Origin of the sequence: Phascolarctobacterium sp. (genome assembly GCF_030531065.1) — a bacterium.
In the GTDB taxonomy this organism is placed as follows: domain Bacteria; phylum Bacillota; class Negativicutes; order Acidaminococcales; family Acidaminococcaceae; genus Phascolarctobacterium_A.
This window is the reverse complement of record NZ_JAUNOQ010000014.1, coordinates 1-57,671: the sequence shown is the minus strand read 5'-3', so window position 1 is coordinate 57,671 and position 57,671 is coordinate 1. Positions and strand designations below refer to the sequence as shown.

47 protein-coding genes (1 of these 47 running past the window's edge) are annotated in these 57,671 nt (G+C 48.4%); 40 read left to right on the top strand and 7 right to left on the bottom strand.

Annotated elements, in window-relative coordinates; genetic code table 11:
• The 12 genes from Q4E64_RS09415 to rfbB all read left to right on the top strand — a co-directional run.
• A protein-coding gene (locus tag Q4E64_RS09415) for an acyl carrier protein (protein WP_303167628.1) crosses the window boundary here: on the top strand, positions 1-53 show its final stretch. Its footprint begins 166 nt before the window's first position; 53 of the gene's 219 nt are visible here — the last part of the coding sequence; the start codon falls outside the window, past its left edge; its stop codon occupies positions 51-53.
• Between the two features lie 20 nt (positions 54-73).
• Positions 74-301, top strand: coding sequence for an acyl carrier protein (locus Q4E64_RS09410; protein ID WP_303167627.1), 228 nt, complete (start codon positions 74-76; stop codon positions 299-301).
• A 1-nt stretch (position 302) separates the two neighbouring features.
• Positions 303-1,253: a hypothetical protein gene (locus Q4E64_RS09405; RefSeq protein ID WP_303167626.1), complete on the top strand. Its 951-nt coding sequence runs from the start codon at positions 303-305 to the stop codon at positions 1,251-1,253.
• Positions 1,254-1,288: 35 nt separating this feature from the next.
• Positions 1,289-2,812, top strand: a complete 1,524-nt coding sequence (locus tag Q4E64_RS09400) for an AMP-binding protein (protein ID WP_303167625.1) — start codon at positions 1,289-1,291, stop codon at positions 2,810-2,812.
• A complete protein-coding gene (locus Q4E64_RS09395) occupies positions 2,809-3,465 on the top strand; it encodes an MBL fold metallo-hydrolase (RefSeq protein WP_303167623.1) in 657 nt (218 codons plus the stop codon). Before Q4E64_RS09400 ends, Q4E64_RS09395 begins: the two co-directional genes overlap by 4 nt.
• Positions 3,466-3,489: 24 nt before the next feature.
• Positions 3,490-4,314: a hypothetical protein gene (locus tag Q4E64_RS09390; protein WP_303167621.1), complete on the top strand. Its 825-nt coding sequence runs from the start codon at positions 3,490-3,492 to the stop codon at positions 4,312-4,314.
• A 27-nt stretch (positions 4,315-4,341) separates the two neighbouring features.
• A complete protein-coding gene (gene rfbD, locus Q4E64_RS09385; protein ID WP_303167620.1) occupies positions 4,342-5,259 on the top strand; it encodes a dTDP-4-dehydrorhamnose reductase in 918 nt (305 codons plus the stop codon).
• A 269-nt stretch (positions 5,260-5,528) separates the two neighbouring features.
• Positions 5,529-6,647, top strand: coding sequence for a hypothetical protein (locus Q4E64_RS09380; RefSeq protein ID WP_303167619.1), 1,119 nt, complete (start codon positions 5,529-5,531; stop codon positions 6,645-6,647).
• Between the two features lie 18 nt (positions 6,648-6,665).
• The gene (locus tag Q4E64_RS09375) at positions 6,666-8,318 is read left to right on the top strand and encodes a hypothetical protein (RefSeq protein WP_303167618.1); all 1,653 of its coding nucleotides are present in this window, start codon (positions 6,666-6,668) and stop codon (positions 8,316-8,318) included.
• Positions 8,319-8,666: 348 nt separating this feature from the next.
• On the top strand, positions 8,667-9,434 hold the full coding sequence (locus Q4E64_RS09370) for a hypothetical protein (RefSeq protein WP_303167617.1): 768 nt from the start codon (positions 8,667-8,669) through the stop codon (positions 9,432-9,434).
• Positions 9,431-9,946, top strand: coding sequence for a hypothetical protein (locus tag Q4E64_RS09365; RefSeq protein ID WP_303167616.1), 516 nt, complete (start codon positions 9,431-9,433; stop codon positions 9,944-9,946). Before Q4E64_RS09370 ends, Q4E64_RS09365 begins: the two co-directional genes overlap by 4 nt.
• A 26-nt stretch (positions 9,947-9,972) precedes the next feature.
• Positions 9,973-10,992, top strand: a complete 1,020-nt coding sequence (gene rfbB / locus Q4E64_RS09360; RefSeq protein ID WP_368501562.1) for a dTDP-glucose 4,6-dehydratase — start codon at positions 9,973-9,975, stop codon at positions 10,990-10,992.
• Between the two features lie 126 nt (positions 10,993-11,118).
• Here rfbB and Q4E64_RS09355 read toward each other — a convergent pair whose 3' ends face one another.
• Positions 11,119-11,334 (bottom strand): hypothetical protein, encoded by a 216-nt coding sequence (locus Q4E64_RS09355; protein ID WP_303167615.1) that lies wholly within the window; start codon positions 11,332-11,334, stop codon positions 11,119-11,121.
• Positions 11,335-11,589: 255 nt separating this feature from the next.
• On the opposite strand from Q4E64_RS09355, the gene ppsA reads away from it, so the two are divergent.
• The 11 genes from ppsA to Q4E64_RS09300 all read left to right on the top strand — a co-directional run bounded on the left by ppsA (position 11,590) and on the right by Q4E64_RS09300 (position 24,251).
• Entirely contained in the window at positions 11,590-13,968 is a 2,379-nt protein-coding gene (gene ppsA / locus Q4E64_RS09350; RefSeq protein ID WP_368501564.1) for a phosphoenolpyruvate synthase, read from the top strand.
• A 137-nt stretch (positions 13,969-14,105) separates the two neighbouring features.
• Complete coding sequence (locus Q4E64_RS09345; protein ID WP_303167613.1) at positions 14,106-14,561, top strand: A24 family peptidase; 456 nt, start codon at positions 14,106-14,108, stop codon at positions 14,559-14,561.
• 20 nt (positions 14,562-14,581) lie between these two features.
• Positions 14,582-15,667, top strand: a complete 1,086-nt coding sequence (locus Q4E64_RS09340) for a PilN domain-containing protein (protein WP_303167612.1) — start codon at positions 14,582-14,584, stop codon at positions 15,665-15,667.
• Complete coding sequence (locus Q4E64_RS09335; protein WP_303167611.1) at positions 15,664-16,230, top strand: hypothetical protein; 567 nt, start codon at positions 15,664-15,666, stop codon at positions 16,228-16,230. The genes Q4E64_RS09340 and Q4E64_RS09335 overlap by 4 nt, the downstream gene beginning before the upstream one ends.
• A gap of 171 nt (positions 16,231-16,401) precedes the next feature.
• On the top strand, positions 16,402-18,369 hold the full coding sequence (locus tag Q4E64_RS09330; protein ID WP_303167610.1) for a proton-conducting transporter membrane subunit: 1,968 nt from the start codon (positions 16,402-16,404) through the stop codon (positions 18,367-18,369).
• Positions 18,366-19,259 (top strand): respiratory chain complex I subunit 1 family protein, encoded by an 894-nt coding sequence (locus Q4E64_RS09325; protein ID WP_303167609.1) that lies wholly within the window; start codon positions 18,366-18,368, stop codon positions 19,257-19,259. Before Q4E64_RS09330 ends, Q4E64_RS09325 begins: the two co-directional genes overlap by 4 nt.
• Before the next feature lie 11 nt (positions 19,260-19,270).
• Positions 19,271-19,900 (top strand): hydrogenase, encoded by a 630-nt coding sequence (locus Q4E64_RS09320; protein ID WP_303167608.1) that lies wholly within the window; start codon positions 19,271-19,273, stop codon positions 19,898-19,900.
• Positions 19,901-19,907: 7 nt separating this feature from the next.
• On the top strand, positions 19,908-21,383 hold the full coding sequence (locus Q4E64_RS09315; protein WP_303167607.1) for a proton-conducting transporter membrane subunit: 1,476 nt from the start codon (positions 19,908-19,910) through the stop codon (positions 21,381-21,383).
• 4 nt (positions 21,384-21,387) lie between these two features.
• Entirely contained in the window at positions 21,388-22,890 is a 1,503-nt protein-coding gene (locus Q4E64_RS09310) for an NADH-quinone oxidoreductase subunit C (RefSeq protein ID WP_303167606.1), read from the top strand.
• A gap of 11 nt (positions 22,891-22,901) precedes the next feature.
• Positions 22,902-23,624 (top strand): NADH-quinone oxidoreductase subunit NuoB, encoded by a 723-nt coding sequence (nuoB, locus tag Q4E64_RS09305; RefSeq protein WP_303167605.1) that lies wholly within the window; start codon positions 22,902-22,904, stop codon positions 23,622-23,624.
• A gap of 144 nt (positions 23,625-23,768) precedes the next feature.
• The gene (locus Q4E64_RS09300) at positions 23,769-24,251 is read left to right on the top strand and encodes an N-acetyltransferase (RefSeq protein WP_368501563.1); all 483 of its coding nucleotides are present in this window, start codon (positions 23,769-23,771) and stop codon (positions 24,249-24,251) included.
• Between the two features lie 71 nt (positions 24,252-24,322).
• Here the strand turns inward: Q4E64_RS09300 and Q4E64_RS09295 are convergent, their stop codons facing one another.
• Genes Q4E64_RS09295 through Q4E64_RS09285 form a run of 3 tightly spaced genes read right to left on the bottom strand, consistent with a single transcriptional unit; the run spans position 24,323 to position 28,020 of the window.
• Positions 24,323-26,794, bottom strand: coding sequence for a DEAD/DEAH box helicase family protein (locus Q4E64_RS09295; RefSeq protein WP_303167602.1), 2,472 nt, complete (start codon positions 26,792-26,794; stop codon positions 24,323-24,325).
• The gene (locus Q4E64_RS09290) at positions 26,752-27,357 is read right to left on the bottom strand and encodes a bifunctional 2-polyprenyl-6-hydroxyphenol methylase/3-demethylubiquinol 3-O-methyltransferase UbiG (RefSeq protein ID WP_303167601.1); all 606 of its coding nucleotides are present in this window, start codon (positions 27,355-27,357) and stop codon (positions 26,752-26,754) included. The genes Q4E64_RS09295 and Q4E64_RS09290 overlap by 43 nt, the downstream gene beginning before the upstream one ends.
• A gap of 45 nt (positions 27,358-27,402) precedes the next feature.
• A complete protein-coding gene (locus Q4E64_RS09285; RefSeq protein ID WP_303167599.1) occupies positions 27,403-28,020 on the bottom strand; it encodes a DNA-3-methyladenine glycosylase in 618 nt (205 codons plus the stop codon).
• 222 nt (positions 28,021-28,242) lie between these two features.
• Here Q4E64_RS09285 and fusA point away from each other — a divergent pair, with 222 nt between their 5' ends.
• Positions 28,243-30,303 (top strand): elongation factor G, encoded by a 2,061-nt coding sequence (gene fusA / locus Q4E64_RS09280; RefSeq protein WP_303167598.1) that lies wholly within the window; start codon positions 28,243-28,245, stop codon positions 30,301-30,303.
• A gap of 99 nt (positions 30,304-30,402) precedes the next feature.
• Here the strand turns inward: fusA and Q4E64_RS09275 are convergent, their stop codons facing one another.
• Positions 30,403-32,712 carry a cation:proton antiporter gene (locus Q4E64_RS09275; protein ID WP_303167597.1) on the bottom strand — a complete coding sequence of 770 codons (2,310 nt, stop codon included), beginning with the start codon at positions 32,710-32,712 and terminating at the stop codon, positions 30,403-30,405.
• 221 nt (positions 32,713-32,933) lie between these two features.
• Here Q4E64_RS09275 and Q4E64_RS09270 point away from each other — a divergent pair, with 221 nt between their 5' ends.
• The 8 genes from Q4E64_RS09270 (at position 32,934) to Q4E64_RS09235 (ending at position 41,268) form a co-directional block, all read left to right on the top strand.
• On the top strand, positions 32,934-33,809 hold the full coding sequence (locus tag Q4E64_RS09270) for an aminotransferase class IV (protein WP_303167595.1): 876 nt from the start codon (positions 32,934-32,936) through the stop codon (positions 33,807-33,809).
• A 14-nt stretch (positions 33,810-33,823) separates the two neighbouring features.
• Positions 33,824-34,315, top strand: coding sequence for a hypothetical protein (locus Q4E64_RS09265; RefSeq protein ID WP_303167594.1), 492 nt, complete (start codon positions 33,824-33,826; stop codon positions 34,313-34,315).
• A gap of 289 nt (positions 34,316-34,604) precedes the next feature.
• Positions 34,605-35,465: a DUF2156 domain-containing protein gene (locus Q4E64_RS09260; protein ID WP_303167592.1), complete on the top strand. Its 861-nt coding sequence runs from the start codon at positions 34,605-34,607 to the stop codon at positions 35,463-35,465.
• A gap of 8 nt (positions 35,466-35,473) precedes the next feature.
• On the top strand, positions 35,474-36,658 hold the full coding sequence (gene eis, locus Q4E64_RS09255) for an enhanced intracellular survival protein Eis (RefSeq protein WP_303167590.1): 1,185 nt from the start codon (positions 35,474-35,476) through the stop codon (positions 36,656-36,658).
• Positions 36,659-36,830: 172 nt separating this feature from the next.
• Entirely contained in the window at positions 36,831-38,123 is a 1,293-nt protein-coding gene (locus Q4E64_RS09250; protein WP_303167589.1) for an SH3 domain-containing protein, read from the top strand.
• 27 nt (positions 38,124-38,150) lie between these two features.
• Entirely contained in the window at positions 38,151-39,635 is a 1,485-nt protein-coding gene (locus tag Q4E64_RS09245; protein WP_303167588.1) for a leucyl aminopeptidase, read from the top strand.
• A complete protein-coding gene (locus tag Q4E64_RS09240; protein WP_303167632.1) occupies positions 39,635-40,450 on the top strand; it encodes a PHP domain-containing protein in 816 nt (271 codons plus the stop codon). Before Q4E64_RS09245 ends, Q4E64_RS09240 begins: the two co-directional genes overlap by 1 nt.
• Positions 40,441-41,268 carry an Asp23/Gls24 family envelope stress response protein gene (locus Q4E64_RS09235; protein ID WP_303167587.1) on the top strand — a complete coding sequence of 276 codons (828 nt, stop codon included), beginning with the start codon at positions 40,441-40,443 and terminating at the stop codon, positions 41,266-41,268. Before Q4E64_RS09240 ends, Q4E64_RS09235 begins: the two co-directional genes overlap by 10 nt.
• 84 nt (positions 41,269-41,352) lie before the next feature.
• On the opposite strand, the gene Q4E64_RS09230 is transcribed toward Q4E64_RS09235, so the two are convergent.
• Entirely contained in the window at positions 41,353-41,712 is a 360-nt protein-coding gene (locus tag Q4E64_RS09230) for a hypothetical protein (RefSeq protein ID WP_293729362.1), read from the bottom strand.
• A 369-nt stretch (positions 41,713-42,081) separates the two neighbouring features.
• On the opposite strand from Q4E64_RS09230, the gene Q4E64_RS09225 reads away from it, so the two are divergent.
• The 3 genes from Q4E64_RS09225 to Q4E64_RS09215 are packed head-to-tail and all read left to right on the top strand — an operon-like array spanning position 42,082 to position 45,581.
• Positions 42,082-43,050 carry a TAXI family TRAP transporter solute-binding subunit gene (locus tag Q4E64_RS09225; RefSeq protein ID WP_303167586.1) on the top strand — a complete coding sequence of 323 codons (969 nt, stop codon included), beginning with the start codon at positions 42,082-42,084 and terminating at the stop codon, positions 43,048-43,050.
• Positions 43,051-43,059: 9 nt separating this feature from the next.
• Positions 43,060-43,599: a DUF1850 domain-containing protein gene (locus Q4E64_RS09220; RefSeq protein WP_368501561.1), complete on the top strand. Its 540-nt coding sequence runs from the start codon at positions 43,060-43,062 to the stop codon at positions 43,597-43,599.
• A 29-nt stretch (positions 43,600-43,628) separates the two neighbouring features.
• A complete protein-coding gene (locus Q4E64_RS09215) occupies positions 43,629-45,581 on the top strand; it encodes a TRAP transporter permease (RefSeq protein ID WP_303167585.1) in 1,953 nt (650 codons plus the stop codon).
• A 65-nt stretch (positions 45,582-45,646) separates the two neighbouring features.
• Here Q4E64_RS09215 and Q4E64_RS09210 read toward each other — a convergent pair whose 3' ends face one another.
• Complete coding sequence (locus Q4E64_RS09210; RefSeq protein ID WP_303167584.1) at positions 45,647-49,360, bottom strand: autotransporter domain-containing protein; 3,714 nt, start codon at positions 49,358-49,360, stop codon at positions 45,647-45,649.
• A gap of 313 nt (positions 49,361-49,673) precedes the next feature.
• Between Q4E64_RS09210 and Q4E64_RS09205 the strand changes: the two genes are divergently transcribed.
• Genes Q4E64_RS09205 through Q4E64_RS09185 form a run of 5 tightly spaced genes read left to right on the top strand, consistent with a single transcriptional unit; the run spans position 49,674 to position 57,621 of the window.
• Positions 49,674-51,338, top strand: a complete 1,665-nt coding sequence (locus Q4E64_RS09205; protein WP_303167583.1) for a ribonuclease J — start codon at positions 49,674-49,676, stop codon at positions 51,336-51,338.
• Between the two features lie 30 nt (positions 51,339-51,368).
• Complete coding sequence (locus Q4E64_RS09200) at positions 51,369-53,966, top strand: DNA translocase FtsK (protein ID WP_303167582.1); 2,598 nt, start codon at positions 51,369-51,371, stop codon at positions 53,964-53,966.
• Positions 53,967-53,983: 17 nt separating this feature from the next.
• Positions 53,984-54,751, top strand: coding sequence for a helix-turn-helix domain-containing protein (locus tag Q4E64_RS09195; RefSeq protein ID WP_303167581.1), 768 nt, complete (start codon positions 53,984-53,986; stop codon positions 54,749-54,751).
• 9 nt (positions 54,752-54,760) lie between these two features.
• Positions 54,761-56,611, top strand: coding sequence for a YgiQ family radical SAM protein (locus Q4E64_RS09190; RefSeq protein WP_303167580.1), 1,851 nt, complete (start codon positions 54,761-54,763; stop codon positions 56,609-56,611).
• 17 nt (positions 56,612-56,628) lie between these two features.
• A complete protein-coding gene (locus Q4E64_RS09185) occupies positions 56,629-57,621 on the top strand; it encodes an ABC transporter substrate-binding protein (protein WP_303167579.1) in 993 nt (330 codons plus the stop codon).
• Positions 57,622-57,671: the final 50 nt, after the last annotated feature.

Sequence of the window (57,671 nt, the reverse complement as noted above, 5' to 3'; positions counted from 1 at the left end):
CTCAAATTAAAGCGATGAAAAGCGTAAAGGATATTTTGGCTTACATGGAATAAGTAAAAGGAGAAAGATAATTATGGAAAAATTATATGCATTATTAGAAGATATTAGACCAGATGTCGATTTTCGTAATGTTAATACGTTAGTTACCGATGGATATATTGATTCCTTTGATATTGTTACTATTATAGCTAGTATTGAGGATGAATTTTCTGTAGAGATTCCTGTTGACAGTATGCTTCCGGAAAATTTTGATAGTGTTGAGAGTATGATGAGACTTATTAATGCTTCTAAAGGAGTATGAGATGCTAGAAGTTTTTAATAAAATTAAGCGATGGTATAAGCATAGACAGCTAGTTAAAAAGGGTGTATTAATACCAATTGAATCCTATGAACAATATACAATGCTTATAAAAAATATAAAGAAAAATTATCCACATAAGATATTTTCTAACTGTTATATGCTGCCTTCTGAAATCAAGAGATTGATTGCTTTAAAGAGTTTTTATAAAATCAGAACAGCTCAGGGGCTTGTATTGGCGGATGATGAAGGAGGATATTATCATACGGTTTTCTTTGTAGATTTATCCGAAAATTGTTCTTTACCAGTTTTAGATAAAGACATATTGGTTGAAAATGTGTATTATGAAGGTAGGAAAACGTCTGAACAGATAAATTTTGAGAGTCTTTTAGAGAATATGGGATTTACTTTTTGCAATACCTACAGATCAATTATGGATAGACCTTCGCTTCCTCCAGAAAAATTTTATAAAAAATTAGCTGTTATGGAAAAAGCTTTAGCTATGGAAGGTAAAAAAATTAGTATTCCTAAATATAGTCAACTGTATGAGTTTGAAAAAGTTTATCGTAGTATTATTGATAAATTTGTACAAAAAAAATTCACATTAAAAGAACGTAAAGCTCAGGCTGATGCAGGAAATTTATACTGTATAACAGATGAAACAGAAAAAATATATGCTATTGCTATCAAATCGCGCATAAGTGGAGGAGCTTATGGTTCTAGACGAGATAGCCAAGGTAATATATATGCTCCTATTTTAGTATTGTATTTGTTTAAGGAATTTTATGATAATATTCCTAAAGATGAGACTGCTAAAATTGAATATATGCGCAGCAAAGGTATTGGAGGATGGATTGCAGTAAATAATATTTCTTCATGGAAAGTATATCGAATGGTTGGTATTGAGGCTACTGAGAAGTCTATGAATCAGTTTGTAATTAAGTCTACAATGTGATTACTACATAAGAATTTAGTTGATGGGAGATAAAAATGATTACCATTTTGGATTGTTTAGAGAATACTACTTTAAAATATGCTGATAATATAATCTGCAAGGATGCGTTTAAAGAAATTACTTTTTCTGACTTTCAAAAAAACGCTCAGGCTATTGGTAGTTTTTTATGCCAATACAATGCTATGCGTAATCCTATCGCCGTTTTCATGGATAATACAGCAGAGGCTTGGGAAGCAATGATAGGCGTTGTTTATAGTGGAAATTTTTATGTTGTTATTGACGCATTGATGCCTATAGAACGCATAAAAAATATTTTTTTTACATTAAATCCCTTAGCTGTCATAGTAGATGAAAAATGTGCGAATCAGGCAGCTAGGCTGGGTATGGATATTGATGTACATATGTATCAAGAAGTTGTCAAAACAAGTGTGAATGAAGTTAAGCTGACGTCTATACGTAAAAAAATGATTGATACTGATCCGATATATGCATTGTTTACTTCTGGTTCTACTGGTACGCCAAAAGGAACAGTTCTAAGTCATTTAAGCGTCATCAAATATGCACAATGGTACGCAAAGACTTTTAACATAACAGATAAAACAATTTTCGGTAGCCAGACTCCATTTTATTTTAGTATGTCTGTATCAACTATGTTTTCTACTATCTATACTGGTGCTAAATTAGTAGTAATTCCTAAACAACTTTTTTCTTTTCCTGTTAAACTAATAGAATTTATGAATAGCGAAAGGATAAATACCATATATTGGGTTCCTTCTGCTATGAATATGATAGCTAACTTCAAAGCATTGGATAATCATGAACTTTCATATTTAATTACAGTCCTTTTTGCTGGCGAAGCTATGCCTACAAAACAGTTAAACTATTGGCGAAAGCATTTATCTAAAAATGTATTGTATGCTAACTTATTTGGACCAACTGAAACTACGGATATAGCAACCTATTATGTTGTGGATAGAGATTTTAACGATGATGAACCTATTCCTATTGGTTCTGCGTGCAGTAATTGTGACGTATTTGTTTTAAAAGATGATGGCACTTTGGCTGGTGAAAATGAGGAAGGAGAGTTATGTGTACGAGGTTCATTCCTTGCTTATGGTTATTATGATAATCCTGAAAAAACCAAGGAAGTCTTTGTGCAAAATCCTTTAAATACTCATTATCCTGAAATTATATATAAAACTGGTGATTTAGTTAAATATAATGATAGAGGTGAGTTAGTTTACATTACTAGAAAGGATTTTCAGATTAAGCATCAAGGATATAGGATAGAATTGGGCGAGATAGAAATTGCAGTAAGTTCTGTAGAAGGCGTTTATGAATGTGCCTGTATTTATGATCAAATAAAGCAATTAATAGTACTTTATTGCACTGGAGAAAATTTAAATTCAAAAGTAATTCTATTAAGAGTTAGGGATAAGTTACCTAAGTATATGATGCCTAATAAGATTTTTGTGTTAGAGATAATGCCTCATAATGCTAATGGGAAAATAGATAAAAAATTATTGCAAAATATTTATCAAGGAAATAGTGAAATATGAAAATATGGACATATACTACCCCTCTTCTTAATCAAAATATGTATATTTTAGAGAAAGGAGGGCATTGTCTAGTAATTGACCCTTATTATGATGAAGAAGTAGAACGATTGATGCAAAATAAAATCATTGATTTAATGCTTGTTACGCACGAACATTATGATCATATAAGTGGAGTGAATCAATTTAAAAGATATTTTGGATGTAAGCTTTTAGCAAATAGTAAATGTAATTGTAATTGTCAAAAGCCAACTAAAAATTTCTCGAAATATTTTGAAGCATATTATGAATTTCAGGGAGGTTTAAAAAAGCCGAATTTCTTTTTTGAAAATGACTATGTATGTTGTGCTGATGAAATATTTGATGAAAGTATTTGCTTTCAATGGCAAGGGAATGAATTGTACTTGAAGCAAATTCCGGGGCATAGTGAGGGTGGAAATTTTATATTTTTGAATATGGAAATTTTGTTTTCCGGAGATATACTTTTAGATGAAAATGTACCAGCTGCTAAATTTCCAGGTGGTGATCCTAAAGCATTTAAAGAAATTACACTTCCTTATATAAATTCTTTGTCTTCTGATTTGTTGGTATATCCAGGTCATGGAGAATCATTTATTTTAAATAGGTATTACGGATATAATAAGAAGAAGGAATAACAAGTGTTGAGAACAATAAATATTTTGAGTGAATATGAAAAACTTTATACTGACTATGTTGTTAACAAGAAGACAAGGGGCTCTACAAACTTTTTTGTTAATAAAAATATTATTTCTAAATATATATATGAAGGAAAAGTAAAGTGTGAAGTCGTTGATGGTGCTTTGTTTATTCTTATAGACCAAGGGGATTTTTATAGACTGTATTTTTGCGGGCTTACAAATCTTGTACAGAGATTGCCAATAATGGATAAGGATGTTTGTTGTGATATTTATGAACAACAAAAAAATGATACTCATATTATTTTTTTTCATAATTTGTTATTGGCTAGTGGCTTTGTTTGTCAGCAAAAATATGAGCAAGTAAGATTGTTTTATGGGTATTTACATAAATTATCTGTTAGATATTTAGAAAAATATAGTAAAAAATTATCAAATGTTGGTATGGTAATGAGAAGTGTAGCTATTGATGATAAAAAGTATGTTGAAGAATTGATAGCTGATAATATGGGGAAGTATAACGGATTTTCTATAGAAGATGATGATTGGGATGAACAAGTAAAAAAAGGTAATGTTGTTGGTTTATACATTTATGAAAAATTGATAGGTGTTTATTATTTTACAACTAAAGCTGGGCGTATAATAGTAGATAGTGATTATCGTGGAAGGAATTTAAGCGTTATTTTACGTATGTATTTTGCCTCTCAAAAAAGATGGGAATTTTCTACAACGAATCAATATGATTGGGCAGAAGCTGATAATATTTCTTCAAAAAGAACATTTGAGAAGTTATTAGCTATATATACAGGAAAGATAAAGTACAGATATGTATATAATTATTCTAAGTAGGGTTATTGATTTGTCTTAGGAGATATAATGAAAGTTTTAGTAACAGGCGTGGGCGGCCAACTGGGATATGACGTGATGAACGAGCTGGCTCAAAGAAGGCATAAATGCATTGGTAGCGATATATTGCCACAGAAAAAAATTGGGTTGCCTTATGAATATGTGCAGTTGGATATTACGGATAAGAGTGCAGTTGAAATGGCGCTTACTAAACTCGCTCCAGATACGGTAATTCATTGTGCCGCATGGACTGCTGTAGATGCAGCAGAGGATAGGGCAAATCAAGCTAAAGTATTTGCTATCAATGTTGACGGTACTAAATATATTGCAGAAGCTTGCAAAAAGCTTGACTGTAAAATGATGTATATTAGTACGGATTATGTTTTTGATGGAGAAGGTACTGAACCCTGGCAGTCGGATTGCAAGGATTATGCGCCGTTAAATATTTATGGTAAGAGTAAGCTGCAAGGTGAATTGGCTGTAGCAGGTATTTTATCTAAATATTTTATTGTTCGTATAGCTTGGGTATTTGGCTTGAATGGCAATAACTTTATCAAGACTATGCTTAATATAGGGAAGAAATATGATACTTTGCGTGTGGTAAATGATCAGGTAGGTACGCCTACTTATACCTTTGATTTAGCAAGGCTGTTAGTAGATATGATAGAAACAGAAAAGTACGGTTACTACCATGCTACGAATGAGGGCGGATATATTTCTTGGTATGATTTTGCTTGTGAGATTTTTAAACAAGCGGGATATAATACGGAACTTATTCCAGTAACGACAGAAGAGTATGTATTAAGTAAAGCTAAGAGGCCTTTTAACAGTAGACTGGATAAGAGTAAATTGACAGAAAGTGGCTTTAAGCCGTTGCCAGATTGGCGAGATGCTGTAAGGAGATACATTTTAGAACAATATTATATTAGAACCGAACGAATAATTTAAAATGCATAAGTGATATTTATTCTAAATGATGATAGAAATGCTATTTCGTATGCGTTAAGGTGAAGTGTTCTATGGGTAGGGATTTTAAATATAAATTTAAGATAAAATGGTATGAAATCAAGAAAAATATTAAGACTTTTTTAATTAGCATAATTGATTTTATTTTGAAGCTTCTGTTATATCTTTTATTATGCTTTAGTCTTATTATACTTATAAATGAAGTAAGAAAGATGATTTTGGTAGTATGGTATCAGCTGTTTGAGGTTTAAATGATGAATTACTATGGTATTATTTTAATAGGTTATGATCTTGAAACTTGTAAGAATATTGCTGATAAACTAATTTCAAGAAGTACAGATGATTATACTTTTGTTCGTATTAAGGCTAGGACTGATTTTATACTTAATAGTATGTTAATAGATTATATTGAAAGTATACCTTCATCATCTTTGATATATTATTCTTTTTCTTCTGAAATAAAATTACAAAAAGATAGCTGTAGATTTATTTTTGACATGGCGGATGTAAGAAGACAGCATTTATCAGGTAATGTAGCTATAATAATTATGCCGGATTCATTTTTTGATAGCCTCCTTTATATCAATGAACTTTATAAATTTATGGTTATTAGAATTGATAATGAAAAAACCATTACAGCTATTGATTGTCGTTCATATAATAAGTGTACCTATAGACTTATATACAATAATCTTGAAGATACATGTGAATTAATACAAAAGCTTTGGCATTATAGAAATACTGGCGGGGTTCTATCTCGTGATATGATTGAAAAAATGATAAAATGCGGAATGCTTGTTAGAAATTGTAACTATAGGAATATTAGCTACGCATCTTATGACTTAACTTTAGGAGACGAGTATTATTATGAGGGGAAGGTACAAACGCTTGATAATAGTCAACCATTTATTCCTATAGAGCCATATGATTATATAATTGCTTCAAGCAAAGAAATAATTTCTTTTCCTAGAGACGTAATAGGCAGATTTGATTTAGTGGTAAATTTATTCTTTGAAGGAATTATTTTATCCAATAGTACACAAGTAGATCCTGGATTTAATGGTAAGTTATTTTGTTTGTTGTTTAACACTTCCAACAAAACGGTTTATCTAAAGCGCGGGATGCCTTTCTCCACGTTAGAGTTCAATAAATTGATCGAGCCTACTGACGGTTATAGAGGAAGCCACGCGTATGAATACTCAATGGTGTCGTACTTGCCACGAAATATTATGAATGGTGCAATTAATGAACTAAAAAAGGATGTCGAAGGGTTACGTAAGGAAAATAACAAAATGCAACAACTTTATCTTACATCACTAGCAATTATGGTTGCAGTTTTAGCTTTATTGTTTACCATAGGAAATAGGTAGATAGGTGGTATATTTATTATGTATGATGCAATAATAATAGGTGCTGGTCCTGCTGGTTTAATGGCAGGATACATATTAGGTAAAAATAACCTAAGCTATATAGTTATAGAGCAAGGAAGTGATTATCTAGAAAGGAAATCATCTCGTCCTTACGACGTAAGTTATGGATTTGGTGGCGCAGGGCTATTTTCTGATGGTAAGTTTTCTTATCCGCCAGCAGCTTCAAAACTTTGGACTGTTAGGGATAGCCGTCTTTTAGAGAATGCGTATAATAATTTTTACGAGTTATTAAGTTCTTTGAACATAGATGTTTTGCCTTGGAACTGTGATTGGATAGTTCAGTGTTCTAATCGTGAAAGAATGGATGGTGAAAAGCATTACAAGCATATTCGTATAGGTGACGATGAACGTTATAAAATATTGGATTATTTTCATAAAGTAATCCTGGATTCCAATAAAGTGCGTTTAGGTTCGAAAGTATTAAATATAAGAAGAGTTGAAAGTGGCTTTAAGGTAGAATGCGAGGACAGCATTGAATATCAAGGACTTAATGTAATAATTGCTTCGGGAAAACGATCTTCTAGTAACATGTTAAGAGATATAGAAAATATAAGATATCGAAAATATTGTGAGGTTGGTGTACGCGTAGAGTGTGAGAACAGGTATTTTACTTATAAAGACAAAAAGGAAGATTTGAAAAATATAACTAATATAGATGATAATACTGATGTTCGCACATTCTGCACTTGTTGGCAGGGTAGAGTAGTAGAATCTTTTTATGATGATAAACATATTACTTATAATGGAGAAACTGTCGTTGGTTATTCGAAAACTAATATAGGTATTGTGGTTAAGAGTTCTAATGTAAAATCAATTTTATATCGTAACGGTGTAGATGTATATAAAACTTTAAACCCTAATAAAATTGATTTAACTGAATATCGTAGTGGTAAAAAATTTTTAGGGCTTCCATTGGATAATGAAATTCGTAAATATTTAAATGTACTTTTAACTAGTGATGCAGTAGGTTTAGTATATGGACCAGAAATTGAAAAATATGGTAAATATCCGATTCCTGATACTAATTTACAAATAGCTCCAGGAGTATATGTTGTAGGTGACGGAACGGCACTTTTTAGAGGTCTTGTAGCTGCTTTTGTAAGTGGTGCTTATGTAGCTCTAAAAATAAAAAAGGATGAGGATTTCAAACAAATAATTGAAGATTTGGGTGTGAAAACAAGTCCAATTGAATCAATGATAATAGTTTTTACGGCTCATTCTAAGACAAGTTTTTATGCAAAGAACATTATTTGTGAGCATGTTTTCAAAAATAATGCAATACCTATAAATCCATATAGAAGTTTTGGATATTTTTTGGATGATAGGGTAGAAAGAAATCTTGTTCGTCAAGCAAATAATCAAATGGTTATCAAATGTGATGAATTATGGGTGTATGGTCGTATATCAGATGGGGTTCTATTTGAAATAGTTAATGCATTGAAGTTTAATAAGCCTATAAGATTTTTTACTATAGGAACTCATATTAATGACATAAGAGAAATAAAGATTGATGATTTAAAGTTTGAACCAGAAGTACATGCTAAACATATAAGAAAAACAGATATACAAGAATTTATAAAGAGAGGATTATCGTATATAAAAAAAGAATAAGAATAAGGATATTGATTCCAGACTTTATTCTGTAAGCGACAGTTGTAGCAATTTTAGTAATATCCTTTAATGAGAAACTTAAGCTCATTCTGCACCCAAACAAGAATAAATCTGCTAGATCTTCGTTGACCTAAATTTTTGTTTTATATTTTTGGCGCAAGTGTGTAGCATATATAGTAAGATATTATGTCTGTATAGGGGAAGCAGATTGTTTTTGGTGATAATGTAAAGCGAATTTGTGATGATTATCAAGCTTTTTTGGAAGGGAAAATGAAGATATAATATCTTGCTGTTAAATAATATAATTAAATTATACTGTACAAGATAAATTTATAAGGAGATGATTATATGGCTGAATATGACTATGAAAGAGCATTTGAACGGATTAATGAAATAATTGAACATCAAAGTGGTTATAAAGAAAAACATAATATAGGAAGTGAAGATGAATTTAGTGAAGATTGTTTATATAGTGGTTGGGTTAGTTGTATCTCAGTGAATATTAGCAATATAATAAATTTTTATAAAAACAGAGAGTTACAAGAATATTATAAAGTAATGCGAAGTTTTTCTTCGGAGATTTTAAGGATATTTGCTTCATCTAAGTTGCTTATAGAATATGGTTTGCAGGGATCGTATTTTTATGCAATATATTTTACCCCTTATCAGGAAGATACATATTATGTAGCAAATAAAACATTTATAATAAATACGTTTGTAAAACTGTTTAATAAAATATTAAATGATCATGGCTTGCTTAAAATTAAAATTGGTATTGGGATGGCGACGCTGCAAGATTGCGTATTTAGAGTAACAGATATAGATAAGCGATTGAAAGTGAATGTTTGGATTAAAGGGACAAAAAACATTGCTGTTAGATTATCTGATTACGCCATAAAAGATAAAAATAAAACTCTAGCATTTAGTAGGCTTAGTTATGATAATTTTATTAAGTCTTTAGAAAATATTAATTCTCAAGAAAGTCCTAGAGATTGGTTTCAAAAGCATGTAAATGAAGATGAAGAATATTATACAGCAGATATAGTTAAAACTAAATTCGATCAATGGATTAAAAATCTAGAAGAATCAAGATGTATGTACTGTGATGGTGAATGATTATGAAACAAGATACATCTCATGAAGCATATAAAATAGTTGATAATGCTAAGTTAGGAAATGTTGGAGAAAGAGCTATTGAAGTTGTAGTGAACGATAGTAGTAGTAATAAATGCGAAGGTATTAAAGAAAATACTGCTAACATAGATACTAAACATGTTTTAACGGATTGTGATAGTTCTAATAATGCGAAGGATAAGGTTGGAGGGTTATCAACATCAACATTCGATCATTTAAATGAGGATCAAAAAGGTGAGGTTTTATCAAGTCATAATTCGATTCAACAAAAAGAAAAAGATAGTGGCTGGATTGGCAAAGTAATAGGTGCTAATATAAAAAATGCAGCTTTTAATACAGCTTTTCTTATATGTTTATTTGCGTTAGTAATTTGTGGTATAGATTTAATATTTGGGTATGTTTGTAGACGTGGAAATATAAATGCGGAGATATGGAAAATATTAATACCTATAGTTTCGGTAGCATTAGGTTATATTTTCGGTAAAAGTAAATAATATTTCTATGAAAAGAGGTTTATATAATGACTATCATCATTACCGGCGGTGCCGGATTTATTGGTTCTAATTTTATTTTTCATATGCTGGCTAAGTATCCTGATTACCGCTTTGTTTGCTTGGACAAGCTGACCTACGCAGGTAATTTATCTACGTTGGCCAGCGTAATGGATAAGCCTAATTTTCGCTTTGTGAAAGCTGATATTTGCGACCGCGAGGCTGTATACCAGTTATTTGAGGAGGAGCATCCTGATATTGTCGTAAACTTTGCTGCAGAAAGCCATGTGGATCGTTCTATTGAAGACCCTAGCGTATTTTTGCAGACTAATATCATGGGTACGGCGACGCTGATGGACGCTTGCCGTAAATACGGCATTACCCGTTATCATCAGGTATCGACGGATGAAGTGTACGGCGATTTGCCGTTGGATAGGCCTGATTTATTCTTTACGGAAGAAACGCCTATTCACACCAGCAGCCCTTATTCTTCTTCTAAAGCCGGATCTGATCTGCTGGTTATGGCTTATCACCGTACGTATGGCCTACCTGTAACTATTTCCCGTTGTTCCAACAACTACGGGCCGTATCATTTTCCGGAAAAGCTGATTCCTTTGATGATTGCCAACGCATTGGCAGACAAACCGCTGCCTGTGTACGGCGAAGGCTTGAACGTGCGCGATTGGCTGTATGTGGAGGATCACTGCAAGGCTATAGATTTGATTATCCATAAGGGCAGAGTAGGCGAGGTGTACAATATCGGCGGGCATAACGAGATGCGCAATATCGATATCGTGAAGCTCATCTGCAAAGAGCTGGGCAAGCCGGAAAGCTTGATTACTCACGTAACCGACCGCAAGGGACACGATATGCGCTACGCCATCGACCCGACGAAAATACACAACGAATTGGGATGGCTGCCGGAAACGAAATTTGCCGACGGCATTAAGAAAACAATCCAGTGGTATTTGGATAATAAGAAGTGGTGGCAGGATATTATCAGCGGCGAATATCAAAAGTATTATGAAAAGATGTATGGAAACCGGTAAAAAATGAAAATGAAAGCAAAACAGGACGGCTTGCGCCGTCCTCCTTTTGTCTGTTTGTTTAAAAGTTAAATCCTGATAATTCGCCTTTTAATGGGTCCGATTTGCCTTAGCATTGCTATCCCCTTATCAATCCCAGCGCTTCAACAGATCCTCGATAATTTCCTTATTGGTCTTGCGGCGCTTCTTTTCATAATTGCGGAAGTTGTTATCCCTATGGTCGGTGGAATAGTCGGCGTAATCGAAATCGTCGTCGCTGCGTTCATAGCTGCGGTTATAATCGCCGTGGCCGTCGTCCAGCCGCCACAAGGGCAGGGATGCGGGCTGTCTGTAATATGTAAGCATGGGTAATCCTCCTGACGTGGTATTAGTTTATTGTTATTTTAGCACGCTTTGACGCGCCTGCAAAGGGGAAAGGCGGTGCCGGCTGCGTTTTTTACCGTTCTTGCTGTCTATCAGTACCAATGGCGGAGCGCTTTAAAAAATATGAAAAATTTCTGCGAACATACTTGAATATGCTGTGTGAATGTGATATAGTATACACTATATTAAGGTGATATTCCAATAAACAGTATAGTATATCGCAAAGGAGTAAAAATGATGGAGAAAGAAAAAGCGTTTCTGCTGTGGTTTGACCAGTTGGAAAGAAAAGACGTAGCGATTGCCGGCGGCAAGTCCTCATCTTTAGGCGAATTGACGTCCCATGTCGACGTACCTGTACCCTATGGCTTTGCAACGACTGCCTGCGCTTACAGATATTTCTTTGAAAAAACCGGCTTGTATGAGGAAATCAAAAATCTGATTGCCGGTTTGGACGTGGACAACAGCGCGCAGCTGCGCGAGGTCTGCGCTAAAATTCGCCAGGCTATTCTAGACAAGGAAATGCCTCAGGATTTGCAGGATTTGATTGCCGAAGCTTACGAGGAGCTGGGCAGAAAGGTTGGTCAAGCCGATCCCTTCGTTGCCGTGCGCAGCAGCGCTACCGCTGAGGATCTGCCGGACGCCAGCTTTGCCGGCCAGCAGGATACCTATTTGAATGTTAAGGGCGCGGCTACTATCGTAGCCAAGGTTAAGGAATGCTACGCTTCCTGCTTTACCGACCGCGCTGTTTACTACCGTGAAAAGCAGGGCTTTGACCATCTGGACGTGGCCCTGTCCGCCGCAGTGCAGATGATGGTGTTCTCCAAAGCTGCCGGCGTTATGTTTACCGTGAACGTAGCTACCGGCGACGACAAGAATATTCTTATCGAAGGCGCCTGGGGCTTGGGCGAATATGTAGTGCAGGGCACGGTAACTCCTGATAACTATACTATTGAAAAGGCTACCGGCAAGATTATCGAAAAGAATGTCAACGCCCAGGATATTAAGCTGGTGCGCAAGGCTGACGGCGACTGCGAGGAGGTCAGCGTGCCTTTGGACGAGCAGAACGAGCAGAAGCTGACCGACGCTCAAATCGAAGAGCTGGCCGCCTGCGCTAAGAAAATCGAAGCGCACTACGGCTGCTATATGGATATGGAATGGGGCGTTGACGAACGCGACAACAAGGTTTACATTCTGCAGGCCCGCCCGGAAACCGTATGGAGCCGTCGCAATAAAGAAAATGGCGCACCGAAAGAGGAGAAGAAAGTGACTACCGATCGTAAGGTTATTGTTAAGGGCTTGCCTGCCAGCCCCGGTAATGTTGCAGGCCGCGTACACGTTATTCTTGACCCGTCCCGCATCGACGAATTTAAAGAGGGCGAAATTCTGGTAACGGAAATGACCGCTCCCGACTGGGTTCCGGCTATGAAGAAGGCGAAGGCCATCGTAACCGACAGCGGCGGTATGACCTGCCACGCTTCCATCGTCAGCCGCGAGCTGGGCATTCCCTGCATCGTTGGCACCAAGAGCCGTGGCGAGGCTGCTACGACTACTATTCCCGACGGCATCGACGTAACCATCGACGCTACTCACGGTGTTGTTTATGAAGGCATTATCGAGGAGCCCAAGGCTGAACATCCCGCCGCTCAGCAGATAGTTGCCGCTGCAGAATATTTCCCGCCGACAGGCACGAAGATTTACATGAATCTGGGCGACCCTGAGCTGGCTGAAAAATACAGCGCTCTGCCCTGTGACGGCATCGGCCTGATGCGCGAGGAATTTATCTGGACCACCTATATCCACGAGCATCCTCTGTATCTCATTAAAATTGGTCATCCGGAAAAGGTTGTGGACCAGCTGGCTGAAGGCATCCGTCAGGTTTGCCAGGCTATGGCTCCCAGACCGGTTACTTTGCGTTTCTCCGATTTCAAATCCAGCGAATACCGCGATTTGAAGGGCGGCGACGAATTTGAGCCTTACGAGCCTTCTGCTTTGTTGGGGTGGCGCGGCGCTTCCCGCTATTATGATCCTAAATATATCGAAGCCTTTAAGCTGGAATGCCTGGCTGTACGCAAGGTGCGCGAGGAGTTCGGCCTGAAGAACCTGAACGTGATGATTCCGTTCTGCCGCAATGTAGAGGAATGCGAAAAGGTTGTTAAGATTATGGCTGATTGCGGCCTGTCCCGCGGCAAGGACTTCAAGGTTTGGCTGATGGCTGAGATTCCCTCCAACATCATTCTGGCCGACCAGTTCAATAAATTTGTCGACGGCTATTCCATCGGCTCCAACGATTTGACCATGCTGGTTCTGGGCTGCGACCGTGATAACGATACCGTATCCCATATTTATGACGAACGTAATCTGGCTGTACGCCGCGCTATCCGTCACCTTATCGAAGTGGCTCACAAGGATGGCAAGACCGTTTCCATCTGCGGTCAGGCTCCCAGCGTATATCCTGAATTCTGCGAGTTCCTCATTAAGAGCGGCATTGACAGTATGTCTGTAAATCCTGATACCGTTAAATTTACCAAGAAGCTGGCTGCTCAAATCGAACAGCGCATTATGCTGGACGCATTGACCGGCAAAGGCCGTCAGGAAGCAGAAGACCTGAACTGGTAAGACGCTTGACAGGCTGCGCCTGACAGTGTATACTATTGCCAACAACTGAATAAGTAGTAAAGAGCTTTAAGGCTCCTGTATTGCAGTGACTTTGTAATACAGGAGCCTTTTGTTTTAACGCGGAAAGGAGGCTGCTTATGGAGTTGTTTTTTACGTTGGCGTTGGCGGTGGGGCTGGCGCGTCATTGCTGGACGGATATGCGGGAGCTGTTGCTGTACGACAGCGTGAACGCGTATCTGTTAGCGTTAGGTTTGCTGCGAACCTGTGTCATAGGTTCGTGGCGGGAGGCGGGCTGCGGGCTACTGGCGCTGGGCGCTGTTATGTTGCTGCTGTATTTGCTCAGCCGGGGCGGCATGGGCGAAGGTGACGTTAAGCTAGCGGCAGTTTTAGGCTGCTGGCTGGGGTGGGAGCGGGGCTTGGCCTGCCTGCTGCTGGCTTTTGCAGGCGGGGCTGTGGTTGGACTCGTGCTTTTAGCCTGCGGACTGGCGCAGGGGAAGCAGGCGCTGCCCTTTGGCCCCTTTTTATGCGCGGCAGGCTTGGTGTGCCATCTTCAAGGTGCGCAGCTTGTCGCCTGGTACTGGTCGTTATTTTGATTTGCAGGAGGATGTAGTTGATGAAAACATTACAGGATTACCAACGATGCTGGCGGCGCAGGCAGAGGCGGCAGCGGCAGCTTTTGCTTATCGAGCTGCGGGAAAATATTTTGCGGGCGAGCTGCTGGCAGCCGGATTGCTGCCTGTGGCGGCAGGAACGCACTTTAGAGATGAGCGCAGGCCGGAATATTATTGAAGAAGCTGGCGAGCTGCTGCGTACAATTTTACTGGAAGCCAAAGCGGGGGCGGGATTAGATGCGTTGCTACTTTTAGGCGCGGAGCAGGTGTACGGAGAAAGGCTGACGCTGCCCATCCTGGAAGCCAAAGCCTTGCGTAAGGCGGTGCGCTGGGAGGCAGGGCAGCTGGCTCCCTGGGCGGCGGGCGCTTATACTGCGGCTTTTGCCGTGGAGGAAAGACGGGAGGCGGATATGCAGGTGCAGCTGTGGGCTATGGAGCTGGCGGCGGCGCAGGGCTGGCGGCAGCTGACGGAATCCTTGCAGCTGCGTTTGCGGGCTGTTTTGGCAGGCAGGGAGGTGGAAACAGCGCAACAGGAGTGGTTTGCGGGAGCGGTCTGGCCGGAGGAAAATTTGCTGCGGGCAGAAGGCCTTGTTTTTGGCAAGCAGCTTGCGCAATCTCCTTATTGGCGCGCGGCGGCTTTAGGCTGCGCGGCGCTGACCTTGCTGCTGTATGCTGGGGTGCGCGGCGGTTGCTATCTGGCGCAGCGAAGCGTACAGGATGGGCGCAGGCAGCTTCAGGAATACGGTCAATGGCGGCAGCGCTATGCCTACAGCGAAAAGTTGAATAGGGAGCTGGAGCGCTTGCGCAGGCTGGAGCAGACAGAAAAGCGCCCCACGCTGCAGGTCAGCGGCAGGCTGGAACAGCTGGGGCGGCAGCTGGAGCCCGGCTGCTGGTTGCAAAGCGTACAGGGCAGCGCCGGTCAGGGACACTGGCAGGTGGAAGGCCGGGCTGCCGGATTAACCGAGGTGCAGCAGCTTATACAGCGCTGGCGGCAGCAGCAGGCCTATGGGGAGGTGGAGCTACTGCGCTCCCGGCAGGAGGAGGGCGGCGTCAGCTTTGCTTTGCAATTGAAGGAGAGTGGCTTATGAAGTATGCGCAGCAATTATGGAGCATCCGCTGGCCGTTAGCCTACCTGCTTTCCCTGGGGCTTTTGCTGGGGCTTTGGCAGCAGGCCGTCGAGCCGGGTCTGGCAGAGTATGCGGCTTTGCAGCGAGAGACGGAGCAGCAGCGGCAGGAGCTGGAACGCTTAAAGTCCCTGGCTGCCGATCAGGACGGTTACGAGGCAGGGATTGCCAGACAGGCGGCAGAGCTGGCCGCATTAAAGAGCAGGCTGCAGGCTGCAGGCGATATCAACGCCGTGCAAAATGCCGTACAGCGATTGGCTGTTGATAGCGGCGTACAGCTGCTGGAAATAAGCGCTTCTGCGGCGGTAAACGCTGCTGACGGCGTTCAGCGGCAAAACAAGCTGCACCGCTTGCAGGTGCAGGCAGAGGGAGATTATTACGCCGTACTGCGCTGGCTGCGGCAGCTGGAACGGCAGGGGACGGCTGTGGACGAGCTGCGGCTGCAGGGCGAGGGGAGCGCTGGCAGAGTGCGTGCCGGACTGATGCTCAAGGTATACGGCGCAGGGGAACTTCCGGACGGCGTATAGAGCGCTAACGCATTTCAGGGCAAATCGCCATTGCTTAGGAATAAATTTTTGGCAGGCGGCGTAAAAGCTATTTCTTCTTACCGGTAAATATGCTATAATTTTTAAATGGCAAAAATGTGAAGTTGTGAATAAAATGTAAAAATTCATGAGAGTGTAGGTGAGAAGATGGAAATGTTTTTGATAGCTGCAGCCTGCTTGGCAGCCGGTGTGCTGACCATGCTGTTTCCCCACGGCTGGCAGAAAGCGGCTCACTGGCTGGCTAACGGCCTGGCGCTGGCTGGCAGTGCGGCGGCTGCTTACGGCGCGGCGGCGCAGCTCATGGGGCAGAAGCTGCATCCCTTGGTATGGGGGGCATATTCCCTGGCCTGCGACGGCTGGAGCGCGATTTTTCTGCTGCTGACGGGTATTGCCGGAGTTATTGCCAGTTTATATGCCATGGGCTATGCCCGGAGCTATGAGGGGAACCGTCTGCGGGTTTTAGGCGGCATGTGGAATTTATTCCTGCTGTCCATGGTTTTGGTGCTGCTGGCAGGCGACGGCTTTAGCTTTTTACTCTTTTGGGAAATTATGGCCGTGGCGTCCTTTATGCTGGTCAACCATGAGTCGGAGCAGCGCAGCACCCGCGACGCGGCTTACCAATATCTGGTAATGACTTCGGTCGGCACGGCCTTTATTATGATCGCCTTTTTGCTGACAGGCTCGGCCAGCAATTCCTTCAGCTTTGCGGATATGGCGCGCAATAATTTGCAGGGCGTCTGGCAGCACGCAGTTTTTGGTTGCGCTTTCGTTGGCTTTGCGCTGAAGGCCGGTTTAGTGCCGCTGCATGTGTGGCTGCCCAAGGCTCATCCTGCCGCGCCCAGCCATGTATCGGCGCTTATGAGCGGCGTCATGCTGAAAATTGCTTTATACGGCTTCGGACGCTTCGTGTTCAGCTTTTTGCCGACGTGGAACTACTGGTGGTGCGTCATTGTTATGGTTACCGGCGTGCTTTCGGCGTTTCTGGGCGTGCTGTACGCGCAGATGGAAACCGATATTAAGCGGGTGCTGGCTTATTCTTCTGTGGAAAATATGGGCGTTATTTTTGCGGCCTTCGGCTGCGGTATGCTGCTCAAGGTTACAGCGGGCGGACATTGGTATATGCTGGGCTTTGTGGCGGCGCTGGCGCATGCCTTTAACCACAGCGTTATGAAGGTGCTGATGTTTATGAGCGCAGGCAGTATCATGCACGGCACGGGCAGTAAGAATCTGGAGCTGTTTGGCGGGCTGGCGCGGAGCATGCCCTATACTGCGCTGTTTTCGTTTATCGGTTGCCTGGCTCTGGCGGCTGCGCCTCTGACCAACGGCTTTGTGGGCGAATGGCTGGTGCTGCAGAGCTTTATCACGCTGGCCGGCAGCAATTCGGCTCAGAATATTCGCCTGTGGTCGGCTCTGTGCTTTATTTTATTAGGCTTCACGGGAGCGCTGGCTCTGGGCTGCTTTGTGCGCTTCTTTGGCATTACTTTTTTGGGACGTGCCCGCAGCCAGCTGACGGAGCATGCCCATGAGGCCGACGGCTTTATGCTGACTGCCATGGGCCTATCCAGCCTGCTGGTGCTGGCCTGCGGCGTTTATCCCTTGCCCGTGCTGCAGGCTGTGTGCGCGGCTTTACAGCTGCCGACCGATTACGCTCTGCAGGGCTGGGGGCTGGCCTGGGCCGGCAGCGGCGCTCAGGCGGTCTTTAATCCTGCGCTGCTGCTGCTTTTGCTGACTGTTGTCGGCGGCGCGCTGTATTTAGCGACGGCAGGCGTGTGCCAGCGTCAAAGCGTCACCTGGAACTGCGGTACTTATCCTACGGAGCGGCAGCAGTATTCGGCTACAGGTTTCAGTAAGCCGGTACGTCGGGCCTTTGACTATCTGCTCAAGCCTAAGCGTCAGGTGTCCTATATGCGCAAGGACCACGCTTATTTTGGCCGTCAGCTGTCCTACAAGCTGGAAATTCCCGATATGATTACGGAAAAATTATATCAGCCCTTGCAGAAGCATTTCGTCCGCGTGTCGGCCTTCCTGCGCCGTTTGCAGCAGGGCAGCGTGCGCCTGTACGTTTCCTACGTTATGGCGGCTATGGTTATCGTTTTGATTTGGGGGGCGTTGTATAAATGATCGACATTTCTTCGCAATTGGAAAGCTTAGCCCTCTGCCTGGCGCAGGCCCTGTTGCTTTTGCTGGCTGCGCCTTTAGTCAGCGGTATTGTCAAAAAGGTCAAGGCGCTGCTGCAGAACCGCATCGGTTCCAGCGTTTTGCAGGAATATTACGATATCAGGAAATGGTGGAGCAAGCAGACTATCCTGACTCCTTATACCAGCGTTGTTTTCCGTCTGGCTCCCTGCGTTTATTTTGCTACGACGCTGGCGGCTGCCTGCATGCTGCCCAATTTCTTCGGCGGACAGGCGGGCTTTGGCGACGTTTTCGTTTTTGTTTATCTGTTCGCTTTGGGGCGTTTTTTTATGACTGTGTCTTCCATGGACGCGGCGACGGCCTTCGGCGGCATGGGCGGCAGTCGTGAGGTTTACGTGGCGGCCTTTGTGGAGCCGGTTATCATGCTGGCTATTCTGTCCAATGTGCTGCACACCGGCAGTACTTCGTTAAGCGGCATGAGCCTGAGCTTTGACCAGGTTAATCTGACGGTGGCTGGGGTTTTGACCTGCATTGCCTTTTTCCTGGTACTGTTGGCCGAAAACAGCCGCATTCCCGTGGATAACCCGGACACGCACCTGGAGCTGACTATGATTCACGAATGTATGACGCTGGAATATTCCGGTCGTTTGCTGGCGCTCATTCATTGGGCCAGCCAGTTGAAATTACTTATTTTTCTGGTAATCTTTTCCATGCTTTACCTGCCGCTGGATTTGCCCGTGGCGCTCAAGGTGCTGTTCAGCGCCGTTATGGTGGGCGTGGTGGAAACCTTGAATAATAAAATGCGCCTGTTTAAGGTGCGCGTATATCTGGCGGCTGCCGGTTTGATGCTGCTTCTGGCAGTAGTGGCGCAGTAGGGAGGCGGACGATGGAATATTTAGTAGTAAGTTTAATATTTATCGTCTTTTTGCAGACGAGATTTATGGAGCTGCGCCGCGCTACCCTGTGCCTCAGCGTACAGTCGGCGCTGATTGCGGCGGCCTGCCTGGCGGTGGGGTTGAGCCATGGCGGCGGTCTGCACGGCTGGCTGCCGGGACTTTTGACCATTGCCGTCAAGGTGGTGTTCATTCCCTATGCTATTCTTAAAGTAGTACACCAGCTGCGGGACGAGCGGGAAATCGTCAGCGATATCAACGTCAATTATTCTACGGCGGTGGCGGCCTGCAGCCTGGCGCTGGGCTACATGGTTATCGACGGCCTGCTGCCCATGGCTGCGGGACGCGATATTATGGCGGCCTCCATGTTTATGATTATGACGGGGCTGACGCTGATTGTTATGCGCAGCCGCGCTATTATGCAGATGATCGGTCTGATTACTATGGAAAACGGTATTTATCTGCTGGGCCTGATTATGACGGAGGGTCTGCCTTTGATTATCGAGCTGGGTATTTTCCTGGACGTTTTAATCGCCGTGGTTATTTTGGTTATTTTGACCTCGCGCCTGCGTCTGTCTTTTAAAACGACGGATACAAACGTGCTGGACAAGCTGAAAGGTTAGGTGGAGCATGCTGGAATATATTTTGCCTTTGTTATGCCTGCCGCCTTTGTGCGCTGTGCTTGCCCTGGCCGGGCGCTTTGCCAACCAAACGCTGCATTGGCTGCACCGTCTGACGGCTACTGCCGTGGGCGTGACGGTGCTGCTTTTGGCAGCCAATTTTAATCCTTCCCAGCCTTATGCGGACGATTATTTTTATATCGACGCCCTGAGCTGCTGGGTGCTGCTCATTATTACGACGCTGTATGTAGCCGCCAGCTGGATGGCACGTTCCTATCTGACGCGGGAGGAGCGTTGCGGCGTATTGAAGGGCGAGCAGTTGCAGACGGGACGTTATTTTGCATTGATGCAGCTCTTTTGCTGGACGATGTTCATCGTGCTGCTGGTGAAAAATCTGGGCCTTATGTGGGTCGCTATTGAAGCCACTACCCTGATTTCAGCGCTTTTGATTTCCTTTAAATTTACCCGCGCCGCCTTGGAGGCTACCTGGAAATATATTATGGTCTGCACCGTAGGCATTTGCTTAGCGCTGCTGGGCACGCTGGTGCTGTACTACGCGCAGCTGGACGCCTTAGGCTCGGAAAAGGCTTTGAGCTGGCTGTACCTGTATCAAAACGCTTCCGCGCTGGACCCGGCCATGACGCGGCTGGCGCTGCTATTTATCGTTATCGGCTACGGGACCAAGGCGGGTATGGCTCCCATGCACACCTGGCTGCCCGACGCCTACGCCGAAGCGCCGTCGCTGACCAGCGGCATGCTCAGCGGCGCGCTGTGCAGTTGCGCCATTTATGTGCTGCTGCGTAATCTGGTGATTCTGCTGCCCACGGCGGGCAGCGCCATGATGAGCGGCATGCTGTTGTTCTTTGCCGTGCTGACGGTGGCGGTGGCCGTGCCCTTCGTGGTGGTGCAGCGCGATATTAAGCGTCTGCTGGCTTATTCTTCTATGGAAAATATCGGCATTATGGTAGCTGGCATCGGCGCGTTTTCTGCCTTTTCCTTAAAGGCTGTCATGCTGCATATGTACAGCCACGCTATGATTAAATTCGTGCTGTTCTATATTGCAGGTACTGTTATCCAGGAATATCAGACGCGCAATATGATGCGTATTCACGGTATGATTAAGGACGTGCCCTATACGGCGACCTTTTGGCTGACCGGTATGCTGGGTATTTTGGGACTGCCGCCCATGGGCTTGTTTTTCAGTAAATTTTATATTATGGCGGCTTTGTTCCGCGAGGGCCATTGGCTGGCCGGAAGCCTGCTCATCGTGCTGCTGGCAGGCGTACTGATCGGCATTTTGTACCACGGGATGCGTATGCTGGGCGACAGCGCCAGACGCAAGCCCTTAGGAGAGCTGCTGGGCTCCATGGATATTGCCGTGCTGGCGCTGCTGCTGCTGGCTACCTGCGCAGTGGGCGCAGGCTTTGAGGCCATTCCCTGGCTGGATAATGTGCTTAATTGCGCTGTGCGCGTTATAGGAGGTTGATGCTATGCTGGTAAAACCTGAAAATCTGCGCGGCGCCGCTAATATTTGCAGCGGCGGCGGTAAACATCCGCTGGCCGCTATGTTCGGCGCGGACGAAACCCTGCGCGGCGGCGGTCTGGCGATTTACTGCCTGTTCTATAATGCGGAAAAGCGCAGTCTGGACGTATTGAAAACGGAATTTCCCGCCGAGGGGCCTTTCAACTATCCTTGCTTGACCACACTGCTGCCTGCGGCCGCCTGGTATGAGAGGGAGTTGCACGATATGTTCGGCTTAGTGCCGGAAGGGCATCCGGATTTGCGGCCTTTGGTGCTGCACGAAAGCTTTCCTTCCGATTTCCATCCGCTGCTCAAGCAGACGCCGGTGGACTGCCAATGCCATGGCCGGCGTGAATACGAAATGATGACTTCAACAGGCGAGGGGTTGTTTGAGGTTCCTGTCGGACCCATTCACGCAGGCATCATCGAGCCGGGGCATTTCCGTTTCAGCCAGGCGGGCGAGGCCATGCTGCAGCTGGACGCCAAGCTATTCTTTACCCATCGCGGTATTGAAAAGGCTTTGGAGGGCAAAACGCCTTGGGAGGCCATGCCCATTATCGAGCGCATTTGCGGCGCCTGCAGCGTGGCCAACAGTTTGAGCTTCTGCCAGGCGGTGGAAAAGCTGTCGGAGGCGCAGGTGCCGTACCGTGCCTGGCTGCTGCGCACGCTGGCGCTGGAGCTGGAGCGCTTGTATAACCATGTGGGCGATACGGGTAATATCTGCGCCGGGGTTGGCTTTTCGCCTGTTATCAGCATGGGCGCGCGTTTGAAGGAATATTTAATGCAGCTTAACGAGCTGCTGACCGGCAGTCGCTTTCTGCGCGGGCTGATAGTTCCCGGCGGTGTTACTATGGACGCCGACGATAAAATTTTAGAAGAGATAGATGACGTGCTCAAAGAGGTGGAAAAGGTTTACGCCGATATGGTGCATATCATGTGGGAGCAGGCCAATTTCGTCAACCGCATCCGCACGACGGGCATCGTTCGTGAAAACACGGCCTTCGATTTGGCTATGGTGGGCGTGGGCGCGCGCGCCAGCGGTATTGCCCGCGACAGCCGCAAGGATATGGGCTTTGGCATTTACGACGAATTGGATTTCGACGTGGTGGTCGAGCATAGCGGCGATGTGGAAGCCCGCATTAAGGTGCGCGTGGGCGAGGTAGCTCAAAGTCTTAGCCTAGTGCGGCAGCTGATAGCCAAGCTGCGCCGCAACGCCGATACGGAGCTGCAGGCGGATTTAGGCCAGCTGCGCGCTTTGGAGGGTAGCTGGGGCATCAGCGAATCGGCACGGGGAGATAATATCCATTGGCTGCTGCTGGATGAAAACGGCCGCCTTGACCGCTGCTTTATCCGTTCCGCCTCCTATCCCAACTGGCCGGCGCTGACGGTGGCCGTTCAGGGCGATATTATCCCTGATTTCCCCTTGATCAATAAAAGCTTTGAGCTGTGCTATGCCTGCATAGACCGCTAGGAGGTGGCGAGATGTTAAAAATGCTGGAAGCGATTTTAGCAGGTAAAATCGCTACGGAAAATATAGAAACGACCGGCTCCAAGAGGCTGCGCGGCCAGCTGCGCTGCGCCGACGGCTGCAGCGGCTGCGGACGGTGCGCGGCGGCGTGCCCTGTGCAGGCTGTGGCTATGGAACAGGGCAGACCACAGATAGACTACCATAAATGCCTGTTCTGCGGCCGCTGTGTGGAGGCCTGCGCTGAGAAGGCGCTGAGCCACAGCAATAAGGAGCGCTTAGCGGATATTTTGAGCGACAGTCAGGTAGAAGTTAGCCGAACGGTTACGGCCAAGCTGGGACGTTCGCTGCATGTGCGCCATTTGGACGCGGGCAGCTGCAACGCCTGCGATTTTGAAATGGGCGCGACCAGTAACCCCATATACGATTTACACCGCTACGGCATCGCCTTTGTGGCTTCGCCGCGCCATGCGGATATGCTGATGGTGACGGGCGTAGTGACGCGCAATTTGGAGCAGGCCCTGCGCATGACCTACGAGGCCATGCCGCAGCCACGACTCGTGATGGCCTGCGGAGCCTGCGCAGCAGGCGGAGCCACCTACGGCTCTACCTATGCCATCGTGGGCAAGGCTGCCGATGTAGTTCCGGTGGATATTGCCGTGCCCGGCTGTCCGCCGCGGCCCAGCGCGATGATTGTGGCCTTGTGCGCTGCCGCCGATATGCTGGACGAACGCCTGTGAGCTGGCGCTCTTTAGATAAATTTATTACTGCCGCCTTATTTTTTATTGTGCTATAAGGCGAATCGTGGTAATATATACTACGCAATAAGATGGCGCCGCTTGCGGCGTCTTGCAAGACTAGTTTATCGAGGTGTCCTGACCATGATTACTTTTCGTCCCGCTAAATTCAGCGATGTGGAGCATATACATAAGCTGTTGAACGATTACGCTCGCGAAGGCCTGATGCTGCCGCGTTCCCGTAACGCTATTTATGAAAATCTGCGCGATTATATCATCGCCGTGGAAAACAATCGGCTGCTGGGCTGCGGCGCGCTGCACTTCGTGTGGGACCGTTTGGCTGAGATCCGCAGTCTGGCGGTGGAACCCAGCCTGAAATGTACCGGCATCGGCCGTCAGCTGGTGGCCAGGCTGGAGCAAGAGGGCATCGAACGCGGCGTGACCATGTTCTTTACCCTGACTTATCAGCCGGGATTTTTTGCTAAATGCGATTATATTGAAACGGCTAAGGATAAGCTGCCGCAGAAGGTGTGGAAGGAATGCGTGTACTGCCCGCAATATCCCTACTGTAATGAAATCGCTTTTGTCAAAACGACGGTGGATTACGAGCCCAGCGAAGTAAAATTTTAGATTAAGACAAGAAAACTCGACTACGATTTTCCTTATAATTAGGAAAGCCGTAGTCGAGTTTTTTGTGCGTGCTATTTCTTCGCTTCGTACCTGCTTCGATAGTATTCCATAGTTCTGTACTCAATGATATCCTTTAGCTGCGCCGCAAAAGCGCTGTTCTGCACTACGTTGGCCAAAGAATCTGCTAAAGCAATAGGATAGCCGTCGCGTTCTACGAAAAAGCCTCTGCCGGAAGCTTTTAAAAACTTTACTGGGTTACGCAAAATATTGCTCAAATGAGCCTTGTCGCTTATACTCTTGTATTCTTCTAAGGTAATTCCTTTCTTCAAATCTTTCCAATTTGTTCCGTCATTGAAAAAGCTCTTCCAACTGGATAAAAGTTCAGCCTTCGTTACAGCCATGCGTATTTTTCCATCATTATAAAAAGCGCGCAATACCGGCATTTTATACACTTTGGTCATATCTGTGGTCTCTAAAAGATGCACAAACTCCTTGCCCACGCAGGTGCAAAGTTCCGCCTCTGCCTTAGTCAACAGTCCCAACTGTTCCTTATAAGAAAGATAATTCTTGAAGATATTATCTTTGGCGTTTTTTAGGCACAGATAATAAATCTCGTCATCCATATAGGTAAACATTTCCAGGCGAGTGGGGACTTTGCCTAAAAATTCCTGTACTCGCATAAAGTCCTGTTGAATACGTTCTTTTATATGCCGACGGCGCTGTTCTAAATGCTGGAATAAATCCAAAAGCGGTATATCAAAATCCACAATGCAGTCGTCTGGGTATTCCAATTCTCCGCGAGTTAACTCTCTGCGTCCGTTAGTCGTCTTGTCCGCTAGCAAAAAGGGAGCGCACTCGGCCTTAGCATAATTGCCAATAAAGTCCAAAACATTCAAAAAATGTTTACCCTTGTACAACCTTAGCCCCCTGCCTAGTTGTTGCAAAAAGACGATGGGACTTTCTGTCGGACGTAAAAACATTACCATGTCCACTGCAGGAATATCCACGCCTTCATTGAACATGTCCACAGAAAAAATCACTTTAATTTCGCCTTTAACCAGCTTGTAAATAGCGCGTTGCCTGTCTTCAGAAAACTTCCCTTGAGCGTCGCTGTACACAGCTACTGCCGGTATACCGCGCTCGCAAAAATCTTTGGCCATCATTTCCGCATGCAGGCGGGAACAGCAAAAGCCTAAAGCTTTCTTAGAACGATACTTTAAATAATGCTTATAAATCAATTCGTTACGGCGCTGATTACCTAAATAGGCCGCATTTAAGTCCTGCTCGTTATAACGTCCTCCTGTAAAACGCATGCTGGAATAATCGGTTTCGTCATAAATTCCATAATAATGGAAAGGGGTCAGCAAGCCTTTGTTTATAGCTTCCTGCAGGGTAATCACATAGGGCACATTATAATCGCAGAGCTCAAAAATATTGCGGCCGTCCATGCGATCCGGCGTAGCCGTCAGTCCCAGCAGAAACTTGGGCGTAAAATATTCTACGATATTGCGATACAGCTTAGTAACCGCATGATGGAACTCGTCCACTACTATGTAATCAAAATAATCTTTAGAAAAATATTTTTCGTTTAAATACTGCTCTTTGCCAAGAGTAGCCACAGAAGCAAAAATCAGTTGCTTATCTGTGTCTTTTTGCTGACCTGTGAAAAAGCCGCAGCTGTCGTCAGGACGCACATTTTTAAAAGATTCTGCCGCTTGACGCAAAATTTCCTCGCGATGAGCAACAAATAGTACACGCTTGAAATTAACTGAATCGAATGCAGCCAAATAAGTTTTACCCAGGCCTGTAGCAGCTTGGACAACACCCTTGGTTGCGCCTTCTTCACGGGAACTGTTCAGGGAATACAAAGCTTCTATTTGCGCGCCGCGAGGCTGGAATAAGCTGCTTACATGGGTATTTTCATCATTGGTTATTTCATAGCGCTCCAAATCTTTGGCTACAGAAGGCTTGTGCCAGCTTTTGGAATAGCTTTGCAGTACCTTGTCGTCAATAACAATGGAATGATTATTAAACAAACGATTAAATGTTTCGTAAAAGGAAGCAAAGCTTTCCTTATCAATGCGTTTAATCAGTCGATAATTCCACTCGATACCTTCAGTCAGGGCGCTACGAGAAATATTAGAGGAACCGATGAAAATTTCGCCGTCGTCGCCGTAATGAAAAATATAAGCTTTGGAATGAAAGGCGCGTGTAGTATCGTTATAAAAACGCAAATCGACGCTGTTGCCTAGTTCTTTTTTGATCAGATACAGCGCCGCAGGCTGGGTAATACCTAAATAGTTGCCAGTGAGCAGTCTGATGCGTACGCCTCTCTTCAAAGCTGCCTGCAAGTCTTTCAGCAACATGCGCACGCCGCTTTCCATCAAAAAAGAAACAACTATATCAATGTCGTCCGCTTGCTGAATACTCATTTTCAGTTGGTAATAGAGAAACTTTTTGTAGTTGTTGTCGCCGGTGATAACGCTAATGGGCTCAACTTCTATTTCCTGTTGTAGCGCTTCTTTAGCAACACATTCAACCATTTTTCTTCACTCCTGCCGGGACGCACATCACTTGTAATCCAAAGTTCTTTTATTTGCAATTCATCTACTGTTTGGAGCAAGTTTTGCAAACCTTCCTCATCTAAGTCGGTGAAAAACCTGCCGTTGCGTTCGCCAGCTAATCGTCCATATTTAAAAGACGCATAAATTACGCCGTCGCTTTTTAGTGCCCGTACCATTTTTTTCAGTACAATAATTAAATCTTTCCAACCCAAATGCAGGATAGAAGCGCAGGCCCAAATACCGTCATATTTTTCCACTGCATTCAGCTCTTGAAAGAGCATCTGACTGGCTTTGATGCCGCTGTATTCGCTAGCCAACCGGCACAGCTCTATCGAGCCGTCGGTAGCTTCAACAGTAAATCCGTGTTCTAAAAAATATTTGGTATCTCTGCCGCTGCCGCAGCCAAAATCCAAAATGGCTGCACCTTTTGGCAGCAGAGCTAAAAACTTATCTTGCGTTATATGAAAATCTACGCGCACTGTGCCTTCGACGAAGTCTTGGGCGTTGGCGTTGTAATAGTCTAAAGTTGATGTATAAGTCATGTGGTTGACCTTTATTGTGCTACAGAAGTATTTTGTATTAAGCGATTATTTATTATTGGCGTGCTGCCAGAGATACCACACTGCCAGGGAACGCCAGGGGCGCCAGGGCTCGGTGATTTGGTTGATTTGTCCGCGCTTGGGCACGGCGGCAAGTCCCAGAAGCTGCTGCAATTCCTTTTTAAAGATGAAGTCCGCGGTGGGGACTACGTCCGTGCGGCACAAGGCCAGCAGCAGGAACATTTCGATAGTCCATTGACCTAGGCCGCGCACCTGCAAAAGCTGCTTGGTAATCTGACTGTCGGTCATATTGACGAAGTTTTCCATGACGATTCGGCCGCTCGTAATGGCGTTGGCAAAGGCTGTCAGATAATCGATTTTTTGCTTAACCAGGCCGATAGCTAAGAGCTTTTCCTCCGGAATGTCCAAAATAGCCTGGGGCATAATAGGTTTGCCGGCTAATTGCTCCAGCTTCTGCATCAGGCTTTGGCTGACGTCGGGCGGCAGCTGTTGGGAAACGATGCCCGTCAGCAGAATCGTAAAGTAGTCGCTTTGGGGCTTGGCCCGCAGAGGGCAGGGCGAATATTTTTCGACTAATGGGGCAAGCTCTGGTACGTTTTCGCGCAGATAAAGGTCACCAGCGGACCAATCTGGGGTTTGGCACATAAGCATCCTCCTCTTGTATTTTATTCTGACATCATTATAATACGAAAAACGTCGGCAGACAAATATTTTTTGTAGGCCGTGAAAATATTGTTTAGTGTTACTTGCGTTACACTTTAATAGTAGCAGGAAAAATATAAGTTAATTTTACCGACTTTGGCAGGAATAATCAGTAAATTCAGCGAAATATTATGCATCAAAAAAATGCCTAAGGGGGATTTATTTATGAAAGAATACACTGGTGATAAGATCAGAAACGTGGCCATTGTGGGTCATGGTGGAGCAGGAACCACGTCCGTAACCGAAGCCCTGCTGTACCGCAGCGGAGCTATCAGCAGAATGTGCAAGGTTGAGGACGGTGCTACCACCACTGACTATGAGCCCGAAGAAATTAAACGTAAGGTTTCCGTCAATGCTACGCTGGCTCCTGTAGAATGGCGCGACAGCAAGATCAACTTTATCGACACTCCCGGCTTCGCCGATTTCGTGGCAGAGGTTAAGGGTGCATTCAGAGCGGTTGACAGCGCGTTGATCGTTGTCTGCGCAACCAGCGGCGTACAGGTTGGTACGGAGCAATGCTGGAAGCTGGCTGAGGAGGCCGGCCTGCCGCGTATTATTTTCGTCAACAAGATGGATCGTGAAAACGCTGATTTCGACAGCATTCTGGATAATCTGCGCGGCAAATTCGGTAAGCACGTATTGCCCTTGCAGCTGCCCTTGGGCAAGGAAGATAAATTCGAGGGCATTATAGACTTGTATAAGATGAAAGCCTATCGTGCCAACGGCAACGGCTCCGATGAAATAGAAATTCCGGAAGAGTATAAAGAAGCTGCCGAAGCCGCCCGCGAAAAGATGATCGAGGCTGCGGTAGAAGCGGACGACGACTGCATGATGCGTTATCTGGAAGGTGAAGCCATCAGCGACGAGGAAATTATGAAATGCCTGATTAAGGGCATCCGTCAGGCTATCATTTACCCGATGCTGTGCGGCAGCGCTTACAAGAATATCGGCTTGGGCCGCTTGATGAACGCCATCATTGACTTTACCTATCCGGCAATTTTGAACGACTATATCGTTACCGATAAAGAAACCGGCGAAGAAGAGCTGCGCGACGCTAACGCGCCGATGGCGGCTTTGGTATTCAAGACTACTTCCGACCCCTTTGTAGGCCGTTTGAGCTATTTCCGTGTATTCTCCGGCTGCATCAAGGCAGACAGCATGGTATATAATTCTCGCCGCGAGGAAGAAGAACGCATCGCCAACATCTTTACGATGCGCGGCAAGACGCAAATTCCTATGAAGCAGGTTACTGCAGGCGATATCGGCGTAGTAGCCAAGCTGCAATACACCTGCACCGGCGATACCTTGTGCGATAAGAATTCTGAGGTGGAGTTCCCGCCCATCAATTTCCCGCTGCCTATGTACACCAGGGCGATTTATCCGAAGAAGAAGGGCGACGAGGACAAGATTATGTCCGCATTGACCCGTCTGATGGACGAAGACCCGACGATTATCGTGACCAAGAACCCGGTAACCAAAGAAACGCTTATCAGCGGTATGGGCGACCAGCATATCGAGATTATTATGGAGCGCATGCAGCGTAAATTCGGCGTGGAAGCTGTTCTTAAAGCTCCTATCATCGAATACCGCGAAACCATTCGCGGCACTGCCGAGGTGGAGGGCAAGCATAAGAAGCAGTCCGGCGGTCACGGCCAATACGGTCATGTTGTGATTAAGATGGAGCCCCTGCCTCCGGGAGGCGGCTTTGAATTCGTCGATAAGATCTTCGGCGGCGCTGTTCCGCGTCAATACATCCCAGCCGTTGAAAAGGGTATGCGCGAAGCTATGGAAAAAGGCATTCTGGCCGGTTATCCGGTAGTCGATATGCGCATTACTTTACTGGACGGCTCTTACCATACTGTCGATTCCTCTGAAATGGCATTTAAAACTGCTTCTAATATCGCCTTCAAGAAAGCGATGGAATTGTGCAAGCCCGTGTTGCTTGAGCCTATTTACAGCTTGAATGTAACCTGCGCTGATTCTATGATGGGCGACGTTATCGGCGATTTGAACCAAAAGCGCGGTCGTATCCTTGGCATGCAGAGCGTGGAAGAGGGCATGAGCGTTGTAACTGCCCAGGTTCCCTATGCAGAAATTACAGAATATGCTGTTGACCTGCGCGCCATTACCCAAGGTCAGGGCACCTTTGAAATGAAATTCGATCATTACGAAGATGTTCCTGCTAAGATGGCAGAAAAGATTATCGCTGAAAGCAAGCAGGGTTAATCTCTAAAAACTTCATATGGCAAAACAGCCTGTCGGTTTGTGTGAACCGGCAGGCTGTTTTTATAAGTAAAAAGCATTTGCATAACAGGCGATTTTTTATTACAGTATTTCTTCTCTGATTAAGGTATTGATCATTTTCTGCTTGCCCAGTACCCAGAGCAGGTCGTTTTCTTCAAAGACCAGAGATACGTGAGGATTGGTGATGGTAAAGGCGCCGCGCTCCAGACCGATAACGAGGCAGCTCCATTTATGGCGCAGGTTGGCTGCTTTCAGCGAGGTTCCCAGAACAGGCGAATGCTTGTCGATGGTAATTGCCAGCGAAAGAAATTGCTGCTCCGGATGAGAATTATCATTCGCCAGCATAAATTGCCGCAGCGTTTGCGGCGCTTTTTGGCGGCGCAGAGCTAAATGACGCTGAGCGATAGCGCCGTCAAAAACCTTGAGCTGCGCTGCCGTACCAATAAGCAGCAGGGTGGAGCCCTTGACTACGGTTTGCTCGCCGCCGGGCATATCCACCGTTTCCGCAGGCGTGGTGATTTGCAGCACATTGCAGCCGTAGCTTTCGCGGAAGGCCAGCTGGGCCATGGTTTTACCGATGATGGGAGAATCGTCCTTAACCTCGTAAAAGGCCAGCTGCAAATCCTCGTCGAACCAATTATGCTGCTCGTCCTTTTCGGCCAGGGCTTCGCGGTGCTTACGCATGTGCTTTTCGTTAAGGTTGACTAAGAAGCGGGATTCGATGCGCAGGTATTCGCTCATCAGCCAGTCGGAGGAGGAAATGAGGTAGGCTGCGCCGACGATAGCCAGGCAGGCCACCATACCGTGCAGGCCGATAAGCTTGTTAAAGATGAAGTACAGTGCGCTGGCGGCAACGAGTATTTTGCCCAGCACCAGAATCATCAGCGGCAGATGGTTAGCGCGGCGTTTAAACCATAGAATGGAGAAAAGGTCGGAATTACCGGCCCGGTTAACCAAAACGGCTCGCAGCACGGGAGCCATAACGATAAGGGTCAACGCGCCTGTCAGCCAGTTGCCGTAGGGAACCTGCAAGGTATCGCGCATATAGGGCAGCAGGTAATGCTCGGCGCTCATGGCCACAGCCAGCAGCAGCGTGCTGAAAATCAGCATGCGCATGATATAAGCGGAAAGCAGGTTTTTCCAATCCTGATCCTTGCCGCTTTCGGTGCTGCTGTCGGTATAGCGTGTCAGCCAGTTCAGCAGGCGCGGCGGCAGCAGCTTGAGCAGCTGCTGGTAGAAGGGCTCGGCGGACATAATGCAGAAGGGCGTGGAAAAGGTAGTGATTACGGAAACGGCTACGATAATGGGATAAAGGAAGCCGCTGATAACGCCCAGGCTCATGCCCAAGGAAGCGATGATGAAGGAAAATTCGCCAATCTGCGCCAGACTGAAGCCGCAGTGTACGGAGGTGTTCAGGCTTTGACCGGAGGCCAGCACACCGCCGGTGGAAAAGATCAGCTTGCCGGTAATGGTGGCAATGACTAAAACTAAAATGGGCAGCCAATGCTCCAGCAGCAGGGCGGGGTTCACCATCATGCCTACGGATACGAAGAAGATAGCGCCAAACAAATCCTTGACAGGCGCAACTAAATGCTCGATTCTTTCGGCGTTAGGCGCTTCGGCGATCAAAGAACCCATGATAAACGCGCCTAAAGCGGCGGAAAAGCCAAGCTTAGTAGCCAGCACCACCATGCCTAGGCACAGGCCGATGGAGGATACGACGAGGGTTTCGTCGTTCATTAGCTTTTGCGCCCATTTGAAAAAGCTGGGCACCAGGTACATACCCAGTACGAACCACAGCACTAGGAAAAATACCAAGCGGGCGATGCTTAAAAGCAGCTCAGCCGAAGAAATGCCGGAGGCAGCCACAGCCATGGTGGACAGCATCACCATCATAACGATGCCCGCAATATCCTCAACGATGAGGATGCCGAACACAACTTCGGTAAAACTGTGACTGCGCAGCTTGAGGTCGTCGAAGGCTTTAATAATGATAGTGGTGGAGGACATGGAAAGCATACCGCCTAAAAACAGGCTGTCCATATGGCTCCAGCCCAGCATGGTGCCCGCTGCGTAGCCCACGGCCAGCATACCGAGTATTTCCACGGCCGTAGCAATAAAGGCGGTGCTGCCTACGCTTTTCAGCTTGTAAAAGCTGAATTCCAGACCCAGCGCGAACAGCAGGAAGATTACGCCTATTTCCGACCAGGCCTGCACATTGGCGTTGTCGGCAATGGTAGGGAAGAAGGAAAAATTAGGGCCGGTGATAAAGCCGGCGATGATGTAGCCCAGCACCAGGGGTTGGTTGATTTTTTTGAACAGAATGGTAGTAACGCCGGCAACTAACAGGATCATGGCCAGGTCACTGATGATGGTTGGCAGATGGCTCATAGCATTCTCCTTTACGTGTTTTTTTCGTGAGCAAATAAAAACAGCCGCAGTAATTTGCTGTGGCTTCTTTGCGACAAATTTTGCCAAAAGGCATTGATATGGTGTATAATAACAATATTGTCACCTTACTTTATTATTATACAATATTTTGTAGGGTTGGCACGCATAAAAAAGTAAAAAAATAATGAACAATACAAGATACGGCAAATGGAGGAATTAAGATGAGTGAAAATCAGGAAAAATTAGTATTGGTGGACGGTGAGATTATGCCGGAGGCAGAAGCCTATATCGACGTTACGGACCGCGGCCATAATTTTGGCGACGGCGTTTTCGAGCTGGTGCCGGTTTATAACGGGCGCTGTTTTGCTTTGCTGCCCCACATGAATAATCTTTTTGATTCGGTTATCGCTATGAAGATTCCCGGCGTGTATATGATCGAGGAGCTTGTGGAATTCCACGAAAGCCTGCTGCAGGCCACCGGGCTTAAGGAGTGTGAGGTTTATACGCAGATTACTCGCGGCAGCGCGCCTTACGGCCTGGCCTATCCGGAGCAGAGCATTCCGCATCTGACCATGTTCGCCGTGCCGGTGGACAGACAATTGCTGGCCGCTAAACGCGCCAAGGGCGTTAATGTTATTACGGAAAAGGACGAGCGCTGGGCCCGCTGCGACGTAAATACTCTGAACCGTCTGCCGGAGGTTCTGGCTAAGCAGAAGGCAGTTATCAGCAACGCTTTTGAAGCTCTTTTTGTGCGCGACGGCAAAATTACCGAGGGCACGGAGGCCAGCTTCTTTATTTATAAGGACGGCATTCTGTGGACGCATCCGGAAAATAATTTCATTCATAAAAATATTACCCGCCGCCTGCTTAAAGAGCGTCTGGCTCTGGATATGGACGTGCAGATCATCGAGCGCGCCTTTGATAAGGAGTTCGCTTTGAAGGCGGACGAGGCGTTCCTGTGCGGCCCGCGCTGCGAATTTATGCCTGTGACTAAGATTGACCGCGGCTTTGTAGCCGACGGCAAGCCGGGCGAGCTGGCGCAAAAATTACAGGTTGCCTATGAGGAATTTGTGGGCAAGGAATGCCCTGCTGAATAATGCGCGGCTCTGCGATGGTAAGGGGCGCGCTGCTGCTGGCCCTGGCTTTGGTGCTGCAATCCCTGCGGCTTGTGCTGCCTTTGCCTTTACTGCTATCGACATTTATTATCGGCGCCCTGGTGCATATGATGCTTACGGTAACGCTGCGGCTGAACGGCAAAACTGCGGCGCTGCTGCTGGGACTACTGCTGCCGCTTACGGCTTATGCGCAGGGACAGTTGGCGCTGCCGCTTTTGATTCCTGTGGTTTGGCTGGGCAACAGCGTTTTTGTGCTGGCTCTGTCTTGCCTGGGGCGGCGGCGCTGGCTGGCGCCTTTTCTTGCCTCCGGCTGCAAAGCGGCGGTTATGCTGTGCCTTGCCTGGATAGTTTTGAACTTTTTACAGCTGGAGAATCCCGCCGTGCGCAAAGCCGTTTTGTTCGCTATGAGCGTGCCCCAGCTGCTTACCGGTATAGGCGGCGTGCTGCTGGCAGAACGGCTGCTGCCGCTGCTTCGCAGCAAAATATAGTTTAACAAAAGAGCGGTTGAAGTGCGTCTATGGAAGTAGGCGCACTTCTTTTGTGACGAGATTGTTAAAATTGTAACGGCTTTTGTTTTGGGCTTTAAAGTATGATATAATGTGAATGCTTAGTGATTGCAGAATTGAAGGCGAACGCAGCGCTTAGCAGAACATATGCCTGACGCCCGGCGATTGACAAGCCGTAGGCGATGGCAGAGCCGCGGTAGACGTGGCATCAATGATATCCGTTATTAGCAACAGGGAGGTTTAGAAAATTTTAGAATTTAAGGAAGTAACATTGGCGCAGAAGCCTTTGTTTGAAAGCTATATATCCAAGACGCATCAGCGCGGCAGCGAATGCGCCTTTTCCAATTTATTTGTTTGGCGCGACTGCTATCATATTTATTGGTGCGTGGCTCATGATTTTTTACTGTTGAAGGTTAAACGCAATAATGTAGATTTTTATATTCAACCCTTTGGCGGGCGCGATGAGGATTTGCCCAAGCTCATGGATGAGCTCAAGGATGAGCATCAGGGCAAGCCCTTTGAGATGCACGGCATTTATGAATTTACGAAGGAACGCTTTGAAAGGGTAATGCCCGGCTTGGAATTTATCGAGGATCGCGATAATTGGGATTATGTGTATCTGCGCGAAAAGCTGGCGACGCTGTCGGGCCGCAAGCTGCACGGGCAGAAAAACCATTATAACGCCTTTGTGAAAGCGCATCCCGATTTTACCTACGAGCCCATTACCTTTGAAAATATGATGGAATGCCTTAATTTTGGCGAGCGCTGGTGCGATGAACATATGGCCGAGGACCCCTCGCTGCAATGCGAAAAGTACGCTATTCAGGAGGCGTTTTTGAGCTTTGAGCAGCTGGAGCTGCGGGGTGGGGCTATTCGCTTTGACGGCAAAATTCAGGCCTTTAGCTTCGGCAAAAAAATTAACGACGATACGGCGGTGCTGCATGTAGAAAAGGCCAGCCATGAGGTGCGCGGCCTGTACACCGCCATAGCTAAGGAATTTGCCGCTCATGCCTGGGGCGACGTCACCTATCTGAACAGGGAAGAGGATATGGGGCATCCGGGGCTGCGTACCGCGAAGGAAGCGCTGCATCCTGAATTTATGGTTAAGAAGTATAACGTCATTTTCGACTGAGGTGGATCATGATCTATCGTGTTGTCAACGAAGACCGCATGCAGCAGGTGCGCGATCTGTGGGATTATTGCTTTGAGAAAAAGGACGACCCTTTTTTTCAATATTATTTTGCAGAATACTGCGGCAAAAATAATATGGTTATCGGCGCCTTTGATAAGGTCGGCGATGGTGAACGGCTGCGCTCCATGGTGCATATCAATCCATATATGCTGCGCCTGCGCGGCAGGGAGGAGCTGACGCCTTATTTGGTGGGCGTGGCTACTGCTCCGGAGGCCAGGGGGCAGCATGCTTTCGGGCCTTTGCTGCAAACGGCCTTTGAGGTGCTACGCTCGCAAAATTTTTCCTTTGTTACCCTGATGCCGATTTTCGCCGGTATTTATCTGCCCTACGAGTTCAGCTACTGCTATTACCGTCACGCTTACCAAATGCCGCTAAATGCTCTGAGCGCCGCTATGGGCGACGACGGACTGCAGGTAGAACGGGAGACGCTGCGGCAGGATATTTTAGCGCCGTTATACGCCCGCTTAACGGCTGGCTGGAACGGCGTGCCCGTGCGCACGGACTTTCAGTGGCATAAGCTGCTGACGGTGCATGGCCTGGAACAGGTGCAGTGCGCTGTAGTTTATCGCCAGCAGCAGGCCGTGGGCTATATGCTGTACAAGGTGGCGGAGGAACGCTTTACTATCATCGAGCTTCTGGCAGAGGATTTTGCCGTGCGGAAGCGCTTGCTGGGCTATGCGGCTATGCACCAAAGCTCGGCGAAGGAGCTGTACTGGTTGGCGGAAGCCTGGGATAAAACCTATCTGGGCTTTAAGGATCAGGCATTGACCGGCAGCGTACAGCCCTTTATGATGGCTCGCTGCATTGACGCGCGTACCGCTTTGGCTAAGCTGGTTGCGCCGCAGGATTTGCCGGAGGATAGCGTAGTGCTGCTGCTGACGGATAAGCTGATCGACCGCAATAATCATTTGCTGAAGCTGAAAACGGCTCCCGGTTCGTTGGAAGCGGTCAGCACGCTGGACGCAGAGGAAGTTACCATGGATATGGGAGCTTTTACCCAGCTGTATATGGGGGCCTTCAGCGCTGCCGAGCTGTGGGAAGCGGGGCGGCTGAAAGCGGCTGTTTCGGAAAAGCTGACGCTGTTGGATAAGCTGCTTCCGAAATGCCGCACTTACAATAACGAATATTTTTAAACGCTTCAGGGCTGTCGCAGACGTGGCAGCCTTTTTGTATAAGCTCTTGCCGGAAAATATGTTTAGCAGTTTTTAAATTATTTAAGAAAGCTTTTTTATTAAAGGGCAGCAGGATTTTTTCTGGTGAACAAGAATTATATAATATTACAGTTCTCGCAAAGGAGGATGCGTTTTGCTTTATAAATTACTTTGTACCCTGCTGCTGGCTTTCTGTGCAGTGAGCATGCCGCTGGCAGGCGACGCCGCAGGTATCACGCAATACCCTAAGCTGGTGGAGGCCGATTATTGGACGGCGCAGAATAAAGAAGGAGATAAGCTGATTCTGGACGCTAAGGGCGTACAGTCCTTCAACGCCAAGGTTCGCGCTGCTTCCCGCAGCGTGCCTGACCTTTTACACTATCCGGCGACAGTCAGCGGCGATTCCCTCAAAACCAGAATTATGGACTATTTGGTGCTGGAGGACGACCTGTATCTGCATGGCAATAAGGTCAGCGAAAACTATAAAAATATTCTGCGCAAGCAGACTAACGTAGGCGCTGTTCCGGCGACTGTTACGCCGCGTTATGCTGTGACGGTACGCCGCAGCTCGCTGCGTAATCTGCCGACGGGCGAGGGGCTTTTCTATTATGCGGCGGAGCGTAATTTTGACGCGCTGCAGGAAACCTCTCTGGACCCGGGCGAACCGCTTTTGGTGCTGCACCAAAGCGCCAACAAGTATTTTTACTATGTGCAGAGCGTTAATTACAGCGGCTGGATAAGCACCTTTAATATTGCCTTTACCGATAAAAAAACGTGGCAGCAATATGCCGAGCCGGAGGATTTTTTGGTAGTGACGGCCGCTAATGTTTCACTGAAAACTTCGGGCGAGCAGGTGATTTACCAGCAGGGCGCAAGGCTGCCGCTGGTCAGCGAGCAAAGCGATACTTATACGGTGGAAGCGCCTGTGCGCAGCAAAACCGGCCTGCTGCAGAAGCAGCGTCTGCTGCTGCCCAAGTCCGTCGGTGTGCATAAGGGCTATTTGCCGTATACTTCTAATAATATTCTGCGCGCCGCCTTTGCGTTTTATGATATGCCCTATGGCTGGGGTGGGCTGAAAAACAGTGTGGATTGTTCCTCGCTGGTGTTCAACGCATACCGCACCGTAGGTATTTACCTGCCGCGCAATGCGGATGAGCAGGAGGAAGGCGCAGGTACGAAGAAGCTGCTGGAGGCTTTGGACGATAAGCAGAAGACTGTGGCTATTAACGGTCTGCGGCCGGGCGCGGCGCTGTACATGGACGGGCATGTTGTTCTATATTTGGGGCAGATTAACGGCGTACCCTACGTTATTCATTCGTTAGGCTCTTATTTCAGCGGCGGACAGCGCCATGTGGCTATGAAGGTTGTTGTCAGCGATTTGAGTTTGCAGCGTAGTACGGGCGACAGCTTCCTGATGGATTTGCGTACTGCTGTGGAGTTCAGATAATTTATATATTTAATGAGGAGAACAATAATGCTTAATGGATTTCAATGCCGGGCCGCAGATGTGAGCAATGCGGTTTATGAAGGTGCGGATAGTATCGTTATCTTTTTATGTAAGGAGTGCGTGCCTGCTTTGGGGCGCTTGCAGCTGCCAGCGGCTGTGGAGCAGGCTGTGAATGCTTATTTGCAGGCTTATGACGATGTGTGCGAGGCAGAAGCGCTGCACACCTTGGTGCTGCCGGTAGAAAATAGCTTGGTGACGGTGCTGTTGGCAGGCTGCGGCGCAGGCAAGGAGTGTAAGCCCGCCGTGTTCCGGCGTGCTGCCGGAGCTGTGGCACGGGCGCTGCACAAGGCCAAGGCCGGCAAGGCTGTGCTGGCTGCGCCGATTTTGCTTAATCCAAAGCGCGGGCCTTATTTGGAGGCAGTCGCCGAGGGCTTGTATTTAGGCGCTTACACCTTCGATATTTTCAAAAGCGAGTCTAAACCTGCGGTTCCCTGCGCTGTGCAGATTGTGTCGGCAGTGGACGAGGCCGATGCGTTATTGTCTAAGGCCTGCATTGCTGCCGAAGCGGTTTGCTATACCCGCGATTTAGTTAATAATCCCGGTAATTTACTGGTGCCGCAGAGTTTGGCGGAGGAAGCCTTGCAGCTGGCGGAGGAGCTGCCTTTGGAGGTTGAGGTTTTAGACGCTACGATGCTGGCAGTCAAAAACATGAACGCTATTTTGGCGGTAGGACAGGGCAGCATACATCCGCCTTATTTGGTGGCTATAAAATATCAGGGAGCGGGGAACGCTCCTTTTACTGCCTTTGTTGGCAAGGGCATCACCTTTGACAGCGGCGGTATTTCCATTAAGCCAGACGATAATATGGGCGAAATGAAGGACGATATGAGCGGCGCAGGCGCTGTTTTAGGCGCTATGAAGGCTATTGCCGCGCTGAAGCTGCCCTGCAATGTGCTTGGTATTATGGCCTGCGCGGAAAATATGCCCAGCGGCAGCGCTCAGCGGCCCGGCGATATTGTGCGCGCCGCCAATGGCAAGACCATCGAGGTCGTTTCCACCGACGCCGAGGGGCGTATGGTTTTGGCGGACGCAGTGTGGTACGCCTGCCGGCTGGGGGCTAAGAGGGTTATCGACATAGCGTCGCTGACAGGAGCGGTTATTATTGCCTTGGGCAAGGAAACCGGCGGTATTATCGCTAACGACGACGCCTTGGCGGAGCAGATTAAGCTGGCCGGTAAATATGCCGGCGAGGGCTATTGGCAGCTGCCCAGCCTGCCGGACTGCAAGGAAGCGCTGAAAAGCGACGTGGCCGATTTGCTTAACAGCGCAGGCCGTGCCGGAGGCTGTATTACCGGCGGCTTGTTCATCGGTGAATTTGTAGATAAGGATATTTCCTGGGCTCACATCGATATCGGCGGCACCTCTACCGCGGAAAAGACTGCGGGGCATAAGGTTAAGGGCGGCAGCGGCTTTGGTACGCTGACACTGATTAAGCTGGCGGGTATGCTGTGATGTTGGTGGATTTGCACACTCACAGCACCTTTTCCGACGGACGCTATACGCCGACCATGCTGGTGGAGGAGGCGGCGGAACAGGGCATAAGCGTGCTGGCTGTTACCGACCATGATTCCTGGAACGGCGCGGACGAAGCGCAGGTTGCTGCAGCGCGTTTAGGCGGCAGGGTGCGCGTGCTGACGGGAGTGGAGCTGGGCACACAGTACGAGAACGATTCGGTGCATATTTTAGGCTACCATGTGCGTACCGATTGCCTGGCGTTGCAGAATAAAATGGATGAGATGCGTCATGCCCGCGAGCGCAGGCTGTACGAAATGCTGGCGAAGCTGGACGCTTTGGGCTACCATGTGGCGGTTGAGGCCTGCGACCCGCGCAACAGGGCGGTGGGGCGGCCCCATGTGGCTAAGGCGTTGGTGGCTAAGGGTTATTTTGCTACCGTACAGCAGGTGTTCGACGCTTTGCTGCGGCGCGGCGGCCCGGCCTATGTGCCACAGCCCAAGCTACTGCCGGACGAAGCTGTGGCGCTTATTCATGCGGCTGGCGGCATTGCCGTGCTGGCGCATCCTTCGGAGCTGGCAGATAGCACGCTGCCGGAGCGCTTGTTAAGCAGCGTGCCCTTCGACGGGCTGGAGGTTTATCACCCCAGCGCCGATGAGACGGCGCGCAGGCATTGGCTGGAGCTGGCGCATAGCCGCGGCCTGCTGGTGAGCGGCGGCAGCGATTTTCACGCTATTCCCGACCGTTTTCCGCCGCATTTAGGCGTGTGGCAGGTTGAATATAATGATGTTAAGGGTGTTATAGAATGGAAGTAGTAGCTTTTGTGGGTCCCAGCGGTACGGGCAAAAGCCATCATGCCATAGGCGTGGCCTTCGATAATAAATGCGACGCTATTATTGACGACGGCCTGCTGATTAAGGGCACGAAGATTTTGGCAGGTACCTCTGCGAAAAATGAGCAAAACAGAATACAGGCCGTAAAAAGGGCTATTTTTACCGAGGACGAGCATGCCCGCGCAGTACGGGACGCCTTGGAGAGCAGCAATATTAACCGTTTGCTGATTATCGCCACCTCGGATAATATGATTAAGAAGATTGTGGGACGACTGCATTTGGCCCCGCCGGTGAAAACGGTGTACATCAACCAGATTGCCAGCAAGGCGGAAATCAAAAAGGCGCGTTATTCCCGCTTGCAGGAAGGCAAGCATATCGTGCCCGTGCCCACTGTGGAATTAAAGCCTCATTTTACCGGCTATTTTGCCGATTTGCCCTATAATATTTTTTCCAGCCAGCGTCGGCAGGAAAAGGACGCCGACCGCAGTATTGTGCGTCCTTCCTTTAGCTTTTACGGCAAGCTGCTGATCGCCGATAACGCTATCGAGGACATCATTCATATTATTGGCGGCAAGCTGGAAGGCGTGGAGCGGGTGACGAACATTAAAGTGCGTCGCCGCAGTGACAGCAGCAAGGGCATCGTCATCAGAGTAGAAGTCGTGCTGTATTACGGCGTCAAGCTTTTTGCCGTTACGCGGCAGATGCAGGCTAAGATTAAAGAAAAGATCGAATACATGACAGCCATGCAGGTGAAAAATGTGGACGTTTCTATCCGCAGTCTGGCGATTAAGCATAAATGAACGGCGGCAGCGCCGGTTTTGTTCACATTAGTGCAGGTGATTTAGGCAACAAAAAAGCCTCCCGCAGGGGAGGCAATTTTTTGCTTATTGCAGCGGCTGGCTGACGGCGTCGGGCTGTTCAAAAATGAAGGCAGGGGACGGATAGTAGAACTGGCAGTGCTGGAAGTTAATGGCTTCGGTGGAGAAGCGTTTCAGCAGAGCGTAAGAGGCGCGTTCTTCAAAATCAATGAGGTTGTCCTTATTGATATCGGCGTCCTTAACGATAACCAGCAGGTATGCGGGCACGTCGGGAGCGTCCTCCGGCACCTGGCTGCGATCCAGGGGAATATTGGGGACTATTTCCAGCTGGCCGATGGGCTGTTGGTTTTCATTGTACAGCATGCAGCCGTAAACATTTTGGTACAGGGTACGTACCAGTCTTAATTGATAAGCTCCGGAACTCATGGATAAAATTCACTCCTTCAAAATTTCAGTCTCAGCCCCTTTTGCAGGCAGCGTTGTATGCGCTTTGCATAAGGGCTGTTCGATAAACAATAATTATAGCATTAATATTGTAACATAAATTACGTAAATAGGCAAAAACTATCGTGAGAAGCTTTTGCAGAAGTAAAAATATACATTTTTGATGTATATGCTTGCTGAAAAACTGAAAGCAAGCGGGCAAAGATGAATTTTTATTCCCTTAAGTATTATGTATACAATGTTTTTTTTGTTGATTTTAGCAGGATTTTACTAAAAGACCACGAATTAGAATAGCAAAGATATGTTGCTTCTGTCCTAGCGCATATTCAAAGACAAGGAGGGGAATCTTAAATGAAAAAAATCTTAGCTTTTTTACTTGGTATCATGGTAATGGCAACTATGATCGCAGGCTGCGGCGGCGATAAGAAAGAGGAAAAGAAACCGGCTGCCCAAAAATTCATTAATATTGCTACCGGTGGTACTTCCGGTACTTACTTCCCGCTGGGCGGCGCTCTTGCCGATATTCTCAACAAGAATATTCCTGGCGCTAACGCATCCGCTCAATCCACCGGCGCATCTGTTGCAAACGTAAACCTGCTGAACCAAGGTAAAGTAGAAATTGCTTTTATTCAAAACGATATCGCTTATTATGCCGCTAACGGCACCGAAATGTTCAAAGATAAGAAAGTTCCCGGCCTGCAGGGCTTGGCAACTTTGTATCCTGAAACCGTGCAAATCGTTACTTTAAAGAAATCCGGCATCCAGACCGTAGCCGACTTTAAAGGCAAACGCATCGCCGTAGGCGCAGCCGGATCCGGTACTGAAGCCAACGCTCGTCAGATTATGGCGGAATATGGTATTTCTTACGATGATATTAAGGTTCAATACCTGTCCTTCGGTGAAGCTGCCAGCGCTTTGAAAGACGGCAATGTTGACGCTGCTTTCGTAACCGCAGGCCATCCGACCGCAGCTATTCAGGATATTTCTACTCAGAACGAAGTTGTTCTTGTTCCTGTTGACGCCGATAAGGCTGATTCCTTGATCAAGAAATATCCGTTCTATACTAAACTGGTTATCAACAAAGGCACCTATGCTAAACAAGAAGCCGATGTTCCGGCAGTTGCTGTAAAATGCATGCTGGCAGTTACCGATAAGATGGACGCCGACACCGCTTACAGCGTAACCAAAGCTCTGTACACCAATCTTGACCGTATGAAGACCGCCCATGCAGTAGCCGCTTCTATTACTAAAGAAACTGCTAAAGACGGTATGTCCATTACCGTTAACCCGGGTGCAGAGAAATTCTTCAGTGAAAAATAAGATCCTTCGATGATGCCGAACTTCAAAGACCGGAAACCGGCTATTGCCGGCTCCCGGTCTTTTTTCCCAATAACGCTTTTTTTAATTTTAGTAAGTGCTTTTGCGATATTCTGTATTTGGTACGGCCTGCGGCTAGTGGTAGCCGTGGTGCCAGAGGGAGTAAGGGAACCATTTTGTTTTGTCACCTATCCGGGCGATACCTGGAATATACGTTTGACGCATTCTGTGGAAAAAACGGAGTGGGACGAATATTTCAGAGTGAACGCCGTTAACGATATGACTATGACGCATACCCGCTTTGAATCTTTGGGTTGGGGTTATCCCTATTCGCCTGCCGACGGTAAATTATCTAGTACGCCTGACGGTAAATTTATTGTAGAAATGAACAGACCATACCGACAGGTGAATTTACGTATTTCCGAGCAGGCCATGCAGCATTTGGCGCACGGAGAGGACGATTACGATTTAATTGAGCTGTACGGGCAGGGAACTGCGGTTACAATAAAAGTTCAGTATCGCTACCAGTATTGGCTGGAAAATTATTTTTAGGTTTATTTAATGAGAGGAGCTGATACCCGATGTCTGCAAAAGAAAAAGAGGTCAGAGAGCTTTCTGCAGAAGAGGTGCTGCAAAAATTTGATAAAGAATCAAATAAACGCGAAATGACAGGCTTCTGGGGCTATGTTGTGAACGCTATTTGTATTTTATTCGCTATTTTCCAATTATATACGGCCACATTCGGCATTTTGGACGCGCATCTGCAGCGCGCTGTGCATTTAGCGTTCGGCTTTTTGCTTATTTTCCTGTTATATCCGGCGCGGCAGTCCTGGTCCAAGAGTTCCATGCATCCTGTGGACGTGGCCTTTGCCGTAGTCAGCGCTTTTTCCGCTATGTACATAGTTATCAATTACAGCGAGCTGGTGCTGCGCGCAGGTATGAATACGGAAACTGATTTTATCATCGGCTTAATCGGTACGATTATGGTTTTTGAAGCGGCGCGCCGCGTCGTAGGCTGGCCAATGATTATCGTGGCTTTCGTTTTCCTGCTGTACGCTTTCTTAGGGCCGTATGTTCCCGGTATTATGGCGCACCGCGGCGTGGGCTTCCAGGAAATGTTCGACCATCTGTATTTCACTACGGAAGGTATTTTCGGTACGCCGATGGGCGTATCCTCGACCTTTATTTATCTGTTCATTTTGTTCGGCTCCTATTTGGAGGCTACCGGCTTGGGCAAATTCTTCATCGATTTGGCTAACGCTATTGCCGGTTGGGCGGCAGGCGGCCCGGCGAAGGTTGCCGTTCTGTCCTCCGGTTTAATGGGTACCGTGTCCGGTTCTTCCGTAGGCAATGTTGCCGGTACGGGCGCGTTCACCATTCCTATGATGAAAAAATTGGGCTATCGTCCTGCTTTTGCCGGCGCAGTAGAAGCTGCAGCTTCTACCGGCGGCCAGCTGATGCCCCCTGTTATGGGCGCGGCTGCGTTCCTGATGGCAGAATTTGTCGGCGTACCGTATTTTGACGTTGTTAAGGCAGCCGTTATTCCGGCTATGCTGTATTATATCGGCGTATGGCTGGGCGTACATTACGAAGCAAAAAAATTCGGCTTGAAGGGTACTCCGCGTGAAGAACTGCCCAAGTTTAAAGATTTGTTCCTGGAAAAAGGCCATTTGGCTATTCCCTTGATCGTTATTATCTACCTGTTGGTGAGCGGCTATACTCCCATGCGCGCTGCTTTGGCGGCCATCGCTTTGAGCATTATCTGCGCTTGCCTGCGTAAATCCACCCGTATCAGCTTCGGTCAAATCGTGCAAGGCTTAATCGACGGTTCTAAAGGCGTTTTGGGCGTACTTATCGCCTGCGCTACCGCCGGTATTATCATCGGCGTTGTTACCAAGACAGGCGTCGGCCTGAAGGTAGCCACCGCGCTGCTGGATTTGGCAGGCGGACAGTTGTTGCCCGCTATGTTCTTTACCATGATTACTTCCCTGATTCTGGGCATGGGCGTACCGACCACCGCTAACTATGTAATTACTTCTACCATTGCGGCTCCCGCTTTGGTGCAGATGGATGTACCGGTACTGGCAGCTCACATGTTCGCGTTCTACTTCGGCATTGTGGCCGACGTAACGCCGCCCGTTGCTTTGGCTGCTTACGCAGGCGCTGGTATTGCCGGGGCTAACCCCATGCGTACCGGCGTTATCGCCGCTAAGCTGGCTATTGCAGCCTTTATCGTGCCGTACATTTTTGTGCTGGCTCCGGAGCTTTTGATGATTGACGCTACGCCGTTGACTATTACCTTGAGCGCTTGCACAGCTATCATCGGTATGTGGGGCGCTTCCATGGCGATGATTGGTTTCTGCCAGAATGTGCTGAGCCTGCCGCAGCGTTTGCTGTTCCTGGTAGGCGGCGTTTGCATGATTATCCCCGGTACGATTACCGACGGCATCGGTATCGCGTGCATCGTTGCAGCTTATTTGTGGCAAAAGACTAATAAACGCAAAGGCGCTATTACTCAGGAAGAAGATTTTTAAAATGCTTTGCCTAGCAGAACTCCCTCGGCGATTGCCGGGGGAGTTTTTCTGTCGGGCATATTACATTAGAATTTCCATTCCAAGCCTACGTTGCCGTAAATGCTGGAGCCGCCCTTGCGATACATTTCGCTGCCGAGGCTCAAGGTAACGTCCAGGTTTTTGGGCGTTTTAAAGGTTATCCCTGCCGCGAGGCTCATGCTGTCGCGTCCGTAATCAACCGCCGTATCGGAGATGGTGACACCCGCAAAGTCTGCCAGCTGGTAGCTGGTGCGTCCCTGATTATCTAAAAGCTCGTGATTCCACGCAACCGCCGCGTGCGCCTGCCATTGGGCACTGTCGTAACTGTCCAAAGCCTTGGGCCTGGTGGCAAGACGGTAGCCTAACTGGGTGCGCAGGGAATCATAAGTTTCGCCGGCTAGATGGGCGCGGATAGCGCCGCCGTTCTCATGCACGCTGGGCCGGTGCGCAAAGCTGTAATCAAGGGCGGCAAAGGGGCCGCTCTGCATTACGCCATGCTCTTTTTCTACTGCCGCGCCGATTTTCAGGCTGCCGCTGTAGCCGGTCCAGTCAGCGTCCGCAGTACCGGAATAGCTGCCGATACCGACGCGCCTGTGGCTGCGCATTTGCTCTACGCCTAGGCGGGCGCCGCCGAATAGCTGCCAGCCGTTCCACGCGGCGGGGGCGTACTGCGCCTGTGCGCCTAGGTACAGCCCTTCGCCTTTAACGCGGTTGCCAGCTTTGTTGACGTTTTGATGGTTTATGGCAGCGTGGTAGCCGTGCGTCAGACCGTTGGCCAAGGTGTGTTCCATCGTGCCGACAACGCCGCTGTCATGGCTTGCATAGCCGCGAGCGTCGTTGTGTTGGTCGGTGTAACTGTAAAACGGCGTTACGCTGCTGCGCCAACGGCCGTATGCTACGGGTTCCTTAGCAGCGCTTTCGTCGTGGTCAGGAACCTGCGGCTTTATGCTGCCGCTAATTACTAAGTCGTTCAGCAGATGATGGATATTGAGCGTAGCCTGTGCGCTGCTGTTGTAAATAGAAGGGTTTAGTTTGCCTAAAGCGGCGTTGACGTTTTGCCCGCTGCCGCTGAAATCGACGGCGGCGACTAATTTTTGCGCGTCCTTGCTCTTTACGTTACCTGCGTTCGCATCGAAGGCCTGCCCGATGCTGCGATTGACGCTGCCGACTGCATATTGGCTGTAAGCGTCGGCGTCGCGCCCGGCGGTGATAGTACTGCTTTGCCCATTGTGTTCCATGCTAAAGGAAAGCGTGGGGGAGATATTGGTTAAAGTATAGCTGGCGCTATTATTAACCTTACTTTTATCGCCGCCTTTGTTTTGCACAATGTCCGAGTCGTTAATCGTCATTGTGGCGTTATTGGCAAAATAGTCTTCGGCGGGCAGCAGGTTTACTTTGCCTTCAATTTTAGCATTGTCGCTGATAATGAGCTTATCCGCAGTACTGTCGGCTAAAAAGTGTACGCCAAGCGTGCCGCTGGAGCTTTGCGTATAATTGCCGTTGATGCTGACGTCCGTTACGCCGTCGCCATGGCCTAAAATAAAATTGCCGTTGTTGATGAACTCTCCTTTATTGGCGGAAGTTTCATCGCCCAGCGTATAAGCGCCTGCGCCACTAAGCGTTGCGTCCTTGTAGATGGTAACGGCATTGACGTTAGCCGCGCCGTTATATTCCAGCGCACCACCGACAACGTGCATATCGATGCCGCTGGCGCCGGTTATATCGCCGTCGTAGCGCAGGTTAAAGTCAGCGTCGGAGGTATAAGCTGTACTTCCGTCTTCCTTGAGAGAAAATTTTGCCGAACCGTCCGCGTTACTTTGCGCGCCAAAGGTTAAGGCTGTTATGCCGTGGTAGGGATCGTCGACAGGAATATGGGGTTTAAGAACCTCGCCACTGTTTTCGTTTTGGTAAATAATTTGGTTCGGGTTCCATTCGGAAATAATATCTCCCAATAAATAAGCGCCGTTCATGATATTGATATTCTTGACATAGGCGTTGGGCGAGATGTAAATGGCGGCCTGCTCGCCCGCCAGCGTGCCGTTGACGTTGAAGCTGGTAACAAGTTCGCCGTTGATGGCTTTGGGGCGATTTGAGATGTTGTACCACTCGTTATTATCTTCGTCGTAGGCTACGTCGATATAAGAGCCGCGATATTCGTAGATATCGCCCAGCTCGTTGTTGCCAAAGTCGAAGCGCGCGGCGACGCCGTCCTTGCCCATGGCCTGGATGGTATGCCCAGAAGCTAAAGTGATATTATGCTCTTTGCCATAGGCTACTAAAAGTCCGTTGCCGCCTTCGCCATTGGCGCTGATGTCGCTGGTAATAGTCAGCTTATTGTTTGCTCCGTCCATGCGGATACCGATACCGTAAGCGCCCGCAGCGTTTAAATCGGCGCTTTGGGTTACGTCTACATAGCTGCCGTAGACATGCAGGCCGATGCCGTGCGTTTGTGCGCTGTCAAAGCCGTTGGTATTATTAAAGGTGAAATACTTGTCGGCAGTGCCGCTATTATAAATGGATTTACCGAAATATTTTTTGCGGTCGATCTCAAAGCCTAAATCCTGTAAAAGAGCGATTTCCGCCTCCATAAAGGTGCACCAGTTGCGGTAGGCTTGGTGGCTCATGAGGCTGTTCTGCAATTCGATATGGGAGAATTCGGGATAACCGTTGGTGAAACCAGCATATCCTTCATATCCTTCAAAGCCGTTGATGGGCAGCCCTTCTACCGCCGGAACTTGCGAATCGTCGGGCCAGGCGATTTTTGCAATCTGCTCGTCAGTAGTAAGCGCGTCCAGCACATGCTCGCCGCTGAAATAAACGCCGCTGTTGGTTATGAAATAATCTTTATTGTTCGTGGCGTCATATACCGTGTCGCGCACTACATAGAATGTGTTTGGTTCTAACTTATCAGCTGTAAGCGTTTTTAATTCATCAGAAGTAATGGGTTTAATCGTTTTGCTCTGCAAAACGCTGTTAGCGTCGTAATAGCAGGAGGAATTACCGAAAACGTCCTTTAAGCCCAGCTCGTATTTGGTAAAAATAGTTGTGGAAGCGTCGCTTTCGTCGTTTTTTAAAATACTGCCGAAGGTCAGCTTGCCGTCATCGTCTTCGTTTACCACGGCAATAAGGCCTAAGGCGTGGAACATCTCGTGGGTAATAGTGCCGTAGTAATCGGAGTCGGTGCCGTTACCGGGAAGCACGGGGAATTTATCCACGTACCATTCGTTCGCATCGTTGAGAGTTATGTAAGCGGCAAATTCATCCTTTTCGAGGGTATATTTTCCTTGGTAAACTGCTGCCAGTAAGGTGTCGCTTGTTTGCAAAGGTTTGCCATTGGCGTCGTAGATAAGCCAGGCGCCGCTGTTAGCGCTGGCGTTGGCGTCCTTTTGCGGGTAGAGCGCCAGCTCCATATACAGCTCGTTCTTCGGCTGTTCCAACATATCGGTAAGATATTTCATGCCTGCGGCAATGTACTGCGGTTCGGTCCCTTTCCATAGGAAATCGCGGAAGGAGGAGGTTTTATATGAGCCGTCAGTATTTGTTTCGCCTGTGTAATAACCGCCTGGGTCGTTGGCGTTCGTATAAACGTCAAATTTAGCGAAGGGCGTGCCGTCGACGTCGATATTGATAATGTTCGTTTGATGCGGGCCGACAGGTGTGCCGTATTCGGGAAGCTCGTCAGCGTAAGCGCGGTAGGGCGGCAGCAGGTACAGGCAGCTCAGCAGTACGGCTGCCGTTAAAGAAGGTTTTATGTTGGGCATGGTCCAATCCTCCGATATATTACGTTAAGCGTTGATAAAGCAAGTACGTTTGTGTACATTCTACCATGATATCGTTTGCAAGAAAAGCGCCGCGTTAGGAAAACAGCGGCGACGCAAGAATAAATAAACAGGCGTTGACGTTAGCCGCTGCTCCGTCACTGATTTTTTACAAAATTAGATGCTGACTATTTGTCATAAGCCTGTCTTTAGTGTATAATATAAAAGAGAGTATGTGTGCGGACACAGTATCAATAATAAAAGTTCTACATTTGTACGGATATAATGCAAAACAAAACATGGAGGTGTATTTTTTTTGGGAAAATTTCAACACAAGGTTCAGATAATTCCTCTGGGCGGTTTGGGGGAAATTGGTAAAAACATGACCGTCTTTCGTTATGGCGACGATATGATTTTAATCGATGCAGGTTTAATGTTCCCTGAGGACGATATGCTGGGCATTGATTTGGTCATTCCAGATATTACATATTTATTGGAGAATAAAGATAAATTAAAGGGCATCTTTTTGACTCACGGGCATGAGGACCACATTGGCGCGTTGCCTTATGTCATGAAGCAAATTGACGTTCCCGTTTATGGTACCGCACTTACTCTTGGCATTTTACAGGGCCGTTTGAAGGAAAACGGCGTCGGCTCGGAAAATTTGCACACAATTAAACCCGGCGATAAGATTACGGCCGGGGCTTTTAAAATGGATTTTATCCGCGTCAACCACAGCATTCCCGACGCGGTAGCTATCGCTATCAATACTCCTATCGGTACGATTATTCATACCGGCGACTTTAAAATCGACCATACGCCTGTTGATGGGCAGGTAACTGAATTTAATAAATTTGCTGAATACGGCGACCGCGGCGTGCTGGCTTTGCTGGCCGACAGCACTAACGCCGAGCGCCCCGGCTTTACTCCCAGCGAAAAGATGGTGGGCAAAACCTTTGACGACGAATTCCGTTACGCTAAAAACCGCATTATCGTGGCGACGTTCTCGTCCAACGTACATCGCATCCAGCAGGTTATCGACGCGGCGATGAAATACGACCGCAAGGTAGCCGTTATCGGCCGCAGCATGGTCAACGTTGTGAGCATCGCCAAGGAACTGGGCTATTTGAAAGCTCCCGACGGCGAGATTATCGATATTGACGAAACTCATAACTATACTCCGGACAAGATTGTTATCATTACTACCGGCAGTCAGGGCGAGCCTATGAGCGCGTTGACCCGCATGGCTATGAGCGACCATAAAAAGGTGGACATCATGCCCGGCGATACGGTAATTATTTCCGCTACGCCGATTCCCGGTAACGAAAAGCTGGTTTCCCGCACTATCGACCATTTGTATAAGCTGGGCGCGGATGTAATCTACGAAAAGAGCAACGGCGTGCACGTTTCCGGTCACGCCAGTCAGGAAGAAATTAAGCTGATGCATAATTTGGTGCGCCCGAAATTCTTTATGCCGGTGCACGGCGAGTACCGCCATTTGATTAAGCATGCTAATTTAGCTAAGAGCCTGGGTATGCCCAAGGAAAATATCGTCATCGGCGAAAACGGCAGCGTTATCGAGCTGACGAAAAACAGTATCGCTATCACTGGCAAGGTGCCGTCCGGCAAGGTGCTGGTGGACGGCTTAGGCGTGGGCGACGTAGGCAATATCGTCCTGCGCGACCGCCGTCAGCTGTCCCAGGACGGTATTATGATTGTGGTAGTGACCATCGAGAAGGAAACTTGCCGCGTAGTTTCCGGCCCGGATATCGTTTCCCGCGGTTTTGTGTATGTGCGCGAGGCCGAAGGACTGATGGACGAGGCCCGCGATAAGGTGCAGCTGGCTTTGGAGCGCTGCGAGGAAAACGGCGTTTCCGAATGGTCGACTATTAAATCCACCGTGCGTGACAGCCTGGGGCGTTTTTTGTACGAAAGAACGCGCCGCCGTCCTATGATTTTACCTATTATCATGGAAATTTAAGCGCCGCCGGCAAGCTTGAGGAGATAAAAATTGGTTAGGGATAAAAGCAAACAGAAGCAAAAACAGAATACGGGTTCTGGCTCCGCCCTGTGGGCGGCAGGCTTCTTGCTGGCAGCGGGCGCTGCTTCGGCAGCAGCTTTTCTTGCCGGAACAGAAAACGGCATAGTGGGCTTCGCCGCCAAATTTCAGTCCTATCTTTTAGGCAGATGCGTCCTTTTATTGCCTGTCGGCTGCTTTTTGCTGTCCTGGAAATTATTTTGGGACGGTAAGATCCCCGTTTTTCACAAAAAAACACTGGGAATATTTTTGGTGATGCTGTGCCTTTTAGGCACAGCTCATCATGTTTTTATACCTGTAAACGAAGAGCTGACGCCCCATACGCTGCCGGAGGGCGGCGGACTGCTGGGCGGGTTGCTGGCCCTGGCGCTGCACCGCAGCGTGGGGGAGGGCGGCAGCTGGCTGGCGTTGGGAGCCGCGTGGTTGTTGGCTTTGTGCCTGTTGCTTCCTGTCGGCAGCATCTGGCAGGTTGTAAAGAGCTTGTCCGACAAGCAGGCTGACGCTTCCGACGCCGTGCCTGCACCGGAGCCTGAACAAAAGCCTGTGGAGCGCAAAAGTCGGAACATCTTTAAACGGCCCGCAGCTAAGGCGGAGGCCGGAGCGATCAATGGCAGCCCGATTCAAAACGTCTACCGCAGCGGCGAGTTTGGCACTTTCACAGACGGTATTGAAAAAAAATCCTCGTTTAAGCAGATATTGAGCTTTAACAGCAGCGTATACGAGCAGGAGCCTGTGAAGCAGGAGGTGGAGCAGGACCCGATCCAGGTGCCGGAATGGCAGACGGAGAAGAAGCCTGCCGTAGTGCTGCGCCCTATAATTAACTATGACGACGTGCCCGTGCCCATGCCGTCCCGCCGCTTTTTGGAGGATAGCGCGCCGGAGGCGGAGCCGTCGCGTTTTGCGGACCCCCAGCCGGAGCCGCGTTCCGTTATTCATAACGAATACCGCGAGCAGCTGGCGCAGAAGCCGCAGCCCTTACGTCCTGCGGAACGGCCTGCTTTACAGGAGGAACCGCGCCGCATAGAAATTTTTGACAGCGCGGAAAAAATTCACACGGAGCAGGCTAAGCCTGCGCCCGTAGCGCCGGACGCTGCAGCAAGGCAGGAGGAGGCTTCGCTGCAGGGTTCGGATTATATGCTGCCGCCGCTGGAGCTTTTGGATATGCCCAAGGCCAGCGATCCGGCTTCCTATCAGAAGGATATTATGGAGCAATGCGCCGTTTTGGAGCAGACGCTGGCTGACTTCCGCGTCCGCGCGAAGGTTATCGCCGTTACGCGCGGGCCGTCCGTTACGCGCTTTGAATTGGAGCCGGCTCCCGGCGTTAAGGTAAGCTCCGTCGTTAATCTGGCGGACGATATTGCCCTGCGTCTGGCCGCTCCCGGCGTGCGTATTGAAGCGCCCATTCCCGGCAAATCAGCCATCGGTATCGAAGCGCCCAATACGAAAAACGATACGGTATGCTTCCGCGAGGTGGTGGACGACGCGAAGGTGCGCAATATGTCTTCGCGGCTGTGCATCGGCTTGGGCAAGGATATCAGCGGCAATATTATTTCGGCGGATTTGTCCAAGATGCCCCATTTACTGGTGGCCGGTTCTACCGGTTCCGGCAAATCCGTGTGCATCAATACGATTATTACAGGCATTTTATATAAGGCCCGCCCGGATGAGGTCAAGCTGATTTTAGTGGATCCCAAGGTGGTGGAGCTGTCTAATTATAACGGCATTCCCCATTTGCTGACGCCTGTTGTAACGGAGCCGAAAAAGGCTGCCTCCGCCCTGCATTGGGCCGTAGCGGAAATGGAGCGGCGCTATAAGCTGTTCGCGGATAATCATGTGCGCGAAATTAACAGTTATAACGCGCAGGCACAGGAAAAAATGCCCTTTATCGTTATTATTATCGACGAGCTGTCCGATTTGATGATGGTGGCGAAGGTCGACGTGGAGGACGCTATCCTGCGTTTGGCGCAGAAGGCGCGCGCCGCCGGTATCCATTTGATTCTGGCTACGCAGCGTCCTTCTGTGGATGTTATTACGGGTATCGTAAAGGCTAATATTCCTTCGCGCATAGCGTTCGCTGTTTCCTCGCAGACCGATTCCCGCACCATTATCGATATGGGCGGTGCGGAAAAGCTGTTGGGCAAGGGCGATATGCTGTTTTATCCCATCGGCTTCAACAAGCCAGTGCGTGTGCAGGGCGCTTTTGTGACGGACGCCGAAATCAATAATATAGTGGACTTTATCGTTCAGCAGTCCATACCCGTTAATTACAGCGAGGAAGTGACCCAGCAGGAGCTGGAATGCGACGGCCGCAATGGCGGAGCGGAGGAAAATATGCCCTCCTCGCCTATGGAGGACGAGCTTTTTGAGGACGCTTTAAATTTGGTGCTGGATATGGGACAGGCGTCCAGCTCGATGCTGCAGCGGCGCTTCCGCATCGGCTATACCCGCGCCGCCCGTTTGGTGGATACTATGGAGGAGCTGGGCATTGTTGGCCAATCCGTGGGCAGCAAGCCACGCGAGGTTATTATGTCAAGGCAGGAGGCGGAGGAGCGCTTCCTGAAGCGTGAATAAAGGTGGAGGTACTGGCAATGGATACTGAAAAAACCGTTGGTGCGATTTTGCGGGAAGCACGTCTGGCCAAGGGCCTGTCCCTGGCCGAGGTAGAAAAGGGTACCAGCATCCGCAGCCGTTATCTGGAGGCTGTGGAAAAGGAGGAGTATGATAAAACTCCGGGCGAGGTGTTCCTGAAGGGCATTATTCGCAATTACGGTAATTATCTGGGACTGAACGGGCCGGAGCTGGTAGATATGTACAAGGCTGCGGCCGCCGGTGTGGCCAAGGATTCTGTGCGTAGCGCCGGTATCCGCGAGGTGGATAAGGTGCGCCTGAATATTCAGCTTAAGGAAAAAAGAGATATTGGCAGCGGTACCGGACGTGTGGAGCTGCCAAGCTTTTCGGTTCGGCAGTGTTTGGCAGGCTTAGCCGTAGTTGTGGTTTTGGCAGGCGGCTATTTTGCCGTACCCCAGGCGATAGATTATTTTAAAAACCGTCCGCAGAGCGTTCCGGCTGCGGAGGAGCAGAAGCCTGCTCCCGTAGCGACGACGTCCGCCGTATTGGATAAGGTAGTAGTGGAGATGGAGGCCAACGGCTCCTGCTGGCTGGAGGTCAACGCCGACGGCAAGGAAATTTTTGCCGGTATGCTGCAGCCTAAAGATAAAAAAAGCTATGAAGCCAAGGATAAGCTAATTATTAAATACGGCAATATCGGCGTCATGAGCGTAAAGGTCAACGGCGAGCCCGTGGATATGCAGGGCGAGCATGGCGTGGCCGTGAAAACCTATAACAGATTGAAGTAGGAGAATTTGATGAAGCAATTTTTACCAATTTCCAAGGAGGAAATTGTGGAGCGCGGTTGGGAGCAGCTGGACTTTTTGTTCGTCAGCGGCGACGCCTATGTGGATCACCCCTCCTTTGGCCCGGCGGTTATCTGCCGCGTACTGGAGGCGCAGGGCTACAAGGTGGCGCTTTTATGCCAGCCGCGTTGGGACAAACCTGAATATTTTGCTGCGCTGGGCAAGCCGCGTTTAGGCGTACTCATATCCGGCGGTAATCTGGATTCCATGCTGTGCCGCTATACGGCGGCCAAGAATGAGCGCAGCGTTGATAAATATACGGCGGGCGGCGCTGTAGGGCGACGTCCTGACCATGCTACGGCGGTTTACGCCCAAATGGTCAAAAAACTGTGGCCCGATCTGCCGGTGATTATCGGCGGCATCGAAGCCAGCCTGCGCCGTTTTGTGCATTATGACTATTGGGAAAACAGGCTGCTGCCTTCGATTCTGGAAAGTAGCGGCGCCGACCTCTTGGTTTACGGCATGGGCGAAAAGCAGGTGGTGGAAATAGCCGATTATTTAAGCGGCGGCGCCAGTATCGAGGATATGCGTTATATCCGCGGCACGGCCTACGCTGCCGATACCCTGCCGGAGGAGGAATACGTCAAGCTGCCGGGATGGAAGGCCATCAGGGATGATAAGCGCTTCTTCGCGCAGGCCTACCATTTGCAGAGCAGGGAACAGGACCCCTTTTACGGCAAGCCCGTAGTACAGCGGGGGCAGAATAAATATATTGTACAGAACCCTCCCGTTTATCCTCTTACCCAGGAGGAAATGGACGCTATTTACGATTTGGACTATATGCGCAGCTGGCACCCCAGCTACGACGCGCAGGGCGGCGTGGCGGCTTTGGAGGAGGTGCAGTTCAGCATCGTCAGCTGCCGCGGCTGCTTTGGCAGCTGCGCCTTTTGCGCCATTCACGCGCATCAGGGGCGCATTATTCAGGCGCGCAGTCATGAATCCATTCTGCGCGAGGCAAAAATTTTAACAAAGCTGCCGTGCTTTAAGGGATATATTCACGATGTGGGTGGCCCTACGGCCAACTTTCGGCATACCTCCTGCGCCAAGCAGTTGAAATACGGCGTGTGCCGCGACCGGCAATGCCTGTTTCCGTCGCCCTGTCCCAACATCGACGCTGATCACAGCGATTACATTGCTTTGCTGCGCAAGGTGCGCGCTTTGCCGGGCGTGAAAAAGGTCTTTATCCGCAGCGGCATTCGCTACGATTATTTGCTGGCGGATAAAAAGCAGGAGTTTTTGGACGAGCTGTGCCGCTATCATATCAGCGGCCTGTTGAAAATTGCTCCGGAGCATATTGCGCCGCCGGTGCTGCAGCGTATGGGCAAGCCGGGCAAAGAGGTTTATGTGAAGTTTATGCGCTTGTTTGCGCAGAAAAATAAGGAGCTGGGGCTACCGCAGTATTTGGTGCCTTACTTTATCAGCAGTCATCCGGGCTGCACGCTGAACAACGCTATCGAGCTGGCGGAGTTTCTGCGGGATATCAAGCACCAGCCGGAGCAGGTGCAGGATTTTATTCCCACGCCGGGCAGCGAGGCCACGGCCATGTATTATTCCGGTGTGGACCCCAAAAGCGGCCAAAGCGTTTTTGTAGCGCGCAATCCTCACGATAAGGCCATGCAGCGGGCGTTGATGCAGTATAAAGCGCCGCGCAACCGGCAGCTGGTGCTGGAGGCGCTGCAAAAGGCCGGGCGTTTAGATTTAATCGGCAGCGGGCCTAAATGCCTGCTGGCGGAAAAGCAGGAAAGCGGACGCCGCAGCGGTAAGCCTGCGGAAGCGGCGCGCAGGCCCAAAAGGCGCTTTTAGAGCGGAAAGGTTATATTATGTTACGTTGGCTGACGCTGGCGCTGCTGCTGGCCGCCATGAGCTTGCTCGCCGGCTGCGGCGATGAGCGGGAGGCTGCGCAGGCAGAGGAACAGCATATCTTAACAGTATATTCGGAGCTGGACCAAAAATTTACAGAGGATTTGCTGCGCAGCTTTAACGAAAGCAATGAGAAAAAAATTGTGGTTAAGGGTGTGTACGAGCTGAAGCAGGACGAGCCGCAGCCGGATATCGTACTGGCCGAGCAGCGCACCTTGAACAGGCTGAAGCTGAAGGGCATCTTGAAGCCCGTGGCCTTTGCCGCAGGCGACAGGCTGCCGCAAAAGCTGCGGGACGGCGATTTGTGCTGGTACGGCGTATTTTACGACCCGACGGTTTTTTTGGTCAATCAGCAGTTCGCCCGCGTCATAGGACAGCGCAGCCTGACCGGCTGGGTGGATTTGGAAAATAACGAGCGCTTGCGTATCGCGATGGAAAATCTGTCGGACAGCAGTAGCACCCAAAACTTTTTGGGCGCTTTTGCCGACGTTATGGGCGAGACGACCTCGCTGAATTATTTGTGGAATATCAATCGCTTTGTGGGGCAGTACGCTAAATTTCCCTTTACGCCGGTGCGCATGACGGCGGTTGGCGATGCGGATATAGCGATTACCAGACAGAGCTATGTTTTTAAATATCTGGAAAATAAATTTCCGGCTTATGTGGTACGGCCTAAGGAGGGCACGCCGGTCAATCTTTACTGCGTGGGGCTTTTTAAAAGTTGCGGTGAAGAGGTGCAGGCGCTGGCCTTTATGGAATGGCTGCTGGCTGACGAAAGGGTGCAGGCCGTTTCGCAGACCAATAATACGGGCTTCCTCTTTTTATTCCCGCGGGGTTTGGAGGGCGGCGCGGTCGATGCGTCCAAGCTGTGGCTGAACAAAAGCTATTTGCAGCCCGCCGCGCAGGAAGCTTTGACTAAGAAATGGCTGGAAAGAGTACGCTTTAGTAAGTAGTCCAGCGGTAATATGTCAAGCTAAAAATTAGTAAAAAGATGAAAGATTTT

Bases quoted from the DNA above. Each gene is read 5' to 3' on its own strand.
- Q4E64_RS09410 (WP_303167627.1), top strand. From the start codon at position 74: ATGGAAAAATTATATGCATTATTAGAAGATATTAGACCAGATGTCGAT.
- Q4E64_RS09405 (WP_303167626.1), top strand. From the start codon at position 303: ATGCTAGAAGTTTTTAATAAAATTAAGCGATGGTATAAGCATAGACAG.
- Q4E64_RS09400 (WP_303167625.1), top strand. From the start codon at position 1,289: ATGATTACCATTTTGGATTGTTTAGAGAATACTACTTTAAAATATGCT.
- Q4E64_RS09395 (WP_303167623.1), top strand. From the start codon at position 2,809: ATGAAAATATGGACATATACTACCCCTCTTCTTAATCAAAATATGTAT.
- rfbD (WP_303167620.1), top strand. From the start codon at position 4,342: ATGAAAGTTTTAGTAACAGGCGTGGGCGGCCAACTGGGATATGACGTG.
- Q4E64_RS09380 (WP_303167619.1), top strand. From the start codon at position 5,529: ATGATGAATTACTATGGTATTATTTTAATAGGTTATGATCTTGAAACT.
- Q4E64_RS09375 (WP_303167618.1), top strand. From the start codon at position 6,666: ATGTATGATGCAATAATAATAGGTGCTGGTCCTGCTGGTTTAATGGCA.
- Q4E64_RS09370 (WP_303167617.1), top strand. From the start codon at position 8,667: ATGGCTGAATATGACTATGAAAGAGCATTTGAACGGATTAATGAAATA.
- Q4E64_RS09365 (WP_303167616.1), top strand. From the start codon at position 9,431: ATGATTATGAAACAAGATACATCTCATGAAGCATATAAAATAGTTGAT.
- rfbB (WP_368501562.1), top strand. From the start codon at position 9,973: ATGACTATCATCATTACCGGCGGTGCCGGATTTATTGGTTCTAATTTT.
- Q4E64_RS09355 (WP_303167615.1), bottom strand. From the start codon at position 11,334: ATGCTTACATATTACAGACAGCCCGCATCCCTGCCCTTGTGGCGGCTG.
- ppsA (WP_368501564.1), top strand. From the start codon at position 11,590: ATGGAGAAAGAAAAAGCGTTTCTGCTGTGGTTTGACCAGTTGGAAAGA.
- Q4E64_RS09345 (WP_303167613.1), top strand. From the start codon at position 14,106: ATGGAGTTGTTTTTTACGTTGGCGTTGGCGGTGGGGCTGGCGCGTCAT.
- Q4E64_RS09340 (WP_303167612.1), top strand. From the start codon at position 14,582: ATGAAAACATTACAGGATTACCAACGATGCTGGCGGCGCAGGCAGAGG.
- Q4E64_RS09335 (WP_303167611.1), top strand. From the start codon at position 15,664: ATGAAGTATGCGCAGCAATTATGGAGCATCCGCTGGCCGTTAGCCTAC.
- Q4E64_RS09330 (WP_303167610.1), top strand. From the start codon at position 16,402: ATGTTTTTGATAGCTGCAGCCTGCTTGGCAGCCGGTGTGCTGACCATG.
- Q4E64_RS09325 (WP_303167609.1), top strand. From the start codon at position 18,366: ATGATCGACATTTCTTCGCAATTGGAAAGCTTAGCCCTCTGCCTGGCG.
- Q4E64_RS09320 (WP_303167608.1), top strand. From the start codon at position 19,271: ATGGAATATTTAGTAGTAAGTTTAATATTTATCGTCTTTTTGCAGACG.
- Q4E64_RS09315 (WP_303167607.1), top strand. From the start codon at position 19,908: ATGCTGGAATATATTTTGCCTTTGTTATGCCTGCCGCCTTTGTGCGCT.
- Q4E64_RS09310 (WP_303167606.1), top strand. From the start codon at position 21,388: ATGCTGGTAAAACCTGAAAATCTGCGCGGCGCCGCTAATATTTGCAGC.
- nuoB (WP_303167605.1), top strand. From the start codon at position 22,902: ATGTTAAAAATGCTGGAAGCGATTTTAGCAGGTAAAATCGCTACGGAA.
- Q4E64_RS09295 (WP_303167602.1), bottom strand. From the start codon at position 26,794: ATGGTTGAATGTGTTGCTAAAGAAGCGCTACAACAGGAAATAGAAGTT.
- Q4E64_RS09290 (WP_303167601.1), bottom strand. From the start codon at position 27,357: ATGACTTATACATCAACTTTAGACTATTACAACGCCAACGCCCAAGAC.
- Q4E64_RS09285 (WP_303167599.1), bottom strand. From the start codon at position 28,020: ATGTGCCAAACCCCAGATTGGTCCGCTGGTGACCTTTATCTGCGCGAA.
- fusA (WP_303167598.1), top strand. From the start codon at position 28,243: ATGAAAGAATACACTGGTGATAAGATCAGAAACGTGGCCATTGTGGGT.
- Q4E64_RS09275 (WP_303167597.1), bottom strand. From the start codon at position 32,712: ATGAGCCATCTGCCAACCATCATCAGTGACCTGGCCATGATCCTGTTA.
- Q4E64_RS09270 (WP_303167595.1), top strand. From the start codon at position 32,934: ATGAGTGAAAATCAGGAAAAATTAGTATTGGTGGACGGTGAGATTATG.
- Q4E64_RS09265 (WP_303167594.1), top strand. From the start codon at position 33,824: ATGGTAAGGGGCGCGCTGCTGCTGGCCCTGGCTTTGGTGCTGCAATCC.
- eis (WP_303167590.1), top strand. From the start codon at position 35,474: ATGATCTATCGTGTTGTCAACGAAGACCGCATGCAGCAGGTGCGCGAT.
- Q4E64_RS09245 (WP_303167588.1), top strand. From the start codon at position 38,151: ATGCTTAATGGATTTCAATGCCGGGCCGCAGATGTGAGCAATGCGGTT.
- Q4E64_RS09240 (WP_303167632.1), top strand. From the start codon at position 39,635: ATGTTGGTGGATTTGCACACTCACAGCACCTTTTCCGACGGACGCTAT.
- Q4E64_RS09235 (WP_303167587.1), top strand. From the start codon at position 40,441: ATGGAAGTAGTAGCTTTTGTGGGTCCCAGCGGTACGGGCAAAAGCCAT.
- Q4E64_RS09230 (WP_293729362.1), bottom strand. From the start codon at position 41,712: ATGAGTTCCGGAGCTTATCAATTAAGACTGGTACGTACCCTGTACCAA.
- Q4E64_RS09225 (WP_303167586.1), top strand. From the start codon at position 42,082: ATGAAAAAAATCTTAGCTTTTTTACTTGGTATCATGGTAATGGCAACT.
- Q4E64_RS09220 (WP_368501561.1), top strand. From the start codon at position 43,060: ATGATGCCGAACTTCAAAGACCGGAAACCGGCTATTGCCGGCTCCCGG.
- Q4E64_RS09215 (WP_303167585.1), top strand. From the start codon at position 43,629: ATGTCTGCAAAAGAAAAAGAGGTCAGAGAGCTTTCTGCAGAAGAGGTG.
- Q4E64_RS09210 (WP_303167584.1), bottom strand. From the start codon at position 49,360: ATGCCCAACATAAAACCTTCTTTAACGGCAGCCGTACTGCTGAGCTGC.
- Q4E64_RS09195 (WP_303167581.1), top strand. From the start codon at position 53,984: ATGGATACTGAAAAAACCGTTGGTGCGATTTTGCGGGAAGCACGTCTG.
- Q4E64_RS09190 (WP_303167580.1), top strand. From the start codon at position 54,761: ATGAAGCAATTTTTACCAATTTCCAAGGAGGAAATTGTGGAGCGCGGT.
- Q4E64_RS09185 (WP_303167579.1), top strand. From the start codon at position 56,629: ATGTTACGTTGGCTGACGCTGGCGCTGCTGCTGGCCGCCATGAGCTTG.